This is a genomic window from Terrabacter ginsenosidimutans, from assembly GCF_039539425.1.
GTDB classification, from domain to species: Bacteria; Actinomycetota; Actinomycetes; order Actinomycetales; family Dermatophilaceae; genus Terrabacter; species Terrabacter ginsenosidimutans.
On the sequence record NZ_BAABDC010000003.1, the window covers coordinates 224,038 to 279,990 of the forward strand.

Annotated in this window: 53 protein-coding genes (2 of these 53 cut by a window edge); 24 read left to right on the forward strand and 29 right to left on the reverse strand. The window is 71.9% G+C overall.

The window, feature by feature from the left end; genetic code table 11:
- From purB to ABD831_RS11360, 3 genes are all read right to left on the reverse strand, one after another.
- Nucleotides 1–98 carry the beginning of an adenylosuccinate lyase gene (purB, locus tag ABD831_RS11350; RefSeq protein ID WP_344946069.1) on the reverse strand. It extends 1,315 nt beyond the left edge of the window, so only the first 98 of its 1,413 coding nucleotides appear in the window; the start codon lies at nt 96–98; its stop codon lies beyond the left edge, outside the window.
- Nucleotides 99–206: 108 nt separating this feature from the next.
- A complete protein-coding gene (locus ABD831_RS11355) occupies nt 207–998 on the reverse strand; it encodes a VOC family protein (RefSeq protein ID WP_344946072.1) in 792 nt (263 codons plus the stop codon).
- Between the two features lie 5 nt (nt 999–1,003).
- Nucleotides 1,004–1,549, reverse strand: a complete 546-nt coding sequence (locus ABD831_RS11360; RefSeq protein ID WP_344946075.1) for a low molecular weight protein-tyrosine-phosphatase — start codon at nt 1,547–1,549, stop codon at nt 1,004–1,006.
- 119 nt (nt 1,550–1,668) lie between these two features.
- On the opposite strand from ABD831_RS11360, the gene ABD831_RS11365 reads away from it, so the two are divergent.
- Nucleotides 1,669–2,088: a YybH family protein gene (locus ABD831_RS11365; RefSeq protein ID WP_344946078.1), complete on the forward strand. Its 420-nt coding sequence runs from the start codon at nt 1,669–1,671 to the stop codon at nt 2,086–2,088.
- A gap of 9 nt (nt 2,089–2,097) precedes the next feature.
- Nucleotides 2,098–3,447, forward strand: a complete 1,350-nt coding sequence (locus ABD831_RS11370; RefSeq protein ID WP_344946081.1) for an MFS transporter — start codon at nt 2,098–2,100, stop codon at nt 3,445–3,447.
- Nucleotides 3,448–3,504: 57 nt separating this feature from the next.
- On the opposite strand, the gene galE is transcribed toward ABD831_RS11370, so the two are convergent.
- The 7 genes from galE to ABD831_RS11405 form a co-directional block, all read right to left on the reverse strand.
- On the reverse strand, nt 3,505–4,527 hold the full coding sequence (gene galE, locus ABD831_RS11375; protein ID WP_142179360.1) for a UDP-glucose 4-epimerase GalE: 1,023 nt from the start codon (nt 4,525–4,527) through the stop codon (nt 3,505–3,507).
- 52 nt (nt 4,528–4,579) lie between these two features.
- The gene (locus ABD831_RS11380; protein WP_344946086.1) at nt 4,580–5,476 is read right to left on the reverse strand and encodes a M56 family metallopeptidase; all 897 of its coding nucleotides are present in this window, start codon (nt 5,474–5,476) and stop codon (nt 4,580–4,582) included.
- A gap of 36 nt (nt 5,477–5,512) precedes the next feature.
- Nucleotides 5,513–5,944: a BlaI/MecI/CopY family transcriptional regulator gene (locus tag ABD831_RS11385; protein ID WP_344946089.1), complete on the reverse strand. Its 432-nt coding sequence runs from the start codon at nt 5,942–5,944 to the stop codon at nt 5,513–5,515.
- A gap of 12 nt (nt 5,945–5,956) precedes the next feature.
- Entirely contained in the window at nt 5,957–7,813 is a 1,857-nt protein-coding gene (cydC, locus tag ABD831_RS11390; RefSeq protein WP_344946092.1) for a thiol reductant ABC exporter subunit CydC, read from the reverse strand.
- Complete coding sequence (cydD, locus tag ABD831_RS11395; RefSeq protein ID WP_344946095.1) at nt 7,810–9,501, reverse strand: thiol reductant ABC exporter subunit CydD; 1,692 nt, start codon at nt 9,499–9,501, stop codon at nt 7,810–7,812. The genes cydC and cydD overlap by 4 nt, the downstream gene beginning before the upstream one ends.
- 61 nt (nt 9,502–9,562) lie before the next feature.
- On the reverse strand, nt 9,563–10,612 hold the full coding sequence (cydB, locus tag ABD831_RS11400) for a cytochrome d ubiquinol oxidase subunit II (RefSeq protein WP_344946098.1): 1,050 nt from the start codon (nt 10,610–10,612) through the stop codon (nt 9,563–9,565).
- Nucleotides 10,613–10,628: 16 nt separating this feature from the next.
- Nucleotides 10,629–12,107: a cytochrome ubiquinol oxidase subunit I gene (locus ABD831_RS11405; RefSeq protein WP_344946101.1), complete on the reverse strand. Its 1,479-nt coding sequence runs from the start codon at nt 12,105–12,107 to the stop codon at nt 10,629–10,631.
- 183 nt (nt 12,108–12,290) lie between these two features.
- Between ABD831_RS11405 and ABD831_RS11410 the strand changes: the two genes are divergently transcribed.
- Nucleotides 12,291–13,286, forward strand: a complete 996-nt coding sequence (locus ABD831_RS11410) for a hypothetical protein (RefSeq protein WP_344946104.1) — start codon at nt 12,291–12,293, stop codon at nt 13,284–13,286.
- Nucleotides 13,283–13,657, forward strand: coding sequence for a GntR family transcriptional regulator (locus ABD831_RS11415; RefSeq protein ID WP_344946107.1), 375 nt, complete (start codon nt 13,283–13,285; stop codon nt 13,655–13,657). The genes ABD831_RS11410 and ABD831_RS11415 overlap by 4 nt, the downstream gene beginning before the upstream one ends.
- 21 nt (nt 13,658–13,678) lie before the next feature.
- On the opposite strand, the gene ABD831_RS11420 is transcribed toward ABD831_RS11415, so the two are convergent.
- On the reverse strand, nt 13,679–13,894 hold the full coding sequence (locus ABD831_RS11420; RefSeq protein ID WP_344946110.1) for a hypothetical protein: 216 nt from the start codon (nt 13,892–13,894) through the stop codon (nt 13,679–13,681).
- A 298-nt stretch (nt 13,895–14,192) separates the two neighbouring features.
- On the opposite strand from ABD831_RS11420, the gene ABD831_RS11425 reads away from it, so the two are divergent.
- The gene (locus ABD831_RS11425; RefSeq protein WP_344946113.1) at nt 14,193–14,765 is read left to right on the forward strand and encodes a hypothetical protein; all 573 of its coding nucleotides are present in this window, start codon (nt 14,193–14,195) and stop codon (nt 14,763–14,765) included.
- Nucleotides 14,766–14,833: 68 nt separating this feature from the next.
- Here the strand turns inward: ABD831_RS11425 and ABD831_RS11430 are convergent, their stop codons facing one another.
- From ABD831_RS11430 to ABD831_RS11460, 7 genes are all read right to left on the reverse strand, one after another.
- Nucleotides 14,834–15,634: a DUF402 domain-containing protein gene (locus tag ABD831_RS11430; protein WP_344946116.1), complete on the reverse strand. Its 801-nt coding sequence runs from the start codon at nt 15,632–15,634 to the stop codon at nt 14,834–14,836.
- Nucleotides 15,635–15,656: 22 nt separating this feature from the next.
- On the reverse strand, nt 15,657–16,082 hold the full coding sequence (locus tag ABD831_RS11435) for a nitroreductase/quinone reductase family protein (RefSeq protein ID WP_344946119.1): 426 nt from the start codon (nt 16,080–16,082) through the stop codon (nt 15,657–15,659).
- A gap of 74 nt (nt 16,083–16,156) precedes the next feature.
- Nucleotides 16,157–17,488, reverse strand: coding sequence for a phenylacetate--CoA ligase PaaK (paaK, locus tag ABD831_RS11440; RefSeq protein WP_344946122.1), 1,332 nt, complete (start codon nt 17,486–17,488; stop codon nt 16,157–16,159).
- A gap of 101 nt (nt 17,489–17,589) precedes the next feature.
- Nucleotides 17,590–18,453 (reverse strand): amino acid ABC transporter ATP-binding protein, encoded by an 864-nt coding sequence (locus tag ABD831_RS11445; RefSeq protein ID WP_425582814.1) that lies wholly within the window; start codon nt 18,451–18,453, stop codon nt 17,590–17,592.
- On the reverse strand, nt 18,453–19,445 hold the full coding sequence (locus tag ABD831_RS11450; RefSeq protein ID WP_344946125.1) for an amino acid ABC transporter permease: 993 nt from the start codon (nt 19,443–19,445) through the stop codon (nt 18,453–18,455). The genes ABD831_RS11445 and ABD831_RS11450 overlap by 1 nt, the downstream gene beginning before the upstream one ends.
- On the reverse strand, nt 19,442–20,350 hold the full coding sequence (locus ABD831_RS11455) for an ABC transporter substrate-binding protein (protein ID WP_344946127.1): 909 nt from the start codon (nt 20,348–20,350) through the stop codon (nt 19,442–19,444). Before ABD831_RS11455 ends, ABD831_RS11450 begins: the two co-directional genes overlap by 4 nt.
- 198 nt (nt 20,351–20,548) lie before the next feature.
- Nucleotides 20,549–21,592: a ScyD/ScyE family protein gene (locus ABD831_RS11460; RefSeq protein WP_344946129.1), complete on the reverse strand. Its 1,044-nt coding sequence runs from the start codon at nt 21,590–21,592 to the stop codon at nt 20,549–20,551.
- Between the two features lie 391 nt (nt 21,593–21,983).
- Here ABD831_RS11460 and ABD831_RS11465 point away from each other — a divergent pair, with 391 nt between their 5' ends.
- The gene (locus ABD831_RS11465; RefSeq protein WP_344946132.1) at nt 21,984–23,615 is read left to right on the forward strand and encodes a DEAD/DEAH box helicase; all 1,632 of its coding nucleotides are present in this window, start codon (nt 21,984–21,986) and stop codon (nt 23,613–23,615) included.
- A 148-nt stretch (nt 23,616–23,763) separates the two neighbouring features.
- Here the strand turns inward: ABD831_RS11465 and paaI are convergent, their stop codons facing one another.
- Both paaI and ABD831_RS11475 read right to left on the reverse strand, forming a co-directional pair.
- Entirely contained in the window at nt 23,764–24,222 is a 459-nt protein-coding gene (paaI, locus tag ABD831_RS11470) for a hydroxyphenylacetyl-CoA thioesterase PaaI (protein WP_344946135.1), read from the reverse strand.
- A 38-nt stretch (nt 24,223–24,260) separates the two neighbouring features.
- Nucleotides 24,261–25,514: a 3-hydroxyacyl-CoA dehydrogenase NAD-binding domain-containing protein gene (locus ABD831_RS11475; RefSeq protein WP_344946138.1), complete on the reverse strand. Its 1,254-nt coding sequence runs from the start codon at nt 25,512–25,514 to the stop codon at nt 24,261–24,263.
- A gap of 105 nt (nt 25,515–25,619) precedes the next feature.
- On the opposite strand from ABD831_RS11475, the gene paaN reads away from it, so the two are divergent.
- From paaN to ABD831_RS11490, 3 genes are all read left to right on the forward strand, one after another.
- A complete protein-coding gene (gene paaN / locus ABD831_RS11480) occupies nt 25,620–27,344 on the forward strand; it encodes a phenylacetic acid degradation protein PaaN (protein WP_344946141.1) in 1,725 nt (574 codons plus the stop codon).
- Between the two features lie 7 nt (nt 27,345–27,351).
- A complete protein-coding gene (locus ABD831_RS11485) occupies nt 27,352–28,749 on the forward strand; it encodes an MFS transporter (RefSeq protein WP_344946144.1) in 1,398 nt (465 codons plus the stop codon).
- Between the two features lie 114 nt (nt 28,750–28,863).
- A complete protein-coding gene (locus ABD831_RS11490; RefSeq protein WP_344946147.1) occupies nt 28,864–30,006 on the forward strand; it encodes a hypothetical protein in 1,143 nt (380 codons plus the stop codon).
- A 26-nt stretch (nt 30,007–30,032) separates the two neighbouring features.
- Here the strand turns inward: ABD831_RS11490 and ABD831_RS11495 are convergent, their stop codons facing one another.
- The 5 genes from ABD831_RS11495 to ABD831_RS11515 form a co-directional block, all read right to left on the reverse strand.
- Complete coding sequence (locus ABD831_RS11495) at nt 30,033–30,413, reverse strand: DUF1304 domain-containing protein (protein ID WP_344946150.1); 381 nt, start codon at nt 30,411–30,413, stop codon at nt 30,033–30,035.
- A 31-nt stretch (nt 30,414–30,444) separates the two neighbouring features.
- Entirely contained in the window at nt 30,445–33,438 is a 2,994-nt protein-coding gene (locus tag ABD831_RS11500; RefSeq protein WP_344946153.1) for an AAA family ATPase, read from the reverse strand.
- A 1-nt stretch (nt 33,439) separates the two neighbouring features.
- Complete coding sequence (locus tag ABD831_RS11505; RefSeq protein WP_344946156.1) at nt 33,440–34,636, reverse strand: exonuclease SbcCD subunit D; 1,197 nt, start codon at nt 34,634–34,636, stop codon at nt 33,440–33,442.
- A 142-nt stretch (nt 34,637–34,778) separates the two neighbouring features.
- Nucleotides 34,779–35,156, reverse strand: coding sequence for a phage holin family protein (locus ABD831_RS11510; RefSeq protein ID WP_344946159.1), 378 nt, complete (start codon nt 35,154–35,156; stop codon nt 34,779–34,781).
- Nucleotides 35,157–35,160: 4 nt separating this feature from the next.
- Entirely contained in the window at nt 35,161–36,249 is a 1,089-nt protein-coding gene (locus tag ABD831_RS11515; RefSeq protein ID WP_142179335.1) for an ATP-dependent 6-phosphofructokinase, read from the reverse strand.
- Between the two features lie 145 nt (nt 36,250–36,394).
- Here ABD831_RS11515 and hisC point away from each other — a divergent pair, with 145 nt between their 5' ends.
- The 6 genes from hisC to ABD831_RS11545 all read left to right on the forward strand — a co-directional run bounded on the left by hisC (nt 36,395) and on the right by ABD831_RS11545 (nt 41,539).
- Entirely contained in the window at nt 36,395–37,483 is a 1,089-nt protein-coding gene (hisC, locus tag ABD831_RS11520; RefSeq protein ID WP_344946164.1) for a histidinol-phosphate transaminase, read from the forward strand.
- An 83-nt stretch (nt 37,484–37,566) separates the two neighbouring features.
- Complete coding sequence (locus tag ABD831_RS11525; protein ID WP_344946169.1) at nt 37,567–38,247, forward strand: hypothetical protein; 681 nt, start codon at nt 37,567–37,569, stop codon at nt 38,245–38,247.
- Between the two features lie 73 nt (nt 38,248–38,320).
- Complete coding sequence (locus ABD831_RS11530) at nt 38,321–39,088, forward strand: hypothetical protein (protein WP_344946172.1); 768 nt, start codon at nt 38,321–38,323, stop codon at nt 39,086–39,088.
- A 75-nt stretch (nt 39,089–39,163) separates the two neighbouring features.
- Nucleotides 39,164–39,571 (forward strand): glyoxalase superfamily protein, encoded by a 408-nt coding sequence (locus tag ABD831_RS11535; protein ID WP_344946177.1) that lies wholly within the window; start codon nt 39,164–39,166, stop codon nt 39,569–39,571.
- Nucleotides 39,572–39,854: 283 nt separating this feature from the next.
- On the forward strand, nt 39,855–40,109 hold the full coding sequence (locus ABD831_RS11540) for a hypothetical protein (protein ID WP_344946182.1): 255 nt from the start codon (nt 39,855–39,857) through the stop codon (nt 40,107–40,109).
- 41 nt (nt 40,110–40,150) lie between these two features.
- Nucleotides 40,151–41,539 carry an AAA family ATPase gene (locus tag ABD831_RS11545; RefSeq protein ID WP_344946185.1) on the forward strand — a complete coding sequence of 463 codons (1,389 nt, stop codon included), beginning with the start codon at nt 40,151–40,153 and terminating at the stop codon, nt 41,537–41,539.
- A gap of 86 nt (nt 41,540–41,625) precedes the next feature.
- Here ABD831_RS11545 and ABD831_RS11550 read toward each other — a convergent pair whose 3' ends face one another.
- Nucleotides 41,626–42,135, reverse strand: coding sequence for an SRPBCC family protein (locus tag ABD831_RS11550; protein WP_344946189.1), 510 nt, complete (start codon nt 42,133–42,135; stop codon nt 41,626–41,628).
- A gap of 96 nt (nt 42,136–42,231) precedes the next feature.
- On the opposite strand from ABD831_RS11550, the gene ABD831_RS11555 reads away from it, so the two are divergent.
- The 4 genes from ABD831_RS11555 to ABD831_RS11570 all read left to right on the forward strand — a co-directional run bounded on the left by ABD831_RS11555 (nt 42,232) and on the right by ABD831_RS11570 (nt 46,555).
- The gene (locus ABD831_RS11555; protein ID WP_344946192.1) at nt 42,232–42,729 is read left to right on the forward strand and encodes a winged helix-turn-helix transcriptional regulator; all 498 of its coding nucleotides are present in this window, start codon (nt 42,232–42,234) and stop codon (nt 42,727–42,729) included.
- Nucleotides 42,730–42,944: 215 nt separating this feature from the next.
- A complete protein-coding gene (gene pdhA, locus ABD831_RS11560) occupies nt 42,945–44,099 on the forward strand; it encodes a pyruvate dehydrogenase (acetyl-transferring) E1 component subunit alpha (RefSeq protein ID WP_344946195.1) in 1,155 nt (384 codons plus the stop codon).
- Nucleotides 44,099–45,085, forward strand: coding sequence for an alpha-ketoacid dehydrogenase subunit beta (locus ABD831_RS11565; RefSeq protein ID WP_344946199.1), 987 nt, complete (start codon nt 44,099–44,101; stop codon nt 45,083–45,085). The genes pdhA and ABD831_RS11565 overlap by 1 nt, the downstream gene beginning before the upstream one ends.
- A gap of 15 nt (nt 45,086–45,100) precedes the next feature.
- Nucleotides 45,101–46,555 carry a dihydrolipoamide acetyltransferase family protein gene (locus tag ABD831_RS11570; protein WP_344946203.1) on the forward strand — a complete coding sequence of 485 codons (1,455 nt, stop codon included), beginning with the start codon at nt 45,101–45,103 and terminating at the stop codon, nt 46,553–46,555.
- Nucleotides 46,556–46,654: 99 nt separating this feature from the next.
- Here the strand turns inward: ABD831_RS11570 and ABD831_RS11575 are convergent, their stop codons facing one another.
- Nucleotides 46,655–47,476: an oxidoreductase gene (locus tag ABD831_RS11575; protein WP_344946206.1), complete on the reverse strand. Its 822-nt coding sequence runs from the start codon at nt 47,474–47,476 to the stop codon at nt 46,655–46,657.
- Between the two features lie 263 nt (nt 47,477–47,739).
- Nucleotides 47,740–49,863: an MDR family MFS transporter gene (locus ABD831_RS11580; RefSeq protein ID WP_344946213.1), complete on the reverse strand. Its 2,124-nt coding sequence runs from the start codon at nt 49,861–49,863 to the stop codon at nt 47,740–47,742.
- A 74-nt stretch (nt 49,864–49,937) separates the two neighbouring features.
- On the opposite strand from ABD831_RS11580, the gene ABD831_RS11585 reads away from it, so the two are divergent.
- Nucleotides 49,938–50,546 carry a TetR/AcrR family transcriptional regulator gene (locus tag ABD831_RS11585; RefSeq protein WP_344946217.1) on the forward strand — a complete coding sequence of 203 codons (609 nt, stop codon included), beginning with the start codon at nt 49,938–49,940 and terminating at the stop codon, nt 50,544–50,546.
- Nucleotides 50,547–50,640: 94 nt separating this feature from the next.
- On the opposite strand, the gene ABD831_RS11590 is transcribed toward ABD831_RS11585, so the two are convergent.
- Complete coding sequence (locus ABD831_RS11590) at nt 50,641–51,003, reverse strand: TraR/DksA C4-type zinc finger protein (RefSeq protein ID WP_142179321.1); 363 nt, start codon at nt 51,001–51,003, stop codon at nt 50,641–50,643.
- 230 nt (nt 51,004–51,233) lie between these two features.
- Here ABD831_RS11590 and ABD831_RS11595 point away from each other — a divergent pair, with 230 nt between their 5' ends.
- The 4 genes from ABD831_RS11595 to ABD831_RS11610 form a co-directional block, all read left to right on the forward strand.
- On the forward strand, nt 51,234–51,860 hold the full coding sequence (locus ABD831_RS11595) for a hypothetical protein (protein WP_344946227.1): 627 nt from the start codon (nt 51,234–51,236) through the stop codon (nt 51,858–51,860).
- An 83-nt stretch (nt 51,861–51,943) separates the two neighbouring features.
- Nucleotides 51,944–53,407 carry a hypothetical protein gene (locus ABD831_RS11600; protein WP_344946230.1) on the forward strand — a complete coding sequence of 488 codons (1,464 nt, stop codon included), beginning with the start codon at nt 51,944–51,946 and terminating at the stop codon, nt 53,405–53,407.
- Nucleotides 53,408–53,520: 113 nt separating this feature from the next.
- Nucleotides 53,521–54,780, forward strand: a complete 1,260-nt coding sequence (locus tag ABD831_RS11605; RefSeq protein ID WP_344946233.1) for an Nramp family divalent metal transporter — start codon at nt 53,521–53,523, stop codon at nt 54,778–54,780.
- A 153-nt stretch (nt 54,781–54,933) separates the two neighbouring features.
- Nucleotides 54,934–55,953 carry the 5' portion of an acyl-CoA dehydrogenase family protein gene (locus ABD831_RS11610; protein ID WP_344946236.1) on the forward strand. It continues 129 nt past the right edge of the window, so only the first 1,020 of its 1,149 coding nucleotides appear in the window; the start codon lies at nt 54,934–54,936; its stop codon lies off the right edge, out of view.

A 55,953-nucleotide genomic window follows, 5' to 3' on the forward strand; every position in this document is an offset into this window, starting at 1 on the left:
TCGGAGAGGTGGTCGATGAGGGGCGCGACGGCGGCGCGGTAGCGGCCGTCGAGCGCCCCGAGCGCGATGGGCGGGGTTGCGTCAGCAAGCGAAACCATGCCGACATCCTCCCAGAGCGGGAGGAGTGGTTCGTATGCCGTCCGCCGCGCTCGGGAGGTGACGTGCGGTCCCGGCCACACGGCATACGCCAGCGGTCTGCGCGAGCGTCAGTCCAGGTCGGGCACGAGGAGGGAGAACACCTCTCCCTCGGGACCGCTCAGCACCGCCCCGACGCCGTAGGGGCCGTCGAACGGGCCCTGGAGCAGCCGGGCGCCCAGGTCGAGCGCGCGGGCCACTCCCGGCACGACGTTGCGCGTCGCGAAGGACGCGACCCAGTGCGGCGGGATATCACGCGGCCACTCGTCGTCGATCTCGGCCAGCCCGAAGGCGGGGTTGCCGTCGCCGGTGTGCGCCGTCGCCCAGCGCGGGCCGCCGGGCTCCGTCTCGTCGGTGAACTCGTGCCCGAAGACGGCCGTCTGGAAGCCCTGCACGCGGTCGTAGTCGCGCGTCAGCAGCTCGTTCCAGGTCAGCGACCCAGGCTCGTCGAGGACGCCGCTGCCCGGCAGGTCGCCCGGCTCCCACACGCCGAAGTACGACCCGCCCGGGTCGACGGCGATGAGGGTGTGCGACAGGGCGCCGATGGCGACGGGACGGCCGAGGGTGCGCCCGCCGTAGGCGTTGATGGCCCGGGCTGCCACCTCGATGTCACCGACGCGGAGGTAGGTGGTCCACTGGCTCGGGATCGGGGCGGAGTCCGGCTTGCGGCTGATCCCGGCGACGGGATGGCCGTCGAGCAGCGCCATGGTGTAGCCACCGGTGGACGGGTCTCCTGCGAGCCACTGCCAGCCGAAGAGGTTGCTGTAGAAGGCCTTTGCGCGCGGGACGTCGCTGACGAGCAGGTCGACCCAGCACGGGGAGCCATAGGGATAGTCGGGCACGGTCAGGTTCAGGTCTCGCATCAAGGTCAGGGCTGTTCCACGTCCGCCGGGTGCTGCGCGTGGTCGGCCGAGCGGCCGTCCAGCTGTGCACGGACGTGGTGCAGGATGCCACGGCACGCGGCCTCCACCTCGGCGAAACACCGGGCGAAGTGCTCCTCGCCGCCGTACCACGGGTCGCCGGTCTCGAGGGTGCCGGCTTCGACGGCATCCGGGTCGAACTCACGCACGAGCCGGATCTTGCCACGGTTGTGCGGCGTCCGGGCAAGCCGGTTCAGGGTGCGCACGTGCCCTTCGTCGGACGCGAGCACCAGGTCGACCTCGTCGAACTCGTCGGGGTCGAACTCCCGCGCCCGGTGCCGCGACCCGTCGTAGCCGTGCTGGGCGAGCACCTTCACGGTGCGTGGGTCGGCGTGCTCGCCCACGTGCCAGTCGCCGGTGCCGCTCGAGCTGACCCGGACGTGCTCGGACAGGCCGGCGTCGTCGACCATGCGCTGGAGGATCACGTGCCCCATGGGAGACCTGCAGATGTTGCCGCTGCACACGAAGGTGACGTGAAGTGGGCGCGACGACATGATGCCCATTGAACACCGCGGAGCGGGCATCGAGGCCCGAAGCGAGGTGACTCATCGTCTCCGGAGTCGACAGATGCCCGCGGGGTGGCGTTGTCGGTGGCCGGTGACACGGTGTGGCCATGACGACGACCGCGCACCCGACCGCTCTGGGGGCCTGCACCCCCGAGGCCCTCGAGTCCTGCTTCGCCGTCGCGGTCGCCCGGAGCGACCTCGACGCGCTCGTGGGGTTGTATGCCGCTGACGCCGTCGTGAGCCTTCCGCGCGGTCGCGAGGCGGCGGGCTCCACCGCCATCCGCCAGGCGCTCGCGGCCGCGCTGGCAGCCGGGGTCCTGGGCGGCGACGGGGCAGCGGTGAGCTCGCGAGCCGTCATCAGCGGTGACCTCGCCATGACCACGTCCACCACCGTCGACGGCAGGGTGCGCACCCAGGTCGCCAGGCGGGCGCCCGACGGCCGGTGGCTGTGGGTCCGCGACGGGGCGCGGCTGCGCGACATCGAGGTGTGCCTCCCCGCGGCGCCGGGGGCTCTGGCGGTGGCGTAGTTTCGCTCCGTGACCGACGCACCTCCCGGCCCCCAGGCGCCGGCGCCGACCGAGAGCCCGCGTCGCTCGCACTTCGTCGACCTGACCCCGCTGCGGGTCAGCCCCGCCTTTGCGCGGCTCTGGTTCGGCAACACCCTCGCCGGAATCGGCACGTTCGTCACCAACACCGCCGTCGGTCTGCACATCTACGACCTGACCCGGTCGACGTTCATGGTCTCGCTCGTCGCGTGGTTCTCGTTGCTGCCGATGATCGTCGCCGGCCTCTACGGCGGTGCGATCGCAGACCGGTTCGACCGGCGCACGGTGGCCCTGTCGGCCTCGACGGTCGCGTGGGCCTCGACGGTCGTGCTCGCGACCATCGCGTGGCTCGGCGCCACCCACGTCTGGATGTTCTACGTCATCACCACCGTCAACGCGGTCGCCGCGACCATCGCGTCGGCGACGCGACAGGCGATCACGCCGCGCCTGCTGCCCCGCGAGCAGCTGCCCAAGGCGGCGGCCCTGCTCGGCATCTCGGCCGGGATCATGGTCACCGTGGGACCCGGCATCGCCGGAGTGCTCGTGGCGCGGGCGGGCTATGCGTGGACCTACACCGTCGACGTCGTGCTCTTCTTCGCCGGCTTCTTCGGCCTCTGGACGCTGCCACGCATCCGTCCCGAGGGGGAGCACGCCTCCAGCGGAGGGTTCCGTTCTGTCGTCGACGGGCTCAGCCACCTCCGGCGTGCCCCCAACGTCCGGATGAGCTTCGTCGTCGACATCATCGCGATGACCTTCGGCCAGCCGATGGTGCTCTTTCCCGCGGTCGGGGCGATCGTCATCGGCGGCGGCTCGGTCACGGCCGGCATCCTGCTCGCGTCGTTCGCCGTCGGCGGCATCCTGTCCAGTCTCGGCTCAGGGCGGGTGACCGGGCTGCGCTGGCAGGGCAGGGCGATCCGCAACTCGATCGTCGTGTACGGCCTCGGCATCCTCGGCCTCGGTCTCGTGCTCGCCGCGACGACGCTCGGCGGCTTCGCCGTCTCCTCGATGGACTTCGGCGACGTCAACCGGTGGGCCCTGGCCGGTGCGGCCCTCTGCCTCGCCGTCTCCGGCGGCGCCGACAACGTCAGCGCGATCTTCCGCCAGTCGATCCTGCAGGCCGCGGTCCCGGACCACCTGCGCGGTCGCACCCAGGGCGTCTTCACCGTCGTCGTCACCGGAGGCCCGCGGCTCGGTCAGATGTTCGCCGGCACGCTCGCCACGCTGACGGCCACGTGGGTGCCGCCCGTCGTCGGTGGCGTGCTCGTCGTCGTGCTGGTCGTCGTCACGGTCGCGCGCGTCACGTCGTTCCGCGACTACGACGCCCTCGACCCCCGCCCCTGAACCCGACCCCCCACCTCGAGTGCGGGGTGCTGGGGGAGGTGGCGAGCCGGGTTCGGGTCAGGCGTCGGCGTCGGGGTAGCCGGTGGGATTGGCGCTCTGCCAGCGCCATGTGTCGACGCACATGTCGTCGATCGTCCGCGTCGCGCGCCAGCCGAGCTCGGCATTGGCCTTGGCGGGATCGGCGTAGGACACCGCGACGTCGCCGGCCCGGCGCTCGACCACGCGGTAGGGCAGCTCCCGGCCCACGGCCCGCTCGAAGGCGTGCAGCATCTCGAGCACCGTCGTGCCGTGGCCGGTGCCGAGGTTCCAGACGCCGACGGGCTCGTCCATGGAGCCGAGCTTGGTCAGGGCCGCGAGGTGTCCCGCGGCGAGGTCCTCGACGTGGATGTAGTCGCGGGCGCCGGTCCCGTCAGCGGTCGGGTAGTCGTCGCCGTAGACCTGGAGGTACTCGCGCCGGCCGACGGCGACCTGCGAGATGTAGGGCACGAGGTTGTTCGGGATGCCCTGCGGGTCCTCGCCCATGGTGCCGCTGACGTGCGCGCCGACCGGGTTGAAGTAGCGCAGCAGGGCGAAGCGCATGCTCGGGTGGGCCACGGCGACGTCGCGCAGGATCTGCTCCTGCATGACCTTGGTCCAGCCGTACGGGTTGGTCGCCGAGGTCGCGCGGTCCTCGGTGGCGGCCTCCTGGTTGGTGCCGTAGACCGTGGCGGACGAGCTGAAGACGAGCTTGTCGACCCCGTGGCGGCGCATGGCCCGGACGAGGGAGAAGGTCGAGCCGAGGTTGTTCTCGTAGTACTCGAGCGGCAGCTCGACGCTCTCGCCGACGGCCTTGAGCCCGGCGAAGTGGATGACGGCGTCGATGTCCTCGCTGGCGAAGAGGTGCTCGGTCTTGTCGTGGTCCGTCAGGTCGAAGGCATGCACCGGCAGGTGCTTGCCGGTCAGCGCCTCGAGGCGGTTGACCACCGTCGGCTTGCTGTTGGCGAAGTTGTCGACGATGAGCACGTCGTGCCCTGCCGCGATGAGCTGGACCACGGTGTGCGAGCCGATGTAGCCGGCTCCGCCGCTGACGAGTACGCGCATGGCGCCACCCTACCGATCCGGGAGACCCGCCCGGCAGAGGCTCGGGACCGGCTCAGACGAGCGTCAGCTCGGCGATCGCGACGGAGTAGAGCGCGAGGGGCGCGGCGACGAGGAGGACCGACACGGCATACATGCCTGCGGCAGCGAACGGCAGCGGCAGCCCGCCGATCCGCTCGGCGTCGAGCAGGCCGATCCGTGCGGTGGCGACCCGGGTGCTGTCGGCCATCGCCATGGCGCCCGCCGGCTTGGGGCCGCCGGCCATCGCGACGATGGCGCGTCCGGTGCTGACCGGACCTGCGTGCCGCACAGCGGCACGGTCGGCGAGGACCTCGATGAGCAGGTGCACCTCGCGCAGCGCGGCGTCGCAGCGCAGGAAGCCCGGCATCGCCTCGTGGACGACGGTGAAGAACTCCATGACGAGGTCGTGCCGGGCGCTGAGGTGGGCGCGCTCATGGGCGAGGACCGCGGACAGCTCCGCGGGCTCCAGCCGGTCGAGCGTGCCCTGGGTCAGCACGACGCGGCGCCGCACGCCCGGGACGCAGTAGGCCGTCGGGGTCGTGTGCTCGAGCACCCGCATGTGCCGGTCGGCGCCCTCGCCGGGGACCCCGAGCAGGTCGACGAGGTCGCGGTGGCGCCGACGGGCCGCGCGCAGGTTGCGGCCCACGCGGTCGGCCGACAGGAGCAGCCGCACGGCGACGACCCCGCTGAGGGCGGCAGCGACGGCGAGCACGACCCAGTGCTCCGAGAGTCGCACCTGTCGCCCGACGAGCAGCGGGATCGCGGCCGGGGCGGCGAGCAGCGCGGCCAGCACGGCGGCGACGGCCGTCGACTGCCACAGCACGAGAGCGGCCCGGGGGGCTCGCCTCAGCTCCGTCGCTCGCGCCAGGGCGCGCGGGACCGGCCACGCGAGCAGGATCGCGAGGACGACGAGGGCCGCGACGAGGAGCACAGGATCAGTGTGGAGGGCGACGGGTGCGGTCGGGGGTCAGCCGGCCAGATCGGGGCGGCGGGCCTCGTTGTCGGGGCGGCGGGCCTCGAGCTCGGCCAGCGCGGCCTTGAGCTCGTCGAGCTCCTCCGGCGTCGACTCGTCGAGGAAGTGGAGCAGCGCCGTGCGGCGCTTGTCGCCGGCGAGCTCGCCGAGGGTGTGGTGCAGCGACTCGGACGTCAGCTCGGCGCGCGTCGACGCCGCGGTGTAGCGCCAGGCCCGGCCGTCACGTTCGCGGTGGACGAGGTCCTTCTTCGCCATCCGGTCGAGGACCGTCATGAGGGTCGTGTAGGCGAGCCCGCGGTCGACCCCGATGGCGTCGTGGACCTCGCGCACGGTGCGGCCCTCGGGGTGGGCCTCGGCGGTCGTCCAGAGCTCTTCCATGACGACGCGCTCGAGGTCGCCGAGACGGTTGCGTGGGGTGGTGGGCATGGTGCTTCCAATCTACCGACGTGGGGGGTCGGGTTCGTGCGTGCGGTCGGCCGGCTGGGCGTCCGGGTCCGCCTGGTGGTGTGCGGTGCTGGGTGACATCGTCCCCGATGGTCGGCGCCGCACCGCGACGACGCGGTCGAAGAGCTCGGCGCCGTCGTCGCGGTGGGTCACCATGATGATCGTCTGACCGGGCAGGTCGGTGCCCGTCCCCTGGTTCGTACCCGGTGCGGCCGTGCGTCGCGTCAGGTCCTCGACGACCGCCCGGGCGGTCGGCGGGTCGAGGTGCGCGACGGGTTCGTCGAGCAGCACGATCGGGCGCCCGCTCACGTGGGCCCGGGCGATGCCGAGCCGGGCGCGCTCGCCGCCGGAGAGCCCACGTCCGGTGGAGCCGAGCGTCGTGTCGAGACCGTCGGGCAGGGTCTCGACGAGCGGGCCGAGCCCGGCGGCGCGCAGGGCGCTCTCCATGGCGGCGTCGTCCGCGTCGGGGCCGGCGAGGGCGAGGTTGCCCCGCAGCGTCGTGCCGAAGACGTGGGTCTCGTCGTCGACGACGGCGATCCGGGCTCGTGTCTGCTCGAGCGGCTGGCTGGGCGCATCGCTGCCGCCGAGCCGGTAGGTGCCGCCGGACGGGTCGAGGTGGCGGGCGAGCACGGCGAGCAGCGTCGACTTGCCGCTGCCGTTGGGACCGGTGATCGCGATGCGGCTCCCGGCCGGCACGTCGAGGTCAGTGGGGGTGAGGTCGGCCCGCGCTCCCGTCCACGAGGCCGTGAGGCGTCGCGTTTCGACGTCGCTGCTGGCGTATGCCGTGTGCCCGGGTCGGGTGGGTCCGGTGGCGTCGTGCGCGTGGCCCGGGACGTCGGCGACGGCCGGCTCGAGGTCGAGCAGGGCGTCGATGCGGTGCTCGCTGCCGCGGGCCCGGGCCAGGGCTCGCATGGCGTCGACGAGGGGCGTGATCGCCTCCGAGACCGCGACCGGCGTGAGGACGAGGAGGGCCTTGACCGGGGCCGAGACGGGGAGGTCCTGGGCGATGACCGCGGTGACGGCGACGGCGGCGCCCACCGCGACGAGGAAGAGGGAGGCCGCGGACGCTCGACCGGCACTGATGCGCCGGGTGACCCGGTCGAGGGAGCCGTGGGCGTCGTCGAGCCACCCGATCGCGGTCGCCCAGCCACCGACGGCGCGCAGCTCGCTGGACTGGCTCGCGACCAGCTCGCTGACGCGTGTCACGTCGGCACGGGCGGCGAGCAGCTCTGGGAGGGAACGGGACTCGAGCCGAACGGCCAGTCCGCTGATGAGGCACACCACGACGCCGAGGCCGAGCATGACGAGCCCGACGGGCAGGGCGATGACCATGGTCAGGGCGATGACGATGCCGCCGGCGACGGCCGTCGAGATGACGGGGACGGTGACCCGCACCTGGGCGTCGACGACGTCGGTGAGGTCGTCGACGACCCCGGTGAGCACGTCTGACCGTCGGCGGCGCCCGAGCCGGGCCGGCGTCAGCGGGATGAGGGCCTCGTAGGCGGACGTCCGGCGCTCGGCGAGCAGAGCGAGGGCGGCGTCGTGGCTCGTGAGCCGCTCCCAGTAGCGGAAGACCGGCCGTGCCATGCCGAACGCGCGGACGACGACGATCGCGGTGAGCAGGGTGAGGATGACGGGGCGCTCGGAGGCGCGGACGATGAGCCAGCCGGAGGTGGCGGTCAGGGCCATGCCCGAGGCGGTCGCGATGCCGCCGAGCAGGCCACCGCGGACCGTGCCGGCAGAGGGCCACCAGACCCTCCGCGACGGCCTCGCGGTTCGGGGTGATGGCGGCAGTGACGCCGGCTCCGGGATCACCGAGACCCGGGGGGTCTCGGGTGCGGGGGTGCTCATCGGTCGCCTTCCTCTCCCGCGGTTCGAGGTGGTCGCGAGAGGGTCCCGGCGTGCGGGATCACCTCGAGCCGGGCGCCGTCGCGAACGGGTGAGGCTGCGGACGTGGGTGCGGGTGCCGGTGCGGCGAGGGCGACGTGGTGGTCGGCGTGGGCGAGCAGCTCGTCGCGGTGCGTCACGGCGATGACGACGCGGCGCTCGGCGAGCTCGGCCACGAGGGCCGCGACGTGCTCGGCGCCGTCCGGGTCGAGGTGCGCGGTCGGCTCGTCGAGGAGCAGCAGCGTCTCCGGCGCGAGCCAGGCCCGGGCCAGCGCGAGACGCTGGCGCTGGCCGGCCGAGAGCCCGAAGCCGTCGTCGCCGAGGTCGGCGGACAGCCCGCCGGGCAGGGCCGCGACGACCCCGTCCACCTCGATCGCCCGCAGGGCCTCCCACAGCTGGTCGTCGGTGGCCGGGTGGCCGATCGTCAGGGCCGAGCGCACCGACCCGGTCGTGAGGAACGGCCGCTGCGTGACGTAGTGCGACGCGGGTGCCTCGACGGTGCCGGAAGCCGGCCGACGGAGTCCGGCGACCAGGTCGAGCAGCGTCGACTTGCCGACTCCCGAGGGGCCGGTCACCACGGTGAGCCCGGGCGCGGCCACGAGGTCGAGGTCACGGATGACGGGGACGGGCGACCCGGCATACGCGAACGTCACGCCGGTGAGTCGCACCTCCCCGGCACGGACACCCGTCGTCGCGGTGGGACCGGGTGCGGCGGGCGTCGGCTCGAGCTGGGCGAGGATCGCGTCGAGCGCGACGGCGCCGTCCGCGGCCGCGTGGTACTCCGCGCCCACCCGACGGACGGGCCAGTAGGCCTCGGGCGCGAGCAGGATCGCGACGAGAGCGGGACCCAGGGCCATCGACCCGGTCGAGAGCCGCAGGCCCACCGTCACGGCGACGATCGCGACGGAGATCGTGGCGAGCAGCTCGAGCGCGGCCGAGGAGAGGAACGCGATGCGCAGCGTCTCCATCGTGGCCCGCCGGTGCCGCTCGCTCACCTCACGGACCGTGGTGACCTGACGGCGCGCCCGGCCGTAGGTGACGAGCGTCGGCAGCCCTCGGACGACGTCGAGGAAGTGACCCGAGAGGGCGGCGAGGGCGGCCCACCGGCGTCCCGTCGACTCGGCCGTGGCCTTGCCGATGAGGGCGGCGAAGACGGGCAGCAGCGGCAGTGTCAGCACGACGACGAGCGCGCTCGGCCAGTCGACGACGACGAGAGTGGCGATGGCGAGGGCCGGCACGACGGCAGCCGTGACCAGCGTCGGGAGGAAGCGGGCGGCATACGGCTCCACGGCCGCGGTGCCCGCGGTCGCGAGCGACACCGCAGCCCCGGCATCCAGGCGCGCGTCCGCGTCGACGGTGCCCCAGCGGCGCAGCAACGCAGCACGCAGCGCCGACGACACGGAGACGCCGGCCCACGCCGCCACCCATTCCGTGACTGCCGCGAGCACCGCGCGCACCGCGAAGAGGCCGAGCAGCCAGGCCAGGGGAGTGGCGAGGTCGGTGCCGTCGACGACCGCGACGACGACCGCCGACAGCGAGAAGGCCGTGGCGATCGTCGCGACGCCGCTCGCGATGCCGGTGGCGGCGAGGACGAGGACGGGCCTCCGGGCGGCGGGGACCGCCCGGAGGAGGCGTGGGTCGAAGGGCTTCACCGAGTCCGTGCTCTCTTCAAGGGGTCGTGGGGCGGACAGTCGATCGGGCGGGGCGCTCGGCTCAGTGCGTCACCTTCTCGAGCGGGGCGTCCTCAGGAATGTGCTTGACGGTCAGGCGCTTCCGGAAGACCCAGTACGTCCATCCCTGGTAGATCAGGACGATCGGCGTGAAGATCAGCGCGACGATCGTCATGACCTTGAGGGTGTAGTCGGTGCTCGACGCGTTGTCGACCGTCAGGCTCCAGGCCGGGTTGGTCGTGCTCGGCATGACGTTGGGGAAGAGCACGAGGAAGTAGGTCGCGACGGCCATGGCGATCGTGACGGCCGTGCCGATGAAGGCCCAGCCCTCGCGCCCGGCCCGGTTGGCTGCGAGGCCGCCGAGGAGGGCGACGGCGGCGACGACGGTGGTGACCCACGAGGCGAGCTTGCCGTCGGTGAGGCCGATCCAGAGGAGCAGCGCCACGGCGAGCACCGCAGCCACGACGCCGACGCGCTCGGCGATCTGACGTGCCTCGAGGCGGATCTTCCCGTCGGTCTTGAGGGCCACGAAGATCGCGCCGTGCGTGAGGAAGAGCGCCACGAAGACGAGCCCACCGAGCAGGCCGGCCGGGTTGAGCAGCGTGAAGAGGTTGCCGGTGTACTCCTTGTTCGCGTCGATCGGAACGCCGCGCACGATGTTCGTCAGCGCGACGCCCCAGAGGAGCGCTGGGACGAGCGAGCCCCAGAAGATCGCCTGGTCCCACCGCGCCTTCCACCGCGCCTCGGGCCGCTTGTGGCGGTACTCGAAGCCGAGGTTGCGCACGATGAGAGCCACGAGGATGAGCAGGAGCGGCAGGTAGAAACCGCTGAACAGCGTTGCGTACCAGTGCGGGAACGCGGCGAACGTCGCGCCGCCGGCCGTGAGGACCCACACCTCGTTGCCGTCCCAGACGGGGCCGATCGTGTTGAGCAGGACGCGACGGCGCTTCTCCGCGTCGGCGGCGTCGGCGGCGTAGCGCCTGCCGCCAAGCACCGGTAGCAGCATGCCGACACCGAAGTCGAAGCCCTCGAGGACGAGGTAGCCCGTCCAGAGAACGCCGAGGACGATGAACCAGAAGGTGGCGAGATCCATTGCAGCTCAGCCCTTCTCAGTAGGCGAAGACGAGGGGTGCGTCCTCGTCCCGGTCGGCGGGGTCCTGCGGCTCCTCGAAGGGCTCGGCCCCCTTGCGGACGTAGTGCAGGAAGAGCTTGATCTCGACGACGGCGAGCGCGCCGTAGAGGAGGGTGAAGACGACCATCGAGGTGATGACCTCCCCCATCGACACGCTCGGCGAGACGCCGTTGGCCGTCGTCATCAGGCCGAAGACCAGCCAGGGCTGCCGGCCGACCTCGGTGAAGATCCAGCCGAAGCTGTTGGCGAAGACGGGAAGGAGCGGAGCGGCCACGGCGGCATACGCCAGCCACCTCGACGTCGGGGTGCGCCCCTTGCGGGTCAGCCAGAGGACGGCGAGCGCGATGGCCACCGTCGCCATGCCGAGGCCGATCATGAGACGGAACGACCAGTAGGTGGTCGGGATGTTGGGGACGAACGCGGTCGCGACATCGGCGACGCGCGGGTTGCCGCTCGCGCCGTAGGTCTGGGCGTACTCGGCCTTGAGGTCGTTGATGCCCCTGACGGCGCCCTTGAAGTCGCCGGTCGCGAGGAAGCTGAGCAGGCCGGGGACCTCGATCAGGGCGTTAGCGTGCGACCCGTCGAGCGAGCCGACCGTCAGCACCGAGAAGGGCGCCCCCTGCCCGGCGGGCACCGAGTCGTAGAGCGCCTCGGCCGCGGCCATCTTCATCGGCTGCACCTCGGTCATGATCTTGCCCTGCACGTCGCCCGAGACGATGACGCCGACGGCCGCGACGAGGGCGAAGACCGCGCCGATGCGCGTGGCCCGGCGATACATCGGGGCGTCGGTGCCGGCGACGTCCTGCGCGTCGTCGGCGGCGCGCTTGGCCTCGCGGCGCATCAGCCACAGCCCCACACCCATGACGACGCCGGCGCCGGCCATGTAGGCCGACAGGACGACGTGCGGGAAGGTGACGAGCTGGACCTTGTTGGTGAGCACGGCGAAGAAGTCGGTGAGCTCGGCGCGACCACTGGCCCTGTTGTACGTGTAGCCGACCGGGTGCTGCATGAAGGAGTTGGCGGCGAGGATGAAGTACGCCGAGAGCACGGTGCCGATGTGCACGAGCCACATCGTCGCGGCGTGCAGCTTCTCCGGGAGCCTGCCCCAGCCGAAGATCCACAGCCCGAGGAAGGTCGACTCGAGGAAGAACGCGAGCAGCGCCTCGATGGCCAGCGGGGCGCCGAAGATGTCACCGACGAAGCGCGAGTAGTCGCTCCAGTTCATCCCGAACTGGAACTCCTGCACGATGCCGGTGACGAGCCCGAGCGCGAAGTTGATGAGGAAGAGCTTGCCGAAGAACTTGGCCAGCCTCATCCACTCCGGGTTGCGGGTGCGTACCCAGGCGGTGTGGAAGACGGCGACGATGAGGGACATGCCGATCGTGATCGGCACGAAGAGGAAGTGGTACACGGTGGTGATGGCGAACTGCCACCGTGCCAGGTCCGTTGCATCCATGGGGGCTCCGCGAGGGTCGCACCAGAACTACATGACGTAGTAGATGCTAGCCGGTGGGATCCCGGGCGACGGCCACGATGTCCAGCCTTGCGCGTGACGCCGCTCACTCCCGCCGCCCCCCTTGACGCTCTTTGTATCAATGGATTGAATGATTGCGACAAAGACGGGGTGAAGGAGATCGGCATGGATGCTCGGGTGATCACGTGGTTCCTCGGGCCGGTGGTGCTGCTCGCGGTGGTCGTCAACCTGGCGCGGTGGGTCGGCGCCGGACGGCTCGATGCCTTCGCGTCCCGTGCCCGTCGCCGGGCCACGCTCGGCTCCGTGGTCGGGGCGCTGCTGGCGTATGCCGTCGCGCAGGGCGGCGTCGACCGGGTCGACGCGTCGTCGTCGGGCGAAGGAGCCACCGCCCACCCGGCCGTGCCGGCGCTCGCGGCCGTCGCCGGCATCGTCGTCGCGGCCCTGTTCGAGCGGTGGGCGCCCCGCGTGCCGTGGCCCGGCTCTCGCCGCGAGGCATCGCTGGGCATCCGCCGCGGCACCGAGTCAGTGCGGTTGACGCGCCACTACGTCGCGGGCCTGGTGCTCTGCGCCGTCGGCCTCGTCGTCGGCTGGGTGACCTCGGGTCCTGACGGCCGGTCGGGCCTGCGCGCGTGGGAGGGCGTCGTCGTGACGACGACGAGCTCGTACCCGGGTCGGGCCTACACGCTCGGGACGCTCGGCGGGCTCGCCCTCCTCGCCGCCGTGACCTGGCTGGCGCTGGGCGCGGTCGACTCCCGTCCGGCGTTCGTCGACGACCCGGAGCTCGACCGGGCGCTGCGCCTCGGGGCGCGCGTCCGGGTGCTGCGATGGTCGGCCGCGGGCGCGCTCGTGACCGCTGCCGGGCTCTGCCTGACGATCGGGCCCTCGCTCAACGACGTGACCCAGCGACTGCGCGGCGCCGTCGAGGTCGCGGGGATGCCCGCCGCGCCTGTCGCCCCGGGGGACTGGACGCAGAACGTCGCCTTCGCGCTGACGGCCCTCGGGGTCGTCGCCCTTGCCGTGGCGCTCTTCTCCCTGCTGTGGGACGCGCCCGCCGTGCCCCGGTCGCGCCGGCCGAAGCAGCCTGCTGCGTCGCCGGTCTCGCCGGTCTCGCGGGTCTCGCCGGGCTCGCCGGTCTCGCCTGAGGGTCTGAGGTCCCGATGACCGACGACCTGCGCATCGCCATAGACCTCGAGGCGGCCGAGCCTCCGTTCGAGCAGGTGCGGGCCCAGCTGGCGGGCCTCATCGCGACGGGCCGGCTGCTGCCGGGGGACCGCCTGCCCACGGTGCGGGCGCTCGCCGCCGACCTCGGCCTAGCCGCCAACACGGTGGCCCGCGCCTTCAAGGAGCTCGAGGGCGCCGGCCTCGTCGAGACGCGCCGGCGGGCCGGCACCGTGGTCGCGTCCGGCGAGCACACGGCCGACGTCGCCGTCATGGCGCTCGCGGCGAAGTTCGCGGCCGCCGCACGGGACGCGGGGCTCGACGCGGCCGCGGCGGTCGACATCGTCAGGGCGGCCCTGCGGGCGCCCAGCTGACGGGTCGCATGCCGTCCGGCGTCAGGCGGGCCGGGCTGGCTTCGCGGTCAGCGGGTTCTGGGCCCCGACGCGCGCCGAGCCGGCCGCTGGTTGAGGCCGGTGCAGCGGGTGGAGGACTCGCGCGACGGAGATGCGGCGTGCCCGGTCGCGGCGGACCTGGGCGACGTCGGGGGCTCGGCGAGTCGTCTGCTCGGACCAGGCTCCGGCGAGCCGTGCGGCGTGCGGGGGGATCATCATGACGTGCTCCTGGAGGTGGAGGGGCGGGTCGGAGCGGTGACCGCTCCCAACGAGTCAGAGGCCCGCGCCGCGCCACTGATACGCCAGTCGCTCCCCACCGTCTCCCCACCGAATCGCCGCGCAATCACCTCTGACCGGGCGCCGGGCATCCCGGCGCGATACCGTGCACCCGCCGTCTACAGGGGGCGGCGGACTCACGAGGGGCACCGATGCTCACCGACCATGCGCTGCACTCACCGACCCGGTCCGTGCTCGGACTGCGCGACGGGCGACGGACGCCGCTGTGCACGGCGGGGTCGTGATGCCGGTCCTCCGGCGCAGGGCCCGCGCGGCGCTCGCTGCCTGGGCCGCGGCGTCGGTCCTCGTCGGTGCGGCCGGCGCCTGCACGAGCGACACGAGCGACACGAGCCGGCCCGCGCCGCCGACCGTCGACGGACCCAGCATGACGACGCTGCCCGAAGGCGGGGGAACCGTCACTGCCGACCGCCTGGACCCGCCGAAGCGGGCCAAGGGCGAGCTGTCGCGCATCGTGGTCCGCAACGCCGACGGCATCTTCTGGGACGGCTCGAAGGAGACCAGGGCCCTGACGCGGAAGGGGCAGAAGTACCGGCTGAGCGGCCGGTGCCTCCCGACGACGACCGGAGGAAGGCTCGTCGTCGAGGTCCTCGGTCCGGGAGGCGGAGGAGCGGTCGAGGGGGAGCCGTCCCAGCCCGTTCCCGGTCCGCCGGTCGCCGCCGTCACGGTGCCGTGCGACGGCAACGAGGTGACGCTCGACGTCGACCGGCTGCCGGCCTCGTCGGGCGAGCTCATGGTCGCTGAGGCCACCAGCCAGGTCTCGGTCGGCTGGGTCGTCCTGTCGCAGGTCACCTAGCCGGCCCGTGTGCCGTTCGTGCTGGGTCGGGGCTGGCCCGGCGACGTCAGATCTCCGCGGTTGATCCGTCAGTCGACGAGGTCGATGTCCCAGCGCTCGTCGTGAGGCAGTCCGGGCGCCGTCCACGACGGGTCGGGCCGCCACTGCGTCCACTCCTCGTCGAAGGGCCAGTCGCGCCGCTCGAAGGATGCCCGCCCGTGCTCGCCGTTGTGCCGGATGGCCTCGGCCTCCTCGGCCGTCCCCCGACCCTGCTCGACCGCGGCCTCCAGCTCGTCGGCGTCCTTGACCTTGACGGTGCCGTCCGCCTCGATCCACAGGTCGAGCACGTGGTCGCCGGTGAAGGTGTCGTGCCCGGCCCGACGGTGGACGGTCTCGAGGTTGACGTACCAGCCGCCGAACTCCCAGCGGTCGTGGACGGCCGGGTCGGCGGGGTCGAGGCCGTCCGGGACGTCCCAGAAGAGCCACACCGACCACGGGACCTCCGCCGGCGCGATCCGCAGGATCCCGGCTCCGCGCCATCGCGTCCGAGCCTGCACACGCTGGGCGTCGCGGAGGAACCGCTCACCCAGGGGCACGGAGCGCAGGTCTGAGCCGTCGGCATACCTCTTCGTCAGCTGCACCGTGCCGGGCGCGAGCCACGCGACCAGGCCACGCTCGTCGTCGCGCACCACCCGCATCGGGGTGGCGGTCTCCGGGCGGCCCGGGCGCCAGCCGTGGTCCCGGTAGCGCCACATGACCGGCTCGCCGACGTCGAGGAAGGGTGCAGTGCCGAGCGGACGGGCACCCTCCGGGGTCGGCACGGGATACGGCGCCAGCACCGGCCCGCCGGTCGGCGGCGTGGCGTCGGGCATCGGCAGGACCTCCGGCATCCGGACACCCTACGGGGCCGTCTCACCGTGTCGGGGTCACCCTCGCGATGGCGATCCGGCGGCCGGCCTTCTGCTCGTAGGGGGCGAAGTTCGGGTAGGTGGTGACGAAGTCGTGCCAACCCGCCTCCCGGGCAGCGCCCTGCAGCACCTCGACGGCGACCGGCATCTGCCGGCTGCCCACCTGGATGGTGGCCGTGTCGGTCGCGCGCAGGTTGCGGATCCACTGCGGCTCCTTCGGCTGCCCGCCGGCGGTCGCGGCGAGGTAGTAGGCGCCACCGCGCTCGATGTACGCGACCGGAACCGTGTGCGGCTGCCCCGAGCTGCGACCGGGAGCCGTGAGCAGCAGCACGGGGCTACCGCCGCGTGCCCTGCCGCCGATCCGTCCGCCGGTGCGCCGGTAGATCCAGGTGGCGGCCGCGTTCCCCGCCCGCCACATGCGTCGAGCCATCGTGCCCATGCTCATCCCTCACTCGGTCCGCAGGCCCCCGATGGTCCGAGTCAAGCACTCCGCGACGGTTCGCGTCAGCCCGTGCCGCGCTCGTCGACGATGCGACGGGCCTTGCCGATGGAGCGCTCGATCGAGCCGGGGTCGCGCACCTCGACGCGGCAGGTCGTGCCGATGTGCGTCTTGATCGCGTGCTGGAGGGTTCGCGCGATCTCGTCGGCGGCGCCGGCATCCAGACGCGTGAGCGGCTCGACGAGGACCGTCAGCTCGACCATCCGACCGGGCTGGGTCAGCACGCACTGGAAGTACGGCGAGAGCCGTGGCTCGGCGAGCACGTGCTCCTCGATCTGCGTCGGGAAGACGTTGACGCCCCGGATGATCATCATGTCGTCGGTGCGCCCCGTGATCTTCTCCATGCGGCGCATCGACGGGACCGCGGTGCCGGGCAGCAGGCGCGTGAGATCCCTGGTCCGGTAGCGGATCACGGGCATCGCCTGCTTCGTGAGCGAGGTGAAGACGAGCTCACCGACCTCCCCGTCCGGCAGGACCTCCTCGGTGATCGGGTCGATGACCTCGGGGAAGAAGTGGTCCTCCCAGATGTGCAGGCCGTCCTTGGTCGTCGCCGCCTCCTGCGCGACACCGGGACCCATCACCTCCGAGAGGCCGTAGATGTCGACGGCGTCCATGCCGGTGCGGCGCTCGATCTCCTGGCGCATGGCCTCGGTCCACGGCTCGGCGCCGAAGATCCCCACCTGCAGGCTCGTCGCGGCGGGGTCGATGCCCTCGCTCTCCATCTGGTCGAGCAGGCTGAGGAAGTAGCTCGGCGTCACCATGATGACCCGCGGCCTGAAGTCCTGGATGAGCTGGACCTGCCGCTCGGTCATGCCCCCGCTGACGGGCACGACGGTCGCACCGAGGCGCTCGACGCCGTAGTGCGCGCCGAGACCGCCGGTGAACAGGCCGTAGCCGTAGGCGACGTGGACGATGTCGCCCGGATGGCCGCCGGCGAGGCGGATCGACCGGGCCATGAGGTCGGCCCACGTGTCGATGTCCGCCTTCGTGTAGCCCACCACGGTGGGACGTCCGGTGGTCCCGGAGCTGGCGTGCACGCGTACGACCTGTTCCCGCGGGACCGCGAACATCCCGAACGGGTAGTTGGCGCGCAGGTCCGCCTTGGTCGTGAACGGCATGCGGGCGACGTCGTCGAGCGACTGCCACTCATCGGGATGAAAACCCTTGGCCTCGAAGGCCGCCCGATAGTGCGGGACGTTGTCGTATGCCGTCCGCACCGTCTGGCGGAGCCGCTCGAGCTGGGTGCCCCGCAGCTCGTCGACCGACATCGTCGGGATCTCGTGGTCGGGCAGCGCCGCGTGCTCGGCAGGGCGGGTGTCGGCTGACTCCGTCGTCATGGTCCCCATTGTGCCCACCTTCCCCGCAACACACCGAGCAGACGCCAACGCCCCACGGTTGCAGCCGTGGGGCGTTGGCAGGTGCTCGGTGTGTTGCGGTTTCACGCCTCCTGGGCGTCGGACGTCTCCTCCTCGTCCTCGGTGCGCATCCGCGCGAGGAACGTCTTGGTCCGCTCGTGCTGCGGGTTGCGGATCACGTCCTTGGGCTTGCCCTCCTCGACGACGACCCCGCCGTCCATGAAGACGACGTGGTCAGCGACATCACGCGCGAAGCCCATCTCGTGCGTCACCACGATCATCGTCATGCCCTGCTTGGCCAGCTCACGCATGACGAGGAGCACCTCGCCGACGAGCTCGGGGTCGAGGGCCGAGGTCGGTTCGTCGAAGAGCATCAGCTTGGGGTCCATCGCGAGGGCGCGAGCGATGGCGACGCGCTGCTGCTGGCCACCGGACAGCTGCGCCGGGTAGGAGTCCGGCTTGTCCGCGAGACCGACCTGCTCGAGGAGCTCGAGCGCGCGGGCCTTCGCCTTCTTCTTGTCGACCCCCCGGACCTGGATCGGCGCTTCCATCACGTTCTGGAGCGCCGTCATGTGGGGGAAGAGGTTGAAGCGCTGGAAGACCATGCCGATGTCGCGGCGCTGGGTGGCGACCTGCTTGTCGGTGAGGTGGTGCAGGTGCCCGCCCTGCTCGCGGAAGCCGACGAGGTCGCCGTCGACCCAGATGCGCCCCCCGTCGATCGCCTCGAGCTGGTTGATGCAGCGCAGGAAGGTCGTCTTGCCCGAGCCCGACGGTCCGAGCAGGCAGACAACCTCGCCGCGGTGCACGTCGAGGTCGATGCCCTTGAGCACCTCGTTGCCGTGGAAGCTCTTCATCACGTTGACGGCATGGACGAGCAGCTGGTCCTCGCCGGTGCGCGAACGCTCGTGCGTCTGCGACGCGCTGGTGGTAGTGGTGTTCTCGGACATCAGGCTCCTCCTGCCCCGGCCGGGCGTGCGAACCGCTTGTTGCTCGGGGTGCCGAAGCCACGGCCGAAACGCTTCTCCAGGAAGTACTGCCCGACCATGAGCACCGACCCGACGATGAGGTACCACGCGGTGACGGCGACGAACGCCGGCATGATGAGCAGCGTCCGGTTGCCGATCGCGCTCGTCTGGTAGAAGAGCTCGGTGATGACGGGGATCGCCGAGAGCAGCGAGGTGTCCTTGACCATGGCGATCGTCTCGTTGCCCGTCGGGGGCACGATGACGCGCATCGCCTGCGGGAGCACGATGCGGCGCATGGCCTGCCCGCGGTTCATGCCGAGCGCCGCGGCAGCCTCACCCTGGCCCTGGTCGACCGAGAGGATGCCGGCTCGCGCGATCTCGGCCATGTAGGCGGCCTCGGAGAGACCGAGGCCGATGATTCCGGCGAGCAGGGTGCTCGAGAACTGGTTGACGTTGAGGGTGAAGAAGGTGAAGTCGCTCGACAGGCCCATGAGCGAGGCGAGCTGCTGGCCGAACGGCACGCCGAAGTCGATCTTGTTGTAGAGGAAGCCGACGCCGCTGCCGATCATGGCGAGCAGGACCAGGCGCGGGATGCCACGGAAGAACCACGTATAGACGAAGGAGACGCCCCGCAGGATCGGGTTGTGGGAGAGGCGCAGCACCGCGATGATGATGCCGCCCACGATGCCGATGGCCATCGAGCCGATCGTCCCGACGATGGTGCCCTTCCAGAGCCCCTCGAGCACGGGCGTCTGCTGCATGATCTCGAGCGCCTTGGGGAAGTTCCACCGCTCGTTGGTCAGGAACGAGTTCACGAGCATGGCGATGACCACGAGGATCACCGCCAACGCGACCCAGCGCCCGGGGTGTCGGACGGGCTTGGCCGTGATGAGGCCGGGCCGGTCGTCCGTGTCGGCTCCGGCCGCCTGGGCGTTCACCGACTCACGCACCGAGTCGCTCGCGGGATGAGTCACGGGTTGACGGCGAAGTTGTCGATCCCGCCGGCCTCGACGGAGTACTTCTTCAGGGCCGCGTCGTAGCTGCCGTCGGCCTTGGTCGCCTTGAGCGCGTCGACGAGGAGGTTCGCGAAGTCGGTCTGGTCCTTGGGCACGACGTAGCCGTAGGGGGCCGAGTCGTAGATGGCGCCGAGCGCCTCGAGCGTGCCCGTCTGCTTCACGGCATACAGCCCGACGGGGGAGTCGGCGAGCATCGCGACCGTCTTGCCGCTCGCGACGTCAGCGGTCACCTGGTCCTGACCGGTCTGGATCACCTGCGTGATGGCCGGCTTGCCCGCATCGGTGCACTTCTTGCTCCGCGCGGCCAGGTCGTCGGCCTGCACGGTGCCCTTCTGGGCGCCGACGCTCTTGCCGCAGACGTCGTCGATGTTGACCTTCTCGGGGTTGCCCTTGGCAACGACCCACTGCGTGCCGGCCTTGTAGTAGCTCACCATGTTGACCTGCTTCTTGCGGTCCGGGTTGATGGTGAAGCTCGAGACGCCCATGTCGTACTTGCCGCTCGTCACGCCGAGGATGATCGTGCCGAAGCCCGCCGGGACGTACTCCGTCTTGAGGCCGAGCTTGGCCGCAACGGCGTTGAAGACGTCGACGTCGAAGCCCTCGACGGTCTTGCCGTCGGAGGCGAGCATCTCGTTGGGGGCGTACGTCGGGTCGGTGCCGACGACGATCTTGCCGGCGGACTTGAGCTTCGCCGGGACCTTGGCGGCGAGAGCCTGGTCGACACCGCCGCCTGCCGCGCTCGCGGATCCGGCTGGGGTGCCGCCGGCCCCCGGCGAGGTGGACAAGGAGTTCGAGCCGCAGGCAGAGAGGGCGAGGCCAGCTGCGACGAGGCCGGTGACGGTGAAGAGGGACAGGCGACGCATCAAAAGGGTCCTTCCGGGGCAAGCAGGTTGTCCGAGAGCCGACGCAACGGCGCGCCTGCTGATTCCGCCGATCCTGCCACCTTTCGCTGCGAGTTCCCACGGATGCGACCGAACCGTTAGCGGGGCCACAGGGGCGCTCCGGGCAGCCTGCCCGGAGCGCCCCGCACCACCCCCGATGGTGTATGCCGGCCGGCCCGCTCAGCGCTTGAAGCGCTGCACCGAACCCGGGCCGCCCGTCTCGAAGTCGGCGAGCTGGCCGACGTAGAGGTAGGCGCCGTGGACCTCGACGGCGAGGGGGCGGTCGAGGGTGACGGCGGTGGACCGCTTGCCGTTCGCGAACTTCGTGACCTTGCCGCCGAAGAGCTCAGTGGCATAGAGGGTCCCGTCGGATGCGACGGCGACGTTCGTGGCGCCGAGCAGGCCGGAGGCTTCCACCCTCATCCCACCCGTGGCCGCGTTGACGGCGAAGACCTTCCCCCGGGCACCGAGAGCCGGGCTCTCCGGACCGCCCGGGAGGATCGAGACGTGCAGCGTCCCGTGCTGGTCGACCTCGACGTCGGTCGGGACCGGCTCGAAGGCGTAGGTCACCCCGGCGAGGCAGTCGAACGATCCGGGCGGGGCGCCGAACTCCTGGGCGATGCTGTCGGCCATCGCCTGCGTCAGGGTGACCGGCTGTGGCGGGAGCACCGCCACGGTCGAGACGTGCCCGGCGTTGTCGACCTTGACCACCGCGTTCATGCCGGCGTCGGCGACGTACCACCCCGACGGGCTCCATGCGACCGAGTACGGGTGCGAGTCGATGGCCCCGGTGTATGTCGCCTGGCCGCCGGTCAGCTGGCCGAGGATCGCCTCGGCGCAAGGGTTTCCGCCGGCGACGATGCCGTAGGTGTTGACCGAGTCCGGGTTGTGGGTGGCCTCGTAGCCCACGAAGTCTCCGAAGGCCTCGGCCCCGCCCCGGGAGTGGATCGTGAGGCCGCCGACGGCGTGCTCATCGTTGCTCCAGGCGTAGGCGTACGACTTCCCGTCCGGTGAGAAGTCGGCGCCCGCGAGGCCGGGTGCCTGCGCCAACGGGGTGTTGGAACCCACCTTCGCGAGGGTGCCGAAGGCGCCGTCGGCGACGTAGACGTTCTGCTGGTTGACCGCGAGGTTGAACGGTCCCAACTGGAAGTCCGAGAGGACCTTGTGCCAGTTGGCGCTGGCTGCGGAGGCCTGAGGGGCCCCTGCGGCTGCGGTCAGAGCCACCGCCAGCCCGCACGCCGCGGTGGCGACGAGTCTCGATCGCTTGTGTGAGCTGCTTCTTCCTGTGCTGTGCTGCATGCGCTTCCCCATCTCGAAGTCAAGGGTTGGGCCCGCCCCCGAACCGTGCCGCCCCCTGCGGCGTCCTCGACGTCGTGCCATCGACGGTAGGAGCGGGTGGCGCGGTTGTCCGAGGAATCGCCTCGGTTAACGTCCTCGGCGCCCGCTCCGGTAGTCTTTGTCCCAGCGGCCCGCCCAGTTCTGCCTCGGGCTGCTTCTTCTTGGCCTGGCGGAGTGTCGCCGGCCCCGTCGATTCGCTCTTGCGCCGCGACACCTCACAGCTGAGGCCGTCGCGCCGGGCAGAACGACCGCTTCCACTTCTTTGGAGTACCCACCTGTGTCCACTGACACGAACTTCGCCGCTCTCGGCGTGCCCAGCGACCTCGTCACCATCCTCGACGGGCTCGGCATCACCACCCCGACCCCCATCCAGGCCGCCACGCTGCCCGACTCCCTCGCGGGCCGCGACGTCCTCGGCCGTGGCCGCACCGGCTCGGGCAAGACGTACGCCTTCCTGCTGCCGCTGCTGACCCGACTGTCGCAGTCGCGCCGGAGCCGCCTGGCCCGCCGACCGCGCGCCCTGATCCTCGCCCCGACCCGCGAGCTGGTCACGCAGATCGACACCGCGATGGCCCCGCTCGCCAAGGCGCTCGGCCTCAACTCGCAGACGATCTTCGGCGGCGTCGGCCAGAACCCGCAGGTCCAGGGCCTCCGCAACGGCGTCGACGTCATCGTCGCCTGCCCGGGTCGCCTCGAGGACCTCATGCAGCAGGGCCACGTCATCCTCGACAGCATCGAAGTCACGATCCTCGACGAGGCCGACCACATGGCCGACCTCGGCTTCCTGCCGGGCGTGCGCCGGATCATGGAGAAGACGCCCCGCGACGGCCAGCGCCTCCTCTTCTCCGCGACGCTCGACGGCGCGATCAACGTCATCGTCAACAAGTTCCTGCACCAGCCGGTGACGCACGAGGCGGACTCGGCCCAGTCGCCGGTCTCGACGATGAGCCACCACGTGCTCCACGTCGACAACGGCTCGCACCTGCCGGTCATCCTCGACCTGACGGCGGCCCCCGGCCGCAAGGTCGTCTTCACGCGCACCAAGCACCGGGCCAAGAAGCTCGCCAAGCAGCTCAACGCCTCGGGAGTTCCGGCCGTCGAGCTGCACGGCAACCTCAGCCAGGGTGCCCGCACGCGCAACATGGACGACTTCCACTCGGGCCGTGCCCAGACGCTCGTCGCGACCGACATCGCCGCCCGTGGCATCCACGTCGACGACGTCGCGCTCGTGATCCACGCGGACCCGCCGGTCGAGCACAAGGCGTACCTCCACCGCTCGGGCCGCACGGCCCGCGCCGGCAACGACGGCATCGTCGTCACGATGATGCTCGACGAGCAGGTGCGCGACGTCCGCGACCTGACCCGCAAGGCCGGCATCAAGCCGACGACGACGCGCGTCCAGCTCGGCCACCCGCTCCTGACCGAGCTCGCCCCCGGCGACCGGTCGTATGCCGGGGGCCTCGTCCGCGAGGACGCCCCGGCCCGCTCGGGCTCCGGCTCGAACTCCGCCTCCGGCGGCTCCGGTCGTGGTCGCGGTCGTGGCCGCGGCACCGCCGGTGCCCCGGCCGGTGGACGTGGGGCCGGCTCCGGTCGCCCGGCGGCCGAGCGCCCCAGCGAGGGTGGACGCGGCCGTGGCCGCGGCGACCAGGGCTCTGACGCCCAGGGCGGTGGCGCCCGGGGTGCCGGCCGCTCCGGTGGTCGCGGTGCTGGCGCCGGTCGTGGTGCCGGTGCCGGTCGCGGAGGCCAGGGCAGCCAGGGCGAGACCGGTGGTCGCCGTTCGGGCGGCGCCGGCAGCGCGGGTGGCTCGGGTCGCCGCGGTGGCTCCCCGACCGTCTACTCGACGAGCAGCGGCGGCAGCGCCGCGTCGTTCTCCGCCGGCAGCCGCGCCGGCAGCCGCCGCTCCCGCTGACCCACCCCCACCCCCACCCGGCCCCTCTTCAACCGTCGAGAGGCCACGAATGGCCCCTCTTCAACCGTCGAGAGGCCACGAATGGCAGGCCGAATGTGGCCTTTCGACGGTGTTGAGGGGGCCAGATGTGGCCTCTCGACGGTGATGGTCAGGGGCGAGGACTCGCCAGGGTGCGGCTGCGGCCGCGGAACTCGGCGATGACCTGGCCGTCGGACTGACGCTTCACCGTCACGTCCGTGATGCCGCTGCGCCCGAACGCCGAACGCACGTGTCCCTCGGCGACGAGCACGTCACCGAGCCGGCCCGGCGCGGTGAAGGAGATGTCGGCCCCGGCCGCCACCGTGAGGCGCCCCCGCGAGTTGCAGGCAAGCGCGAAGCACGAGTCGGCCAGGGTGAAGATGTAGCCGCCGTGGCAGATGGCGTGGCCGTTGACCATGTCGTCGCGGATCGCCATCCGCACCACGGCGTGGTCCTGCTCGATGACGACGGCCTCCATGCCGAGACGGCGCGAGGCCTCGTCGTCGGCCCACATCTGCCGGGCGAAGTCGACCCCGGTGCCCTCGGCGGACCCGTCCGCCTCGTCGGTCGAGCTGGTCCCGCCAGCCACCACCGTCCCGTCATCACCTCGAGCCGACGGCGTCTCGCTCACCTGAGGCTCCCGTCGGTAAGGGCGGGGCTCGGTCGGTAGCGGCCGCCGGGATAGGCGTCGTCGAGCTCGGCGACCTGCCGGGCGACGACGTCGAAGCCGATCTCGCGGCCCCACTCGATGGGGCCCTTCGGGTAGCGGGTTCCGAGCCGCATCGCGGTGTCGACGTCGTCCGCGCTGGCCTCGCCACGGGCCACGAGGTCGACCGCCTCGTTGACGAGCATCGCCAGCGTCCGGGCCAGCGGGTCCGTCGCGACCGGTCCGCCGACGAGGCGCTCGGCGAGCTCGACGTCGGGCTCGGACCCGTCGACGGAGTCGTCCACCGAGCCGTCCGCGGCATACGTGTAGACGCCCCGGCCCGACTTGCGACCGAGCCGACCCGCCTCGACGAGACTCCGCTGGAAGGCCGTCGGCGCATAGCGCTCGTCGCGGCCCGTCTGCTCCCAGACCGACGTGCCGACGGCGAGGTTGACGTCCTGCCCGATGAAGTCGGTGAGCTCGAGGGGACCCATGGGGAAGCCACCCTTCTCGCGCAGAATCCAGTCGACCGTGGCGGCGTCGGCGATGCCGCTCTCGACGATCCGCTGCGCCTCCCCGTAGAAGGGCCGCGCCACCCGGTTGACGATGAAGCCCGGGGTCGAGCTGCACCGCACCGGCGTCTTGCCCCACGCGGCCATCAGCGCGGCGGCGTGCTCCACGAAAGCCCGGGCGGTGCGCTCACCGTGCACCACCTCGACCAGCTTCATGACGGGCGGCGGGTTGAAGAAGTGCAGGCCGAGCACGCGCTCCGGGTCCGTGACCTCGTGGGCGATGTCGTCGATGTCGATGCTCGACGTGTTCGTCGCGAGCACCGTGGTCGGCGGCTGCAGATCGGCGAGCTCGGCGAAGATCCGGCGCTTGAGGTCGAGGTCCTCGGGCACGGCCTCGATGACGAGACCGCAGTGGGGCAGCTCGTCGAGGGCCTCGGCCGGCGTGATCCGCCTCCGCACCGCCGTCGCGTCGTCGGCCGAGAGCCGTCCCTTTTCGACGAGGCGTGACAGGGATGCCCCGATCCGCTCGACCGCGGCGGCCGCAGCGCCGGCTGCGGCGTCGACGAGCGTGACTGCGTGACCGGCGGTCGCGGCGACCTGGGCGATGCCGGCCCCCATGGCACCGGCACCGACGACGCCGACGGGGCCGAACGGGGACCCCTCGTCCTCGTCGTCCGCTGGATCCCTGCGTGGTCGGTCGGGCTCGGTGACGTCCGTGTCCATGCCCGCCATCCTGCCGCGTCACCCGCCCCGTGTGGGCGGCGGGAGGCCGCGCGACTGCGCCTGACGGCATACGGCAGCGGTGGGGGCCGGGGCTAGCATCGACCCGTGACTGCACCGGCAACGACGCCCACCCACCCCTTGCTCGACGCTCACGCAGGAGTCCTCGACGAGATCCGTCAGGCCCTGGCGAGCCGCTCCTGGTACTCGCGCTACCCCGAGTCGCCGAGCCCGCGCGTCTACGGCGAGACCGCCGCGGCCGACGGGCTGAGCGCGCACGAGGCGCACCTGGACGGGGCGTATGCCGCCCTGTCGAGCCAGCCGACAGACGGCACCTTCGTGGGCAGCGAGGTCTCGCCCTACGGTCCGACGCTCGGGGTCACCTACCCGGCGCTCGACGTCGACGCCGGGCTCGCGGCCGCGCGGGCCGCGATGCCGGCCTGGCGCGACGCAGGTCCGCAGGTGCGGGCCGCGGTGTGCGTCGAGATCGTCGACCGCATCAACAAGCGCAGCTTCGAGATCGCCAACGCCGTCATGCACACGTCGGGGCAGCCGTTCGTCATGTCGTTCCAGGCCGGCGGCCCGCACGCGCAGGACCGCGCGATCGAGGCGGTCGCGGCCGGCCTCGTCGAGCAGGAGCGCGTGCCCGCCTCCGTCGTCTGGGAGAAGCCCGGTCGCGACCGCGAGGGCAACCCGGCGCCCACGCGCATGCAGAAGGACTACCGGCTCGTGCCGCGCGGGGTGGCGCTCGTCATCGGCTGCAACACGTTCCCGACGTGGAACGCCTACCCCGGCATCTTCGCCTCCCTCGTCACCGGCAACCCGGTCGTCGTCAAGCCGCACCCGCGCGCCGTCCTGCCGCTCGCGATCTCCGTCGAGGTCGCGCGGGAGGTGCTCGCCGAGGCCGGCTTCGACCCCGCACTCGTGCAGCTCGCCGCCGAGGCCGACGGTCAGGGCCTGGCCAAGACCCTCGCCGAGCGCGACGACGTCGCGATCATCGACTACACCGGCGGCCCGACGTTCGGCGCGTGGCTCGAGGAGTCCGGGGCCGCCCACGGCAAGCTCGTCTACACCGAGAAGGCCGGCCTCAACTCGATCGTCATCGACTCGACCGACAACCTCAAGGGGATGCTCGGCAACCTCGCCTTCAGCCTCACGCTCTACTCCGGCCAGATGTGCACGGCCCCGCAGAACCTCTACGTCCCCGAGGATGGCATCGACACCGACGAGGGACACCTGTCGTTCGACGAGCTCGGCGACCGGCTCGCCGGTGCCGTCGGCCGGCTGACCGGTGACGACGCCAAGGCCGTCGAGCTGCTCGGCGCCACGGTCAACGACCAGGTGCGCGACAACGCCGAGTCGCTCGCCTCGATCGCTGCCGACGCCGAGGGCCGCGTCGTGCTCGACTCTCGCCGCGTGACGCACCCGACGTGGGCCGACGCCGTCGTGCGCGCCCCTGGCCTGGTCGCCGTGGACGTCGCGCGCGAGGACGTCTACACGCAGGAATGCTTCGGCCCCGTCGGCTTCCTCATCCGAACGGCCTCGACCGAGCAGTCGCTCGCGCAGCTCGCCGACACGGTGCGCGAGCACGGCGCGATGACGGCTGCCGTCTACTCGACCAGTGACGCGGTGCTCGATGCGGCACGCGATGCGGCCGCCGAGGGGGGAGTTGCCTTGTCCGAGAACCTGACCGGCCAGATCTTCGTCAACCAGACCGCGGCGTTCTCGGACTTTCACGGCACCGGTGCCAACCCGGCCGCCAACTCCGCCTACACCGACGCCGCCTTCGTGGCCAACCGCTTCCGCGTCATCACGTCGCGCCGTCACGTCTGAGGTCGGCATGGTCCTGGCTCCTACCTCGGTCGACCGGGCGACTCTGCAGCGCAAGGTCATTCGCACGCTCGTCGGGTCGCAGATCCTCGGTGGTGTCGGGATGGCGTGCGGCATCGCCGTCGGTGCCCTCCTCGCCGAGGACCTCAGCGGCACGGAGGCACTGGCAGGTGTGGGGACGACCGCCCAGGTGCTCGGCACTGCGCTGCTGACGATCCCGGTGGCGCGGGCGACCGCTGCCCGCGGTCGCCGCGTCGGCCTGCGGTGGGGACTGGCAGTGGCGTTCGTCGGCGCAGCGCTCGTGCTCGTCGCCGCCGTGCTGCGCTCGTTCCCGCTCTTCGTCGTCGGCATGTTCCTCTTCGGCGGTGGCACCACCGCGAACAACCAGGCGAGGTATGCCGCGGCCGACCTCGCCGCGCCCGTCCACCGGGGCCGCGACCTGTCGATCGTCGTCTGGGCCACGACGATCGGCTCCGTCGCGGGCCCGAACCTCGTCGGGCCGGGCAAGGCGCTGGCGAACACCCTCGGTCTGCCGGAGCTCGCGGGGACGTTCCTCTTCTCGCTGGTCGGCTTCGTGCTGGCGTGGCTCGTCGTCGACCGGCTGCTGCGACCCGACCCACTGCTCACCGCCCGCGCGCTCGACGCCGCCGACCGTGCTGACGCGGCGCACCGTGCTGACGCGGCCGACCGTGCCGAGGTGACCGGCCGTGCTGACGCGGCCCACCGTGCTGACGCGGCCGAGCCCGTGCCGGCCGACGTCGTGGCGGACCCGTCCTCGGGGGGCGTGGCCGACGTGCCCAACCACGACGGGTCCATGCGCCGCGGCCTCGCCGTGGTGCGGACGAACCCGCCGGCCCTTCAGGCGATGCTCGTGATGGCGCTCGGACACCTCGTGATGGTCAGCGTCATGGTGATGACGCCGATCCACATGAAGCACGGTCACGCCGAGCTCGAAGTCATCGGCTTCGTCATCTCGGTGCACATCCTCGGGATGTTCGCCCTGTCGCCCCTCGTCGGGGCAGCGGTCGACCGCTGGGGTGCCCCGCCCGTCGCCATGGCCGGCGGCGTCGTGCTCACCCTCGCGTCCCTGCTCGCCTCCCGCTCGCAGGCCGGGTGGTCCGGTCTGCTGCTTGTCGCGCTCTTCCTGCTCGGGGTGGGCTGGTCGTGCACGCTCGTGTCGGGGTCGACGCTGCTCACCTCGGTGGTCGCGACCGACGAACGGCCCGCGACCCAGGGCCTGGCGGACGTGGTCATGGGCCTGGCAGGCGCCGGGGGAGGCGTGGCGGCCGGAGTCGTCGTGGGCTCGCTCGGCTACTCCGCCCTCGCGTCGGGATCAGCCGTCGTCGGCGTCGTGATCCTCGTCGTGGGTGCGGCCCGGGTCGGACGCACGGAGGCCGCCGTCGGCTGAACACCCCTCGGGCGCGGATGGCCTCTTTGCCTCCCGTGACCCGGGCGGGCGAGTACGGTGCGAGCAGGGACGGCGGCTGTCGTCCGCTCGTGGCGGCCGCACTGGGAGGCGCACATGCCGGCGAGTAGCGTCACGGTGGTCACCGCCATCCGGCTCGGCTGGGCAGTCGCGGAGGTGCGCGGACGGCACTGGCCCCGCGGCCCGCGCACCCGCTCGACACCGATGCCACTCCAGCCCCGGGACGTGCTCCCGCTGCGCTCTCAGCGGGTCGGGTCGGCCTCGCGTCAAGAGGCGCTGGCCTCGCTCATCTCGCTGGCGAGCATCGTGGAGCTCGACGACGGCGGCGCCTTCGGCGTTGAGCTCACGGACATCCTCGGGGCGCTGGACTCCCGCGGTACCGCCTCCACCGAGACCGTCTGGCCCGAGGTCGCCGCGTTCTTCCTCCGCTGGGACGCGCGGTTCCAGGACGTGCTGGTGACCCGCTCCGAGGCCCTCGCCAACGGCTACCTGCTCGGCCGCGGCCTTGCCGAGTGCTTCTGGGGGCTGGGGCCGGAGACGGAGTGGACCATCGACGGAGCGGTCAGTGCGGTGTCTCCGGCCTTCCTCCTCGGGGCCGACCGGAGACGGGAGCTGAGCCGCATGCTGGGGCGGCTCGAGCCCGGCACGACGCACGAGCTGACCCCGGCGGCCGTGGCGGGCAGCCTCGAGGCCTGGGGAGTCGTCGTCGCCGACACCGCCTGGTCGCACGACCCGCACCTGCCCGACGTGCTCTACGAGCAGGTGCGCCGGTGGTACCAGCTCATCGTGCTGGCGCAGGATCCGACCACCCTCATCCGGCCGTACGCCCGGCTGGCCAACCCGACGAACCTCGTCAAGGCCGCCCGGATGTTCTGGCCGCAGATCGTCCTCGCCCTCGTCTCGGTGGCCCTCGTGGCGGCGTTCTTCACCGTGGTGGGCGGCGAAGGGTCCGCCGGCCCGACGCCGGTCTGGCTGTCGTCACTGCTCGCCACCGGAGGTTTCGGCGCGTTCGCTGCTGCCGGTCTGCTGGCCAAGGGCCAGAGCGCGGCACAGCGACTCGTGACGCGCCTGCGGCAGGACGCCTACACCGATCTCGTCGCGGTGAGCGTCACGACCGTGCCGTCGCCGCCCGTTCCAGAGGGTGGCGGTCAGCGCCGTCGGGGGATCGGGCGGCGCCTGGTCGAGGCAGCCGTCCGGCGGCGCCTGCTCACCACGCCGACGACGCCACCGCCGGGCTGACCGGCTGACCGGCTGACCGGAGGCAATCAGGCGAGCAGGGTCAGCACGAAGCCGATGAGCGGCAGCGTCCCCTGGGTCAGGGCGGCACGCAGGTAGCGGAGCCCCGTCGTCACGAGGACGGTCGCGGCCAGCACCATCGATCCGGTGCAGAAGAGGACGAGCGTGCTCCCGGCCGTGTCGTGACCGGTCCACCAGAGCACGAGCCCGAGGCCCGCGCCGAGGCCGAGGAAGAGGTTGTAGAAACCCTGGTTGTAGGCCATCGGACGGGTGACCTCAGCCGCGGCCTGGTCGGCCACGCCGAAGCGCCTCCAGACCTCGGGTCGGGTCCAGCCCACGCTCTCCATCCAGAAGATGTAGACGTGCAGCAGCGCGGCCAGCCCGACGAACACGCTCGCGGCGATCTTCATGCCCCGGATCGTAGGCCCTGACGTCTCCCGGTCAGGCGGTGATGCGCAGGGTGCTCGTGCGGTCGGGCCGGACGAGCACCTCGATGCGGTCGGCGACGCGCGACTTCAGCTCGGTGACGTGGCTGACGATGCCGACGGTGCGCCCGCCCTCACGGAGTCCCTCGAGCGTGTGCATGACGTCGTCGAGCACGTCGGGGTCGAGGGTGCCGAAGCCCTCGTCGACGAAGAGCGTGCCGAGGTCGACGCCGCCGGACTCGGCCCGCACCACCTCGGCCAGTGCGAGGGCCAGCGACAGCGAGACGTAGAAGGTCTCGCCACCTGAGAGCGTGCCGACCTCGCGGACCTGGTTGGTGTGCATGTCGTGGACGCGCACGCCGAGACCCGACTTGGCGTTGCCCTTCTTCGCGTCGGTGTGCTCGAGCGTGTAGCGGCCCCCGGAGAAGCGGCCGAGCTCGGTGTTGGCGGCCGACAGCACCTCGGTGAAGCGACGGATGAGGACGTACTTCGCCAGGTCGAGGTTGAGCTGGTTGTCCCCGTTGCCGGCGACGAGCTGGCCGACCCGCACGGCGTCGGCGGTCTCGGCGATGACCGCGGCGTTGCGCCCGAGGGCCTCTCGGATGTCGGTGACCCGGCGCTTGGTGCGCGACACCTGGTCGCGGAGGCTGCCGTGCTCGTTGGTCGCGGCCTCCATCTCCTTCTTGGCCGTGGCGGCGAGGGCCTCGAGCTGGACGATGTCGTCGAAGAGCGCGTCGAGCTGCACGTCGGCGAGCTCGGGCCCGGTGAGGCCGGCCCGAACCTGGGTGCAGGCGCGCTCGAACTCCGCGATCTCGCGGGTCCTGGCGTTGATCCACTCGGCGCCGCGGTCGGCGGCCATCCACTCCGTGACGTCGGTGAAGCCGAACTGGGCGAGGTCGGCGTCGCGGGCTGCGGTGTCCTCGGCGACCGATGCCGCCGCGACGTCACGCTGGCCGAGGGCGTCGACGAGCGCGTCGATGCGGGAGGCCCCGGCGACGAGGTCGGCGCGTCGCGCCGTGACGCTCGGGTGTCCGTCGCGGGCGGCCGTGACGACGGCGGTCTCCTCGGCGATGCGGGTGTCGAGGTCGGCCAGGGACTGCTCGGTGCGAGCCAGGTCGGCGCCGAGCCCACTCGCCTGCGCCGAGAGGGTGTCGACGCGGTCGCGGAGCTCGGTCACCCTCGCCGCCCCTGCTTCGACGTCCGAGCGGGCCCGCACCGACGCGGCGAGCTCGCGTGCCGCGGTCTCGGCCCGCGCCCGTGCGGTCGCGACATCGAGGCCGTCGCACCGGGCCGCGAGCTCACGCACCTCCGACCTGAGCGTGCCGAGGGACTCGGCGGCGAGCGTGGCCTGCTGGCGGAGCCGTGCGACGCGGGCCTCCTCGCCCTCGATCTGTTCGGGCGTGACGGCATCGACCGTCGGGTGGGCGGGGGACGGGTGCTCCACGGACCCGCACACCGGGCACGGGTCACCTTCGACGAGGGAGAGCCCGAGCTCGCCGGCGATGCCCTCGATGCGGGCCAGGCGCAGACCGGCCAGCGAGGTCTCGGCGGTGGCGACCGTCGACAGCGCCGAGCTCGCCGTCGACTCTGCGCGTGGCACGCGGGCCGCGGCTGCCTCGTGGGCCACCGCGGCCTCGAGCCGGTCCTTGGCCCGTTCGCCCTCGGCCGCGCGTCCGTCGAGGAGCGCCGCGACCCGCCGCGCCTCGGTCAGCGCCTCCTCGTGCGTGGCGATCGTCGCGGGCAGCGCCTCGAGCTCGGTCGTCACGGCGGTCGCCGACCGGCGCATGCCGTCCAGGCGTTCACGCAGCTGTGTGAGCTCCCGGACGCGGTTCGGGAGGGCGCCCTCGAGCGCGATGGCGCCGGTGAGGGAGCCGACGACCTCTCGCGCCCGGGCCGCGGCCTCACGCAGAGCGGCAGGCCCGCGGTCGCGCAGCGTCGGATCGACATGGGACCGGGCCTGCGTCAGGGCGGCCTCGGCGCGCTTGAGCGCCGCCTCGGACTGGGCCAGGGTGCGCACGGCGCCGGCGACCGGACGCGCCTGGCGCGCCCGCGCGACCTCCTCGCCGAGCTGCTGGAAGGTCACCGCCTGCTTGCCGAGGTCGTGCTCCTGCTGCTGGAGCTGCATGAGCCGCTCCCGGCGCTGCATGCGCAGCCGGGCGTCGCTGACCATGTCGGCCATCTGCTTGTGGGTCTCGATCGCCTCTCGGCTCGCCTTGCCGGCGTGGCGCTCGCGCGTGGTCAGCTCGTCGACGACCTGGGCGAGCTCGGCCTCGAGGGACTCGGGCGCGGTGCGGCTCAGCGTCTCGAGGACGTCGCGGCGCTCCGTCTCGAGCCCGGCCGACACCGCGAGCGCGTGCACCGCGAGGCGGATCTCGTCGACGGCGGACTGCCGCCGGGCCTGGGCCGTGCGGCCGGCCTCGACGATCTCGTCCTGGACGCGGCGGAAGAAGGCCGTTCCGAAGACCTTCTCGAGCAGCTTGCCCTTGTCCTCGGACCGGGCGCGCAGGAAGGTCGCGAACTCGCCCTGCGGCAGGATCACGGTCTGCACGAACTGGTCGCGCGTGAGCCCGACGGCCCGCGTGATCTCGTCGTCGCAGTCCCCGATGTTCGTCGAGAGCAGCTCGCCGCCCTCGAGGTCGTCGGGCGTCTGCAGCCGCCACAGCTTGATCGTCGGCTGCTGCACCGTGCTGCCCTCGCCCCGCGACTTGGGCCGCTCGAAGCGCGGCGTGCGCTGCACGCGGTACAGCCCCGACTGGGTCTCGAAGACGAGGACGACGACGGGCACCGTGCGCGGGTCGGCGTGGTGGGAGTGGATGCGCTCGACGTCGGCGGAGGCCTGGGCGACCTTGCCGTAGAGGGCGAAGGTGATGGCGTCGATGATCGTCGACTTGCCCGAGCCCGTGGGGCCCTCGAGCAGGAAGAGGCCGGCGCGCCCGACGGTGGTGAAGTCGATGACCTCGGTGCCGGCATACGGCCCGATGGCTGTCATGGACAGGTGGTGGAGCTGCACGTCAGGCCACCTCCTGCGCCTCGGACCGGTGCTGGGCCCTCACCGCGGCCTCGAAGCCCGCCTCGAAGATGTCGATCTCGCCGCCGCTCGCCTCGGTCTTGGTGACGTAGGCGATGAAGTCGGAGCCGAGCTCGCGCGGGTCGCGCTCGCTGACGACGGTCGTCCCCGACCGTCCGCGGTCGATGGCGCCGTCGGGCTCGTGGAAGACCTGCAGGGCGTGCGGGAAGCGGGACTTGAGGCGGTCCATGAGCGAGTCGGGCCGCACGCGGTCCGTCACCGTGACCCGGACCCACGAGTCCTCGGCACCGGCGAAGTCGGCTGACCCGAGCAGCTCGTCGAGACGGCCACGCAGGGTCGCCATGGAGCGGGGCTGCACGATCTCGACCGGGGTCACGCGCGCCGGCCCCGCGGCGTCGAGGTCGACGAGGAGGACGACCTTGTCCTGCTCCTGCTCGGAGAAGGAGTAGCGCAGCGGCGAGCCGGAGTAGCGCACGACCGAGCCCTCGGCTCCCTCGGGCGACTGCGGGCCGTGCAGGTGACCGAGGGCGGCGTAGTCGATGCCCTCGAAGACGGTGCCGGCCACCCGGTCGACACCGCCGACCATGATCGAGCGCTCGGAGTCGCTCGGCTCGGCGCCCGCCACGAACGCGTGGGCCAGCACGACGGAGCGCACGCCGGTCCGGTCGGCGAGGTCGGCGCGGATGCGGTCGCACGCCGCCCCGACGACGGCCTGGTGCGAACGCGGCAGAGGCTCCCCGCCACCGGCCAGCGCAACTCGCGCGTGGTCGGGGTCGAGGTAGGGGATGCCGTAGACCGCCGCCTGCACGCCGTCGCTGCCCTCGAGGAGCATGGGCAGGTCGAGCTGCCCCAGGTCGGTCACCATGCGGATGCTGTCGCGGAAGAGCCCGGCGCCGTAGCCGAGCCGGATCGCCGAGTCGTGGTTGCCCGAGGTGACGACGACGGTCGTGACGGCCGAGAGGCGGGACAGGGTCCACTCGAAGAGCTGGACCGACTCGACGGGCGGCACACCGCGGTCGTAGACGTCGCCGGCGACGAGCACCGCGTCGACGGGGATGCCGTCGGGCGGGTCCTCGACGAGCTCGCAGATGCGCTCCAGGACAGCCGTCTGCGCCTCGTGGAGGTTCACGCCGTGGAGCGTGCGCCCGAGGTGCCAGTCGGAGGTGTGGAGCAACCGCATGCCACGACGGTAGGACCCCGCACCGACACCTTCACCACCGACACCCCGTCGGCGGCCACGGTCGTGGCCGAACGGGCCGGCGTATGCCGTGAGCCCGCCCTCCGGACGGAAGGCGGGCTCACGGCATACGGGCTCGGGACGCTCAGTCGGTCTTGATGAAGCTGAGGAGCATCGACACGAAGGTGATGATCAGGGCGCCGAACACGGCGTCCCAGAAGAAGTTCTCGACGTGGAAGGAGAGGTCGAACTTGCCCGCCAGCCACGACGTCAGCTCGAGCATCAGCGCGTTGACGATGAAGACGAACAGGCCCAGCGTCAGGATGATGAGCGGCAGCGAGATCAGCTTGAGGATGGGCTTGATGAAGAAGTTCACGATGCCGAAGATCAGGGCCACGATCACGACGGTCCAGACGACCTGACCGGTCGTGCCGCCGCCGAAGGTGATGCCGGGGATGGCCCACGCGGCCACCCACAGTGCGACGGCGTTGATGACCGTCTGCAGCGCGAAGTTGAGGAGCATGCGCTCAGTGTTCCACGGGCGTGGGCGTGTCGGCGGGAAGCCCGGGGTGCTCGTCGCCGGGGATGCGCGGCTGGAACATCGCGTTGAGGCGCAGCAGGTCGGGCTCGACCGTCTTGAGCGTGCCGACGGCGTCGGCGAGCGCCACGCGCTCGATGCGTCCCCTCTGGAGGGCGACCATCTGGCCCCACGCCCCGTCGAGGGCGGCCTCGACCGCCGCGACGCCGAAGCGGGTGCCGAGCACGCGGTCGAAGGCGACGGGCGACCCACCGCGCTGGATGTGGCCGAGCGCCGTCATGCGGCTCTCGATTCCGGTGCGGCCCTGGATCTCCCGGGCGAGGATCGAGCCGATGCCGCCGAGGATCTGGTGGCCGTACTTGTCGATCTCCGGCGCGGGGATCTCCATGGTGCCGGCCTTGGGCAGGGCGCCCTCGGCGACGACGACGATGGTGGCGAAGCGGCCCTTCTTGTGCCGGTGCACGATCCGCTCGCACACCTCGTCGATGTCGAAGGGCTCCTCCGGCACGAGGGTGATGGCGGCGCCGCCGGCCAGCCCGGACCAGATCGCGATGTGGCCGACGTGGCGCCCCATGACCTCGACGACGAGGACGCGGTGGTGCGACTCGGCGGTGGTGTGGAGCCGGTCGATGGCGTCGGTGCAGATCTGCACCGCCGTCTGGAAGCCGAACGTCATCTCCGTCAGGGAGATGTCGTTGTCGATGGTCTTGGGCACGCCGATGACGGGAAAACCGTTCTCGTGCAGGCGGTTGACGACACCCATCGAGCCCTCGCCGCCGATGCCGATGATGGCGTCCAGGCCGTGCCGGTCGTAGGCCTTGCGGACGCGCTTGAGGCCGTCCTCGTGGGCGAAGGGCTGGTCGCGGCTCGTGCCGAGGATCGTGCCGCCGAGGGGCAGGATGCCGCGGCACCGGTCGACGTCGAGGATCTCGTAGTCGTTGTCCATGACCCCGCGCCACGCGTTGCGGAAGCCGATGACGGTGCTGTCGTAGGTGACCTCGGCGGCGCGGGTCGCGCCCCGGATGACGGCGTTGAGGCCGGGACAGTCCCCGCCCCCGGTGAGGATGCCGATGCGCATGATCTGACTTTCGGAGAGAGGGCATGAAGAAGGTGTCGAGGCGGCGGTGGCGCGACGATGTGACTCTAGCCACAGACCGGGGGCGCCGTCAGGGGAGCGTCCATGGGGCGGTCGCCGCCGTGGACACTGCCTCTACAGTTCGGATATGAGCGACACCGCCGAGAACACCGTCCGTCTGCGCGACGTGCTGGCGCAGATGCCCGACTACAAGCCCGGCAAGCCGGCCGCGGCACCCCCGGGCGTCACGGCATACAAGCTCTCGTCCAACGAGAACCCCTACGGTCCGCTCCCGTCGGTGCTCGCCGCGATCGACGACGCGGCGACCACCGTCAACCGCTACCCCGACATGGCCGTCACGGCGCTCACCGAGCGGCTCGCGAAGGCGCTCGACGTGCCGGCCGAGTGCATCGCGACGGGCACCGGCTCGGTCGCGGTCCTCGCCCAGATCGTCAACGCCGCGTGCGACGCCGGCGACGAAGTCGTCTTCGCGTGGCGCTCGTTCGAGGCCTACCCGATCGTCACGCAGCTTGCCGGCGCGAAGCCGGTCATGGTGGGTCTCGACGAGCAGGCGCGCCACCGCCTCGACGCGATGTTCGGCGCGATCACCGACCGCACCCGCGTCATCCTCGTCTGCACGCCCAACAACCCGACCGGCCCGTGCGTGCACCAGGCCGAGCTCGAGGCCTTCCTCGACAAGGTGCCGAGCGACGTCATCGTCGTCGTCGACGAGGCGTACGTCGAGTTCGTCCGCGACCCCGAGGCGGTTCGCGGTCTCGACGTGTGGCGCCACCGGCCCAACGTCGTCGTCCTGCGCACCTTCTCCAAGGCGTACGGCCTCGCAGGGCTGCGGGTGGGGTATGCCGTCGCGCACCCTCCCGTCGCCGCTGCCCTGCGCAAGACGGCCACGCCGTTCGGCGTCAACTCGGTCGCGCAGGTCGCCGCCATCGCCTCCCTCGACGCCTTCGACGAGCTGGCCGAGCGCGTCGAGTCGCTCGTCGCCGAGCGCGACCGGGTGGTGCAGGCCCTGACGGACCAGGGCTGGAAGCTGCCGCAGTCCGACGCGAACTTCGTCTGGTTCCCGCTCGGCGCGGACTCCACGTCGTTCTCGCAGGCCTGTGCCGAGGCCGGGCTCACGGTGCGTCAGTACGGCGACGACGGTGTGCGCGTCACGATCGGCGAGGTCGAGGCCAACTCGCGCCTCATCGAGGTCGCCGCGGCCTTCGGCGCCCGCTGACAGGGTCGATCGGGGCGACAATGGGCTGAACCGCGCGTCGTCGCGCGGGCGTCGTTGCTGGGCGGACGCGCAGGAGGTCGTGGATGAGCACGGTGCGGGACTGGTTCACCGGCCGCTGGCTCAGCGGCGGCCTCGCGCTGCTCGGGGTCCTGCTCGTCGTGCCGTCGCTGCTCTCGCCGACGTGGGAGATGTCGGTGTCGGACCGCGAGCACGGCTCGGTGCTCTCGCGCCAGTGGGAGTGGAGCTGGGGGCGCGTCCGGCAGACCGGCCTCGAGGGCGTCGAGCTGCGCGACGAGTGGAACCCCGTCGGCCTCGCCGTCATCGTGGTGCTCCTCGTCGCGGCCCTCGCCGGCGTCGCCGTGTGGGCGGCCCGCCGCGGCGCGTGGGGTCGCGTGGCAGGGCTCGTGGCGGTCGGGCTGCTGGCGGGGCGCGTGCTGACGACGGTGTCCGACCGGGTGGGCCGGTCGATCGACGAGATGGACCAGGGCGCGTCCGGCCTCTCGGTCCGCACCGGGATGACGTCGGCCGGGTCGCTCGAGACGGCCGCGGCGGTGGTCCTCGTGGTCGCCGTCGCGACCATGGTCTTCGCGGCGCTGCGCGACGAGCGGACGGGCGGGGCCGGGGACCCCGAACCCTCCGGGCACGGGACTCGCGAGGCGCGGGTGGGCCGCGCCGCGCCGGCGGATGAGACCGTGGGTCTGCGACCACCCGGTGAGCACCTCTCCGGACCGGCCGTCGATCTCGTGGAGGAGGAGCGAGGGTGAGCGAAGCATCCCGCCCGGGCGGCGGCTTCTCCGACGGCACGAGCCCGGACGCCGAACGGTTCCGGCCGCCGAGATGAGCGCCGGTCCCGTCCGCGAGGTCGTCCCGTCATCCGGGGCGGGGCTGCGTATGCGTGTGGCGAGGTCGGCTCTCGGAGGGGCCGGCGTGCTGCTGGCGGCGTCCACGGCAGTGTGGCCGACGAAGGTCGTCGCTGTCCGCGTGCCCGAGGTCGGTGACTTCACCAAGGGCTACGAGCAGCTGATCTGGTCGTGGGGCCGGGAGGTCGTCTACACCTCGGACGGAGTGCTGCTCGACGCGTTCTCCGGCCCCGACCCGGTGCCCCGGCTCATCCTCCTCGTCACCGTGCTGGTGCTCGCCGCGGCCGGGCTGCTCGTGGGCGTCGTCCGGGCCGGGAGGCGCGGCGAGCTCTGCGCCGCGGTCGGGACGTCGCTGGCGCTCGCGACCGTGACCGCGTCCGTGGTGGAGCGGTGGTCGGTCGACGACCGCACGATCGGGCTGCAGCCGGGACTGGTCGTCGTCACGACGACGGTCGGCTGGCTGGAGGTCGCGTCGGTCGTGCTGCTGACAGCCGCGCTCGCCGCCCTCCTCGTGCCGGTGCTGCTGCCGCGGGTGGCGGCCGCGCTCAGCCGCCGCATGGGGGACGTCATGGCACGGCTGCGCGGGCGTGCCGTCGTGGAGGCCGCAGCGCCGCCGCCCGTCGCGACCCTGCTGGAGCCGGGCTCCATCGGCTCGGGGGAGGTGCCCGCCGTCGGCTTCAGTGACCTGCCCCCCTCGACGGGACCCGATGGGGGAGCGGCGCCGCGGCCCGGGCCCGGCGGCTGAGGGATGGCCGGCGCATAGACGCGTTCGTCGCGGGTGGGACACCGCAGTGTGGGTGGGCGGGCCTACGGTCGGAACATGGAGATGAAGCTCGAGCTGGTGGCGGTGCCCGTGACCGATGTCGACCGGGCCAAGGAGTTCTACGTCGAGAAGATCGGCTTCAACGCCGACCACGACCACACCGTGAGTGACGAGGTCCGGTTCGTGCAGCTCACCCCGCCCGGGTCGGCGTGCTCGATCGCCATCGGCAAGGGGCTCACGCAGATCGTGCCCGGCGGTCTCGACAACCTGCAGATGGTCATCGCCGATGCCGATGCGGTGCGGGCCGAGCTCGTCGGACGCGGTGTCGAGGTGTCCGAGGTCGACGAGCAGCCGTGGGGTCGCTTCGTTCACTTCAGCGACCCGGACGGCAACCGGTGGGCGCTCCAGGAGCTGCCTGCGTGGTCCGCCGGTGCGGGCGGCGACGGCGCCGATCCCCAGGGCTGAGGTGCGGCGCCTCGTCGCGCCGCTGCTGACCGTCGGCGCGGGCCTGCGTGTCGCGGGTGCTGGTCTGGCCGACCGATCGGATGGTCGTCGAGCTGCCTGACGGCACCGAGCAGCCACTGCTCGACATCTGGCTGTGGGGTCGGGTTCGATCCGTGAGCGAGCTCTCGTCCACCGACCTCGATGGCTCTGTCGCCGTGCTGGCCGCCCTCGCCATGGCTGCCGCGCTCGCCGTCGCTGTCGCAGTCCTCTGGCTCCGGCGCTCGCGTGACCGCGCCCGAGGCGGGTGCCGGGTACGGTCGCCGCTGTCGGTGTCGGTGCCGCCCTGGCGGTGGCTGCCGTGGCCGTCAGGCAGGGTGGCGCGACCTTCGGTTGGGCCTCGCCCGGCGGTGTGCCGACGTTCACCCGGACCGTCGTCGCCGTCTTCCCGACGGCGACATTCGCGGTCTGGGGTGCGGCGCTCATCCTCATGGTCATCGTCGTCCTCGTCCGGCGACGGGGTGGTCGGGACGAGTCCTCTGGCGAGCCGGGGTCGGACTGACCGCGTTGGGCGCTGTCGGACCTGCGGCCTACGTTCGGGGCATGCTCACCGCCGTCGCCGTGTCCGGCTACCGCTCCCTGCGTGACGTCGTCGTGCCGCTGCACGGGCTCGATGTCGTCACCGGCGCCAACGGCAGCGGCAAGTCGAGCCTCTACCGGTCGTTGCGGCTGCTGGCCGGGTGCGGCCGCGGTGACGTCATCGGGACGCTCGCCCGCGAGGGCGGGCTGCAGTCGGCGCTGTGGGCCGGCCCGGCGACGCTCGGGGGTGCGCGTGACCGCGGGCACGCCGTGCAGGGCACACGGCGCAAGGGCCCGATCAGCCTTCAGCTCGGGTTCGCCTCGGACGACTTCGGCTACCTCGTCGACCTCGGCCTGCCGCAGCAGTCGTCCGGGGCCGATGCAGGGTCGTCGTCGGCGTTCCTGCGCGACCCCGAGATCAAGCGTGAGGTCGTCTGGGCCGGACCGGTCATGCGTCCCGGCTCCGTCCTGGTGCGCCGCCGGTGGGGCGTCGTCGAGACGAGGGCCACGGCTGCCGGTGACGACGGCTGGGGCTCGGAGTGGGGCGGCCCCGATGACGCCGACGGGTCGGAGTGGGAGTCCGATCCCGTCGAACAGCCAGGCGCCGGGGCCGGCTCACGCGCCGCCTACAAGTCGCCGGGCGCTGCCGAGGGGCGAGCCCCCGGGCGGGCCGCCCGTCCCGGGTGGATCGAGCTGACGCGCTCGCTCCGGCCCTGGGAGAGCATGCTGACCGAGCTCGCCGATCCGGAGCGTGCCCCAGAGCTGCTGCGGGTGCGCCGGATGATCCGCGGCTGGCGGTTCTACGACGGCTTCCGCGCCGACGCCGAGGCTCCGGCGCGTACGCCCCAGGTCGGCACTCGGACCCCGGTGCTCGCCGACGACGGCCGAGACCTCGCGGCTGCCCTGCAGACGATCCGCGAGAACGGCCGATCCGAGCTCGACCGGGCCGTGGCCGACGCCTTCGACGGCGCCATCCTCGACGTGACCGTCGAGGCCGGTCGCTTCGACGTGGCGCTGCACCAGCCGGGCATGCTGCGGCCGCTCGCCGGCGCCGAACTGTCGGACGGCACCCTGCGCTACCTGCTCCTCGTCGCGGCGCTGCTGACGCCCGACCCGCCACCCCTCATGGTCCTCAACGAGCCCGAGACGTCCCTCCATCCCGAGCTGCTCCCGGCGCTCGCGCGGCTCATCCGGTCCGCGGCCGAGCGCAGCCAGGTCATGGTCGTGTCCCACTCCGACACGTTGGTCCGCGAGCTCGGCGTCGTCGATCCGGACGACGAGGACGACGACCTTCCCGTGGGGCTCGGCTCGCCGGCGCGGGGCGTCACCCTCGTCAAGGATCTCGGCGAGACGCTCGTGCAGGGCCAGGGCCTGCTCAGCACCCCGGCCTGGACGTGGGGCTCCCGGCGCTGACGCGCCACCAACCCTGCCCTGACCCTGCCCTGACCCTGCGCGGACCCGCGCGCTGACCATGCGGTGACGGGCCGGTCCGGAGCGGGTCAGGAGGCGGACGGAACCTGCGCGGTGCCGGCGAGCGCAGCGTCCAGGGACTCCTGGTTGCTGAACTCCCCGGGGCGCCCGACGCCCGCCCTGATCAGGTCGCGCAGGCTGCCGACGACGTACTGTCCCCAGGCCGTCTCGCACACGTCGTGGCACTCGACGTCGCGCGTCAGGCCGACGTGGGTGAAGTCGAGCCGGGTGCGACCGTGCGGACCGTCCGGCTGCGTGATCTCGAAGCGGATCGTCGTGCCGGTCCACTCCTCCTTGTCGTCGGTGAAGCTGAGGTGGCTGTCGACGACGAGCCACTCGACCCGCTGCCCCGGCGAGAGGACGGTGGTGCGCTGCTTGGAGAAGTGGATGTCCGGAGTGAGGTAGACCCACTCCGCGCCGAGGGTCGCGGTGTCGCCCACGACGTTGTCGGACCACCAGTGGCGGACGTCGTTGATCGCGTCGAAGACCTGCTGCGGGGTCTGCTCGACGGTGAAGCTGTGGGTCAGGTCGGTGCTCATGTCCCTGTCCTTCTGTCGGATGCTTGCACTTGCATGATGCAAGTCACTCTAGGAGCGGAACTTTCATGATGCAAGCACTTCTCCTACACTTCTTGCATGCTCGGCAGGACGTATGACAGCCAGGTCTGCTCGATCGCCCGCGCGCTCGAGGTGGTGGGCGAGCGCTGGAGCCTGCTGATCCTTCGCGACGCGGTCTTTGCGGGCGTGACCCGCTTCGGCGACTTCCAGCACAATCTCGGGATCGCGACCAACGTGCTCCAGGCCCGCCTCGACGCGTTCGTCGACGGGGGTCTGATGGTGCGTCGGGAGGTCGAGGGGCAGGCGAAGCTGAGCGAGTACGTCGTCACCGAGATGGGCCGCGACCTCGCCCCGACGCTCGTCGCGTTGACCGAGTGGGGTGACCGCTGGGCCGCTCCGGGTGAGCCCCCGATCCTCTATCGGCATGACGGCTGTGCGGAGCCCGTTCATGCCCGCGCCGTCTGCGACTCCCACGGTCCGGTGGACCCCGCTGACGTCCACGTCACGCTGGGCCCCGGGATGCCGGCGGCCTACGTCGCGAACCGTCGCCCCCGTCGCGACCGCTCCGGCGGCTGAGAACCCGCGCCGCAGACCGGGTCCCCACACCCGGCTGGACCGAGATCCGTCCCGCATTGTGAGATTCGCAGGGCTCTCCGGTAAGTTCCGGTTCGAGGACCAAGCACGTGTCCGTCGTCACGAACGGCGGCCCTGCGCCCCCAGAAGCCGACGAGCGGGTGACCCCCGTTTGCGGGCCGAACGAGTAGGCCGGTCTCACCGGCGAAGGAGCCCCAGTGAGCGACAAGGTTGTCGCCGAGCTGCAGGAGCCGACCCCCGCGGTCGGCGACGGTGGCCCGGACATGATCCAGCTGCTGACCCCCGAGGGTCAGCGCGTGTCCCATCCCGACTACGACAAGTACGTCGCGGATCTGACACCCGAGGACCTGCGGAGCTTCTACCGCGACCTCGTCCTCATCCGCCGGCTCGACGCCGAGGGCTACGCCCTCCAGCGTCAGGGTGAGCTCGGCCTGTGGCCCAGCCTGCTCGGCCAGGAGGCCGCCCAGGTCGGTTCCGGTCGTGCCCTCAAGCCGCACGACTTCGTCTTCCCGACCTACCGCGAGCACGGCGTCGGCTTCGTGCGCGGCATGGACCCGCAGAGCTCGCTGCAGCTCTTCCGCGGGGTCAGCCAGGGCGGCTGGGACCCGCAGGAGAACAACTTCCACCTCTACACGATCGTCATCGGGGCCCAGGCGCTGCACGCCACGGGTTACGCGATGGGGGTGCGGATGGACGGCAACGTCGGCACCGGCGACCCCGAGCGCGACACCGCGGTCATCTGCTACTTCGGTGACGGCGCCTCGTCGCAGGGTGACGTCAACGAGGCGTTCGTCTACGCGGCGAGCTTCGACGCCCCCGTCGTCTTCTTCTGCCAGAACAACCAGTGGGCGATCTCCGAGCCCGTCGAGAAGCAGACGCGCATCCCGCTCTTCCAGCGCGCCCGCGGCTTCGGCTTCCCGGGCGTCCGCGTCGACGGCAACGACATCCTCGCCACGTATGCCGTGACGCAGCACTGCCTGGACGAGGCCCGCAACGGCAACGGCCCCCTGCTCATCGAGGCCTACACCTACCGCATGGGTGCGCACACGACCGCCGACGACCCGACGAAGTACCGCGTCTCGGCCGAGGTCGAGGAGTGGAAGTTCCGCGACCCGATCCTGCGCCTCAAGACCCTCCTCGCCCACGAGGGCATGGCCGACGAGGCCTTCTTCGCGCAGATCGACGAGGAGGCCGACCAGTTCGCCGCCGAGCTGCGCGAGGGCTGCGTCACCATGGAGACGATGCCCGGCGAGACGATGTGGGACCACGTCTACGCCGAGGACCACCCCGTGATGGAGGCGGAGCGTGCCGCCTACCTCGCCTACAAGGCGAGCTTCGAGGAGGCGAACTGATGGCGCTCGAGAAGGTCACCCTCGGCAAGAGCATCACCAACGGCCTGCGCAAGGCCATGGAGGCCGACCCCAAGGTCATCCTCATCGGTGAGGACATCGGCAAGCTCGGCGGTGTCTTCCGCATCACCGAGGGCCTGCAGAAGGACTTCGGCGAGGACCGCGTCATCGACAGCCCGCTCGCAGAGTCGGGCATCGTCGGCACCGCGGTCGGCATGGCCCTGCGCGGCTACCGCCCCGTCTGCGAGATCCAGTTCGACGGCTTCGTCTACCCGGCCTTCGACCAGATCGTCAGCCAGGTCGCCAAGATGCACGCCCGCGCCCTGGGCGCGGTCAAGATCCCCATGGTCATCCGCATCCCGTTCGGCGGCGGCATCGGCAGCCCGGAACACCACTCCGAGAGCCCCGAGGCCTACTTCGCCCACACCGCGGGCCTGCGCGTCGTCGCGTGCAGCAACCCCGAGGACGCCCACTGGATGATCCAGCAGGCCGTGGCCTGCGACGACCCGGTGATCTTCTTCGAGCCGAAGCGGCGCTACCACGACCGGGCCGAGTACGACACGGCCGCGCCGTCGTCGCCGCGGGGACTCTTCGAGGCCAATGTGCTGCGCGAGGGCACCGACGTGACGCTCGTCGGCTACGGCCCCGTCGTCAAGACGATGCTCGAGTCGGCCGCCGCGGCCGAGGCCGAGGGCACGAGCATCGAGGTCATCGACCTGCGCTCCCTCTCGCCGCTGCCCATCGACGCGATCGTCGCGTCGGTGCGCAAGACCGGCCGGCTCGTCGTCGTCCACGAGGCGAGCAGCTTCCTCGGCATGGCGTCGGAGATCTCCGCCCAGGTCACGGAGCAGTGCTTCTACGAGCTCGAGGCGCCGGTCATCCGCATCAACGGCGCCAACATCCCGTATCCGCCGAGCCGGATGGAGGAGGAGTTCCTCCCCGACCTCGACCGGATCCTCGACGGCGTCGACCGCGCGCTCGCGTACTGAGAAGGGCTGCGACACATGGCAATCAAGACGTTCAACCTGCCCGATCCCGGTGAAGGCCTCGTCGAGGCCGAGATCGTCGAGTGGAAGGTGTCGCCCGGCGACACCGTCAAGGTCAACGACATGGTGCTCGAGATCGAGACGGCCAAGTCGCTCGTCGAGCTGCCCATACCGTGGGCCGGCACAGTCAAGGAGCTGCTCGTCGAGGTCGGCCAGACCATCGACGTCGGCACGCCGATCATCTCGATCGACGACGGGCTGGGCGGCGAGGCCCCCGCGGCTGCGCCCTCGATCCCGGCGGAGAAGGCCGCTCCGGCCGAAGGTGCCTCCGGTGGTGCCTCCGAGGCGATCCTCGTCGGCTACGGCGCGAAGGCCGGTGCCACGGCCCGCCGTGCTCGCAAGGGCTCGGTCGCCGCTCCGGTGGCGGCAGCCCCGACCGAGACCGAGCAGATCGCGGCGGCCGCACCGGTCGTCGAGCCCGTGGCGCCGGCCGCCCGCGTCGAGTCCCCGGCCCCGGCCGTGCACGTCGCCGGCCCTGCCGGTGGACGGCCCAAGGCGAAGCCGCCGGTGCGCAAGCTCGCCAAGGACCTCGGCGTCGACCTCGCGTCGGTCACCCCGACGGGTGCTGACGGCATCATCACCCGGGACGACGTCACGAACCACGCCAGTGGCGCGGCCGTCAACGGCGCTGTGGCGCAGGCGGACTCGTCTGCGGCACCTGGCGTGACGGCATACCGTATGCCGTTCGGCGCGGGAGAGCGCGAGGAGCGCACCCCGATCAAGGGCGTTCGCAAGATGACCGCGCAGGCCATGGTCGGCTCGGCGTTCACGGCGCCGCACGTCACCGAGTGGATCACCATCGACGTCACGAAGACGATGGAGCTCGTCGACCGCCTCAAGGGCAGCCGCGAGTTCAAGGACGTCAAGGTCACGCCGCTGCTCGTGCTCGCCAGGGCGCTCGTCCTCGCCGTCAGGCGGAACCCGGGCATGAACGCGACGTGGGACGAGGCCAACCAGGAGATCGTCCAGAAGAACTACGTCAACCTCGGCATCGCGGCTGCGACGCCGCGTGGCCTGATCGTCCCGAACATCAAGGACGCCCACGCCATGACGATGCTCGAGCTGGCGCAGGCCATCGGGCGGCTGACGGCGACGGCGCGCGAGGGGCGCACCCAGCCGGCCGAGATGTCGGGCGGCACCCTGACGATCACCAATGTCGGCGTCTTCGGCGTCGACAGCGGCACCCCGATCATCAACCCGGGTGAGTCGGCCATCGTGTGCTTCGGCGCGATCCGCAAGCAGCCGTGGGTCGTCACCGACGCGGACGGCAACGACGAGATCGCGATCCGTCACGTCACGCAGCTCGCGGTGAGCTTCGACCACCGGCTCATCGACGGTGAGCTCGGCAGCCGTTTCCTCAGCGACCTCGCCGCCATCATGGCGGACCCGGCCCAGGCCCTCGTCTGGGGCTGACCCCTGCCGACGTCGAAGGGCCACGAACCGGGGACGGTTCGTGGCCCTTCGACGAGTCGTGCGGGCGGTTCGTGGCCTCTCGACGGTCGAGGTGACCGGTCAGCCGGAGAGGGTGCGCCTCATGACGGCGTCCATGGCGCGGTCGGGGAGCAGGCGCCGGGCCGTGACGATGGCTCGGGCCCCCTTGCCCGCCGGGTAGCGCGCAGCCGGGTTGACCGCCTCGAGCGCCTTGAGCACCTTCTCGGCGACGGCCGCCGGTCCCGAGCTCATCCGCGGCGTGTCCACCCGCTCGAACATGACGGCCATCCGGCGCGCCATGTCCTCGTAGACGGTCCCCACCGAGCGCTCGACGAGGCTCTCGCGGGCGATGGTGTTCCACTCCGAGATGATCGGGCCGGGCTCGATGATGACGACGTCGATGCCGAACGGCGCGAGCTCGATGCGGAGGCTGTCGCTGAAGCCCTCGACGGCGAACTTCGTGGCGTGGTACCACGCGCCGAGCGGCTCGTAGATCTTGCCGCCGATGCTGGAGATGTTGACGATTCGCCCGCGCCGCCGCGTGCGCATGTGCGGGGTGACGAGCTGGGTCAGGCGCGCCAGCCCGAAGACGTTGACCTCGAACTGCCGCCGCGCCTCGTCGATCGGAACGTGCTCGACCGGGCCGTACGAGCCGTAGCCGGCGTTGTTGACGAGGGCGTCGATCTGGCCCTGCTCGGTGATGATGCGGTCGATGCCGGCGACCATCGACGCGTCGTCGGTGACGTCCATCGCGAACGGGATGACGCCGCGCGACTCGAGCGAGGCCATCCGCTCGACCCGGCGGGCGACGGCATACACCGTCCACCCGGACTCGACGAGGTGGATGGCGATGGACTCACCGATGCCGGACGACGCGCCGGTGACGAGGGCTACCTTGGTCATCCCGCCACCGTAGGCCGCCGCGCCCGTCCCGCAAGCCCCGCTCCTCCGAGCCCTCCCGCCACCCCCAACCGTCGAGAGGCCACGAGTGGCCCTACGCCACATGTCGAGGGGCCACGAAGGTCCCTACTTCAGACGTCGAGAGGCCAGCTCTCGGAATGAGCACTGGCCTCTCGACGGTGTCGGGTGGGCCACACGTGGCCTCTCGACGGTGTCAGCGGTGGGCCACACGTGGCCTCTCGACGGTGTCAGCGGGTGGGGCGCGGTCAGCGCACCGCAGCCACGGCCTGCTCGGCGACCCTGGCGTTCTGCCGGTCGACGAGGTAGGCGGCGGTGAGGTCATCACCGACGCTCGAGAGGAGGCGGATGTCGACGGCCTCATGGCGTTCGGCGACGGTCGGCTCACGCGTCGTCATGACCGTGCGGGCGTCGCGCTCGGCCGCCGCAGTGGCGAGCTCGCGCTTGAGCGCCTCGTCGAGGATGCCGCCCGGCACCTTGGCCCGGGCCGCGACCTCGACGGCGAACCGCTCGGTCTCGGCGACGAGGGCGGGATCCTCCGAGGTCAGCATGCGCGACGTGCGGTGCAGCAGCGCCGCGCCGGCGTCGAGGTCACCCTCGCCGAGCCGCGTCACGGCCTGCGTCAGCAGCGGGCGGTCACCGCGCAGGGCCGAGTCGGCGAGCAGGCCCAGGCGCAGCCCGAGCAGGCGCTCGTGCGTACGCGTGTTGCCGGCCTCGCGACCCAGCGGCACCTTGAGCTCGTCGTCGGGCGACGACTGGGACATCGTGTCGAGCAGCTCGATGCCGGCCTCGTCGGGCGTGTGCACGGTGTCGCGCAGCGGCACCTCCTTGATGAACAGGGCGGCGACGAGAGCGAGTGCGAACGGCACGAGACCCCAGACGAACACGGTGTGCAGCGAGTCGGCGAGACCCTGCTGGACCCCGGTGGCCACCTGCGGCGGCAGCGTGGCCAGGGCCGACGGGTCGAGCACCGAGCCGGCGCTGACCTGCTGGCCGGACGCCTGCATCTGCTTGACGACCGAGCTCGGCAGGTGCGAGGCGATGTTGCCGGCGAGCCCGCTGGTCATGATCGTGCCGAACACGGCGGTGCCCACGGTGGAGCCGACGTTGCGGAAGAACTGCGTCGACGCCGTCGCGACGCCGAGGTCCTTGCGCTGCGAGGAGTTCTGGATGATCAGGGTGAAGACCTGCAGCGCCATGCCGAGGCCCACGCCGAAGACGATCATCGACAGGGTGAGGTCTAGCTGGCTCGAGCCGTAGTGCAGCTGGGTCAGCAGCCAGAAGCCGACGCCCATGATGAGGATGCCCGCGATGGTCTGCAGCTTGTAGCGGCCCGTCTTGGTGATGACGAGCCCGGAGATGATCGACAGGCCGATCATGGCGACGGACATCGGCATGAGGATGAGGCCGGAGTTGGTCGCCGACGCGCCGAGGACGCCCTGGGCGTAGACGGGCAGGTAGATCATCGCGCCGAACATCATGACCGACACCATGAAGGCGGCGATGTTCGAGAGCGTGAAGAGCGGGCTCTTGAAGAGGCGGAGCGGCAGCACCGGCTCGACGGCCCGGCGCTCGATGGCGATGAACACGCCGAGCATGACGATGCCCGCGACATACATCCCGATGATGGCGGGGGAGCTCCAGGCCAGCGTGGTGCCGCCGAGCGAGGTGGGCACGAGCAGCAGGATGAGCGTCATCGACAGTGCAGCGATGCCGGCCTTGTCGACGACGGTCTCGCGCGGCGTGTGCTCGAGGTGCAGGAAGCGGCTGATGCCGAAGAAGGCGAAGATCCCGACGGGCAGCGTGATGAAGAAGAGGTAGCGCCAGCCCCAGTTGTCGGTGACGAAGCCGCCGACGAGCGGGCCGAGGATCGAGGCGAGTCCGAAGACGCCGCCCATGAGGCCCTGGTACTTGCCCCGCTGACGCGGCGGGATGATGTCGCCGATGATCGTCTGCGACAACGGCATCAGCGTGCCCATGCCGGCGCCCTGGATGGCTCGGGCGGCGATGAGCCACCAGAAGTTCTGGGCGAAGCCGGAGAGGATCGAGCCGGCCATGAAGACGACAAGCCCGCCGAGGTAGAAGCCCCGACGGCCGTAGAGGTCGCTCATCTTGCCGACGATCGGCACCGTGATCGCGCTGACGAGCATCGCCGCCGTGGCGAGCCACGAGTAGTGGTCGATGCCGCCGAGCTCCGCGACGATGCGTGGCATCGCCGGACCGACGATGGTCTGGCTGATCGACGCCACGAGCATGCCGAGCATGAGCGCGATGAAGATGTTGCGGGTCGAGCGGTCGAGTCCGGGTGCCTTCGTGGCTGTCGTCGAGCTGGTCGCGGTGTCCGTGGCTACCCCCTGGGTCTTCTGTGGCATGTCGTCCACGGTACGCCGATTATGCAGTCACTGCAAAATTGCAGTCCATGCACGGACCGTGGCACCATGGATCCATGAGCACGGACCTGCTGACCGACGAGTCGTGCGGCCTGCGTGAGCGCAAGAAGCGCGAGACCCGCCGCGCGCTCAACCTCGCCGCCCTCGACCTCGTCGAGGAGAAGGGCTTCGCCGCCGTCACGACCGAGGAGATCGCGGCCCGCGCCGGTGTCAGCGCCCGCACCTTCTTCAACTACTTCCCGTCGAAGGAGGCCGCCGTCATCGGCACGACGGCCGAGGAGCTCGAGTCGTATGCCGCCGCCCTCGAGGCCGACGTGGAGGGCGAGTCACCGCTCGACTCCCTCCGCCGGCTCCTCGCCGGCATGCTCGCGCCCACGTCCATCGACCGCGACCTGCGGGCCAAGCGCCGGCGCATCCTGCTCGGCGAGCCGTCCCTCGCGCCCGCCCTGGTCGGCAACAACATCCGCATCGAGAACGCGTTGACCGCGGCGCTCGAGCGGCGTCTGGGCGTCCGGCCCGGGGCCTCGCTCGAGCCGCGCCTCACCGTGGCCGTCGCGATCGCGGCCGTGCGTGCGTGCATCGAGCACCAGCAGAACGGCGGCGCCGGCCGTCTGGAGCGCAACATCGACCAGGCCTTCGACCGCATCGCCGCCGGCGTCCGCTGACGGGGCTCGCTGTCGGGGCTCGCCGACGGGGTTCGCTGTCGGGGTCCGCTGTCGGGGTCTCGTGCCGCCCTGAGCGGGCGTCGCCGGCCGAGTCTCAGCGGCGCAGCGCGGCTCCCGCGTGCTCGATGCAGGTGCGGGCCGTCGGCCGCGCTCGGAGCCGCTCCTCCGGGATCGACTCGCCGCACACCTCGCACCGGCCGTACTCGCCGTCCGAGATCCGTTGGATCGCGGCGTCTATCTCGTCGAGGTGTCGCTCGGCCTGCTCGATGAGAGCGCCGATCTGGGTGCGTTCGTAGGCGATCGTCGAACCCTCGGGGTCGTGCTCGTCATCGGCGATGTTGGCCTCAGAGGCCTCGACGACCTCGGCGAACTCCCTGCGGAGACCAGCGATCCGCTCGACCTCGTTGGCCCGGTCCGACGCCAGCTCTGCCGCGTGGGCGGCCGTCTTGGTGCTCATGTCCCCATCGTCCTCCGGTTCGGTCGCTCCGGCGGGATCGAGTGGCGCACCACACCCCTGCTACGGGGTCATGCCGGCCCGTCCCCTCACCCGGGCCCAGCGCGGCCTCGCATGCCCGTTTCGGGGCCCTGTGGGCGACTCCGTCGCTGGCGCACGTGTATCAGCCGGGAGGCCAGGGATTCCGACCAGTTATGAGTAGCGCCAGGACGCCCGAGGTGAGAGAGGCAGCCATGGGACGGACACGAGAGCACGGCATGGTGTCCGGCCTCGCGTGGGCTGCGAGCCTCGCGACCCTCACGTGGGCCGGGCTGGGCCTGACAGGGGCCCACGGGTTGTCCCGGGACGACGCGGAGCACCTCGCTGCCGCCGTCCACGACACGACGCCGCCGACCGGGCTGCGCCTCGAGGGGGGTCCCAATCCTGACGGGTGGTACTCCGCACCGGCTGAGTACAGGTGGACGGCAGAGGACCGCGACAGTGGGATCGTCTGGTGTCAAAAGGGTTCGGTGGTCACCATCGACACGGACGTCTTGCGGCGGGTGACTGGGACGTGCGTCAACGGCGTCGGCGCCGCGGCACACGCCGGCTTCTCCTATCGGTACGACGGCACGCCGCCGACACTCGACCCCGTGGCCGAGCCTGCGGTCGTGGCGCCCCGCCGGGTCGTCGTCGCCGTGCCCCGGGCCAGGGACGCCCTCTCGGGTGTCGCCGGCCAGAGCTGCAACGGCAACCACGTCCTCAACACCCGCCGCCCGGGGATGCACAGGGTCAGGTGCGTCGCGCGCGACCGTGCAGGCAACCTCGGGACGGCCACGGTGACCTACTGGGTGGTCGGCGCGCGCGGGCGCAAGCACTGAGCGGGTCACGATGGTCCGCCGCAGCCGGGGGAGTCCGGCGGCCGGGGCAGCCGGAGGAGTGGTCCACCCGGCAGGATGGGCGCATGAGCGATCCTCGCGGAGTGGTCTTCCCCCTCGACCCGGCGTCCGGGCGGCGCAGCACGACCGCGACCGGGCGGGCCGTGGTGGCCGACGCGCTGCGGGCGGTCGACCCGGTCGGCGCGGCGTCGGCGGAGCGCGAGACGAACTGGCGCCAGGGCTACCTCCAGCACTTCCGGCGTCTCGTCGAGGCGGGCCTCACCTCGGCCGAGGCGCCCCGCTCCATCGCGCGCGATGGTCTCGACTCCCTGCACGGGCGCATGGCCTGGGCCGACGACGATGGCGACCACCCGCTCGACGCAGCCTTCGTCCGCGACGAGAGCACCCGCCCGTTGGGCTCCGAGACGCTCCGCGGAGAGGGCATGGCCGACCGCACCCTCTCGGTGCCGTATGCCGGAGAGCGCCTCTCGGGGGACGCGCTGCGTCGCCGTCTGGACCTCTGGGTCGAGGCGGGCACCGTCGAGCCGACGTGCGCCGAGGCCGTGGGCCGGGTCATCGACAACCCCGACTGGCTCGACCTCTCCGACCGCACGGTCGTCGTGCTCGGGGCCGCTGCCGAGATGGGGCCGCTCCGGTCCCTGCTCCGATGGGGCGCCGATGTCGCCGCCGTCGATCTTCCCCGAAAGGACCTGTGGGACAGGCTCATCGGAGACACGCGGCGCCTCGCCGGCTCGATCACGGTCCCGGTGCGGGACGGGGAGGAACCCGTCACCGCGCGTGTCGGTGGCGACCTCGTCCACGACCTCGGTGCGGTCACCCGATGGGTGGCAGGGCTCGACGGACCCCTCGCGATCGGCAACTACGTCTACGCCGACGGCGAGACGAACGTCCGCGTCTCGATGGCGGTCGACGCGCTGACCCGCCAGGTCGTGGAGGCGAAGGGCCGCGACGACGTGGCCCTCGCGTTCCTCGCCACCCCGACCGACGTGTTCGCCGTCCCGGGCGCGGCCGTCGAGCGATCCGTGGACAGCTATGCCCACCGGCGGACCTCCAAGGTGCTCCGGGTGCCGCTCCGCACCGTCAGCGGTGGCCGGCTGCTGCGCCGCAACTACGTGCCGGGCCAGGACCCCGGGATCAACGACAGCGTCGTGCTCCAGCAGGGACCCAACTACCTGCTCGCCAAGCGTCTCCAGCGGTGGCGGGCGACGGCATACCGCGCCGACGGCGGCCTCGTGTCGTTCAAGGTCGCCCCGCCCACCAGAACGAGGTCCGTCGTCAAGAACCGTGCGCTCGCGGCGGCCTATGCCGGGGCGCACCGCTTCGGCATCGAGGTCTTCGAGCCCGGCACGGCCAACACGCTGATGGCCGCCCTCCTCGTCCACGACCTGCGCACCGGCGCGCCGGCGCAGCCGACCGCCTGGGAGGACGAGGCGTATGCCGCCGTGCACGGAGGTCTGTGGACGGCGGCCTACGACCCGCGCAGCGCCTTGGGGATCGCGGCCCTGCTCGGGGTCGCGGGCGCCCGCTGAGCCGTTCCGGCGGTCCGCGCGGGCGTCAGGCCGACCGGCTCGCCGACGAGGGTCTTGTCTCAATGTGAACCGGAAGTTGGCGCACCCGCTCCCGAGGCCCGATGCTGTGTCCCATGGGTGAGCGAACGGCGCAGCAGCCGCGCGTGGACAGCCGGTCGCCGGAGCGCGGTCTCGGCGGCACGATCAGCGCGCCCCGCACCCTGGTGCCGGCGCTCCTCGCGGCGATCGCCTACGTCGACCCCGGCAACTTCGGCGTCAACATCACCTCGGGTGCCGAGCACGGCTACGCGCTCGTGTGGGTGGTCGTCTTCGCGAGCTGCTCGGCCATGGTGATCCAGTACCTCGCAGCCAAGCTCGGCATGGTCACCGGCAAGAGCCTCGCCGAGCACAGCTCGGAGCGCTTCCCCGGCGTGGGCCGCCTGCTGCTCTGGGCGCAGGCCGAGCTCGTCGTCATCATGACCGACCTCGCCGAGATCGTCGGCGGCGCGATCGCCCTCAAGCTCCTCTTCGGTATGCCGCTCATGGCCGGCGCCGTGTGCGTGACGCTCTTCAGCCTGGCCGTCCTCGCGCTCAAGGTCCGTGGCCGCAGCCACTTCGACTCCGTCGTGCTCGTGCTGCTCGTCGTCATCATCGCCTCGCTCGTGTGGCAGGTGTTCGTGGCCGACGTGGACCGGGTCGCGCTCCTGAAGTCGATCGTCCCGGCCCCGCTCGACTCGTCCGCTGCCCTGCTCGCCGTCGGCATCGTCGGCGCGACCGTGATGCCGCACGCGCTGCACTTCCACTCGGCTGCGTCGCGCGGCCACGACGACGGCTCGCCGGACATCGGCCAGGTCGAACGTCTGCGTGCCGGGCGGCGCACGGTGCGCAGCGTCGTCATCGCCATGACCGTCGCCGGGATCGCGAACGTCAGCCTCGTCGTCTTCTCCGCCGCGCTGCCGTCCGAGGCCGGCGCGAGCATCGAGACGGCGTATGCCGCCCTGTCGGCCAACGCGGGCCAGATCGTCGCGACCATGCTGGCCGTCGCGCTCCTCGCCTCGGGTCTCGCGTCGACGCTCGTCGGGGTCCAGACCGGTGACGTCGTCATGCAGGGTTTCGGACGCCGGCCGATCGCGCCGTTGCTGCGTCGGATGCTCGCCGTCGTCCCGGCGCTCGTCATCCTCGGCATCGGCATCGAGCCGACCAACGCCCTGGTGTGGAGCCAGGTCGTGCTGTCGTTCGCGCTGCCGGGCACGCTCGTGCCGCTCCTGCTCTTCACCCGCGACCGCCGGATCATGGGGGTGCTCGTCAACCACCGCTTCACCACGGCCGTCGCGACCCTCATCACCGCCGTCATCGTCGGCCTCTGCGGCTACCTCGTCGCCACCGGCCTCTGAACCACCCTCGACCATCTCGAGTGATCGCCTCGCCCCACCGACCACGGGTGGCGCACGCGATGGCACCACACGGCATAAGGCCCCGGTCGAGCCGGGAGACCGTGTGGGAGAGTGGCGCACGAACCGCTGCGACGTCGCGTGAGGAAGGTGAGGATGTCGGCCCGTCTCGTGCCTCCGGGTGCCCGTGAGCTGCCTGCACTGACCGAGCTGCGCCTCGAGGTGCGCGCCTTCCTCACCGAGCAGGTCGCAGCCGGGGCGTTCGTGCCGCACGTCGACACCTGGCTGACCCGCTGGGACCGCGACTTCACCCGTGAGCTCGGCCGGCGCGGCTGGCTGGGCATGGTCATCCCGACGGAGTACGGCGGCCAGGGACGCACCTACCTCGAGCGCTTCGTCGTCACCGAGGAGCTGCTCGTCGTCGGCGCACCCGTCGCGGCGCACTGGATCGCCGAGCGCCAGATCGGGCCGTCGCTGCTGCGCTACGGCACCGAGGAGCAGAAGCAGGCCTTCCTGCCCGGCATCAGCCGCGGCGAGGTCGTCTTCGGCATCGGCATGAGCGAGCCCGACTCCGGCTCCGACCTCGCGAGCGTGCGCACCCGCGCCGAGCGCGTCGACGGCGGCTGGCGCCTCACCGGCACCAAGGTCTGGACGAGCGGCGCGCACGAGGCCGATGCGTTCTTCGCGCTCGCCCGCTCCGCCCCGCTCGACCCGGCCCGTCGGCACGACGGGCTCAGCCAGTTCATCGTCGACCTCCGTGCCCCGGGCGTCACGATCCGCCCGATCATCTCGATGGGCGGCGACCACCACTTCAACGAGGTGCACCTTGACGGGGTCCTCATCCCCGACGACCGCGTGCTCGGCGAGGTGGGGCAGGGCTGGTCGCAGGTGGCGTCCGAGCTCGCCTACGAGCGCAGCGGCCCGGAGCGGGTGCTCTCGACGTTCCAGCTGCTCGCGGCGGCGGCGCAGGCCATGGACGACGGGCGCCTGCCCACCGACCCCGGTCTCGGACGCCACGTCGCCCGCGTCGCTGCCCTGCACCACATGTCGTTCGCCGTCTCGACCGCGCTCGAGCACCACGAGGACGCCGACACCGCGGCCGCTGTCGTCAAGGTGCTCGGCACGACGGGCGAGGGCGACATCGCCGACTACGTCGACACGCTGACCGCGTCCGGC

Excerpts from the sequence above, each read along its gene's own strand:
- ABD831_RS11355 (WP_344946072.1), bottom strand. The coding sequence starts at position 998 with ATGCGAGACCTGAACCTGACCGTGCCCGACTATCCCTATGGCTCCCCG.
- ABD831_RS11360 (WP_344946075.1), bottom strand. The coding sequence starts at position 1,549 with ATGTCGTCGCGCCCACTTCACGTCACCTTCGTGTGCAGCGGCAACATC.
- ABD831_RS11365 (WP_344946078.1), top strand. The coding sequence starts at position 1,669 with ATGACGACGACCGCGCACCCGACCGCTCTGGGGGCCTGCACCCCCGAG.
- galE (WP_142179360.1), bottom strand. The coding sequence starts at position 4,527 with ATGCGCGTACTCGTCAGCGGCGGAGCCGGCTACATCGGCTCGCACACC.
- ABD831_RS11385 (WP_344946089.1), bottom strand. The coding sequence starts at position 5,944 with ATGCCCACCACCCCACGCAACCGTCTCGGCGACCTCGAGCGCGTCGTC.
- cydC (WP_344946092.1), bottom strand. The coding sequence starts at position 7,813 with ATGAGCACCCCCGCACCCGAGACCCCCCGGGTCTCGGTGATCCCGGAG.
- cydB (WP_344946098.1), bottom strand. The coding sequence starts at position 10,612 with ATGGATCTCGCCACCTTCTGGTTCATCGTCCTCGGCGTTCTCTGGACG.
- ABD831_RS11405 (WP_344946101.1), bottom strand. The coding sequence starts at position 12,107 with ATGGATGCAACGGACCTGGCACGGTGGCAGTTCGCCATCACCACCGTG.
- ABD831_RS11410 (WP_344946104.1), top strand. The coding sequence starts at position 12,291 with ATGGATGCTCGGGTGATCACGTGGTTCCTCGGGCCGGTGGTGCTGCTC.
- ABD831_RS11415 (WP_344946107.1), top strand. The coding sequence starts at position 13,283 with ATGACCGACGACCTGCGCATCGCCATAGACCTCGAGGCGGCCGAGCCT.
- ABD831_RS11420 (WP_344946110.1), bottom strand. The coding sequence starts at position 13,894 with ATGATGATCCCCCCGCACGCCGCACGGCTCGCCGGAGCCTGGTCCGAG.
- ABD831_RS11430 (WP_344946116.1), bottom strand. The coding sequence starts at position 15,634 with ATGCCGGAGGTCCTGCCGATGCCCGACGCCACGCCGCCGACCGGCGGG.
- ABD831_RS11435 (WP_344946119.1), bottom strand. The coding sequence starts at position 16,082 with ATGGCTCGACGCATGTGGCGGGCGGGGAACGCGGCCGCCACCTGGATC.
- paaK (WP_344946122.1), bottom strand. The coding sequence starts at position 17,488 with ATGACGACGGAGTCAGCCGACACCCGCCCTGCCGAGCACGCGGCGCTG.
- ABD831_RS11445 (WP_425582814.1), bottom strand. The coding sequence starts at position 18,453 with ATGTCCGAGAACACCACTACCACCAGCGCGTCGCAGACGCACGAGCGT.
- ABD831_RS11455 (WP_344946127.1), bottom strand. The coding sequence starts at position 20,350 with ATGCGTCGCCTGTCCCTCTTCACCGTCACCGGCCTCGTCGCAGCTGGC.
- ABD831_RS11475 (WP_344946138.1), bottom strand. The coding sequence starts at position 25,514 with ATGGACACGGACGTCACCGAGCCCGACCGACCACGCAGGGATCCAGCG.
- ABD831_RS11485 (WP_344946144.1), top strand. The coding sequence starts at position 27,352 with ATGGTCCTGGCTCCTACCTCGGTCGACCGGGCGACTCTGCAGCGCAAG.
- ABD831_RS11490 (WP_344946147.1), top strand. The coding sequence starts at position 28,864 with ATGCCGGCGAGTAGCGTCACGGTGGTCACCGCCATCCGGCTCGGCTGG.
- ABD831_RS11495 (WP_344946150.1), bottom strand. The coding sequence starts at position 30,413 with ATGAAGATCGCCGCGAGCGTGTTCGTCGGGCTGGCCGCGCTGCTGCAC.
- ABD831_RS11505 (WP_344946156.1), bottom strand. The coding sequence starts at position 34,636 with ATGCGGTTGCTCCACACCTCCGACTGGCACCTCGGGCGCACGCTCCAC.
- ABD831_RS11510 (WP_344946159.1), bottom strand. The coding sequence starts at position 35,156 with ATGCTCCTCAACTTCGCGCTGCAGACGGTCATCAACGCCGTCGCACTG.
- ABD831_RS11515 (WP_142179335.1), bottom strand. The coding sequence starts at position 36,249 with ATGCGCATCGGCATCCTCACCGGGGGCGGGGACTGTCCCGGCCTCAAC.
- hisC (WP_344946164.1), top strand. The coding sequence starts at position 36,395 with ATGAGCGACACCGCCGAGAACACCGTCCGTCTGCGCGACGTGCTGGCG.
- ABD831_RS11525 (WP_344946169.1), top strand. The coding sequence starts at position 37,567 with ATGAGCACGGTGCGGGACTGGTTCACCGGCCGCTGGCTCAGCGGCGGC.
- ABD831_RS11530 (WP_344946172.1), top strand. The coding sequence starts at position 38,321 with ATGAGCGCCGGTCCCGTCCGCGAGGTCGTCCCGTCATCCGGGGCGGGG.
- ABD831_RS11535 (WP_344946177.1), top strand. The coding sequence starts at position 39,164 with ATGGAGATGAAGCTCGAGCTGGTGGCGGTGCCCGTGACCGATGTCGAC.
- ABD831_RS11545 (WP_344946185.1), top strand. The coding sequence starts at position 40,151 with ATGCTCACCGCCGTCGCCGTGTCCGGCTACCGCTCCCTGCGTGACGTC.
- ABD831_RS11550 (WP_344946189.1), bottom strand. The coding sequence starts at position 42,135 with ATGAGCACCGACCTGACCCACAGCTTCACCGTCGAGCAGACCCCGCAG.
- ABD831_RS11555 (WP_344946192.1), top strand. The coding sequence starts at position 42,232 with ATGCTCGGCAGGACGTATGACAGCCAGGTCTGCTCGATCGCCCGCGCG.
- ABD831_RS11565 (WP_344946199.1), top strand. The coding sequence starts at position 44,099 with ATGGCGCTCGAGAAGGTCACCCTCGGCAAGAGCATCACCAACGGCCTG.
- ABD831_RS11570 (WP_344946203.1), top strand. The coding sequence starts at position 45,101 with ATGGCAATCAAGACGTTCAACCTGCCCGATCCCGGTGAAGGCCTCGTC.
- ABD831_RS11575 (WP_344946206.1), bottom strand. The coding sequence starts at position 47,476 with ATGACCAAGGTAGCCCTCGTCACCGGCGCGTCGTCCGGCATCGGTGAG.
- ABD831_RS11580 (WP_344946213.1), bottom strand. The coding sequence starts at position 49,863 with ATGCCACAGAAGACCCAGGGGGTAGCCACGGACACCGCGACCAGCTCG.
- ABD831_RS11585 (WP_344946217.1), top strand. The coding sequence starts at position 49,938 with ATGAGCACGGACCTGCTGACCGACGAGTCGTGCGGCCTGCGTGAGCGC.
- ABD831_RS11590 (WP_142179321.1), bottom strand. The coding sequence starts at position 51,003 with ATGAGCACCAAGACGGCCGCCCACGCGGCAGAGCTGGCGTCGGACCGG.
- ABD831_RS11595 (WP_344946227.1), top strand. The coding sequence starts at position 51,234 with ATGGGACGGACACGAGAGCACGGCATGGTGTCCGGCCTCGCGTGGGCT.
- ABD831_RS11600 (WP_344946230.1), top strand. The coding sequence starts at position 51,944 with ATGAGCGATCCTCGCGGAGTGGTCTTCCCCCTCGACCCGGCGTCCGGG.
- ABD831_RS11605 (WP_344946233.1), top strand. The coding sequence starts at position 53,521 with ATGGGTGAGCGAACGGCGCAGCAGCCGCGCGTGGACAGCCGGTCGCCG.